Origin of the sequence: Halomonas sp. LBP4 (assembly GCF_003202205.1) — a bacterium.
Classification (GTDB): domain Bacteria; phylum Pseudomonadota; class Gammaproteobacteria; order Pseudomonadales; family Halomonadaceae; genus Halomonas; species Halomonas flagellata.
In genome coordinates this window covers 505074-559111 of sequence record NZ_PDOG01000003.1, presented here as the reverse complement: position 1 = coordinate 559111, position 54038 = coordinate 505074, and the positions used below count along the sequence as shown (strand labels likewise).

Annotated in this window: 56 protein-coding genes and 2 tRNA genes (2 of these 58 cut by a window edge); 19 read left to right on the top strand and 39 right to left on the bottom strand. The window is 68.2% G+C overall.

Translation table 11 applies throughout. From position 1 onward, the window contains the following. Positions 1-497, top strand: partial view of a MetQ/NlpA family ABC transporter substrate-binding protein gene (locus CR157_RS12965; RefSeq protein WP_110283927.1) — the 3' portion only. It extends 316 nt beyond the left edge of the window; the window shows 497 of its 813 coding nt (coding positions 317-813); the start codon falls outside the window, past its left edge; it ends in the stop codon at positions 495-497. Positions 498-822: 325 nt separating this feature from the next. Beyond that, the gene (locus CR157_RS12960; protein WP_110283926.1) at positions 823-1281 is read left to right on the top strand and encodes a GAF domain-containing protein; all 459 of its coding nucleotides are present in this window, start codon (positions 823-825) and stop codon (positions 1279-1281) included. Between the two features lie 41 nt (positions 1282-1322). Here CR157_RS12960 and CR157_RS12955 read toward each other — a convergent pair. The 3 genes from CR157_RS12955 to glpK form a co-directional block, all read right to left on the bottom strand. Further along, positions 1323-1399: transfer RNA gene (locus CR157_RS12955), tRNA-Val, on the bottom strand. Between the two features lie 35 nt (positions 1400-1434). Beyond that, positions 1435-1511, bottom strand: a tRNA-Val gene (locus CR157_RS12950). A gap of 89 nt (positions 1512-1600) precedes the next feature. Then, positions 1601-3088 (bottom strand): glycerol kinase GlpK, encoded by a 1488-nt coding sequence (gene glpK, locus CR157_RS12945; RefSeq protein ID WP_110283925.1) that lies wholly within the window; start codon positions 3086-3088, stop codon positions 1601-1603. 152 nt (positions 3089-3240) lie between these two features. On the opposite strand from glpK, the gene CR157_RS12940 reads away from it, so the two are divergent. Then, positions 3241-3999 carry a DeoR/GlpR family transcriptional regulator gene (locus CR157_RS12940; RefSeq protein ID WP_110283924.1) on the top strand — a complete coding sequence of 253 codons (759 nt, stop codon included), beginning with the start codon at positions 3241-3243 and terminating at the stop codon, positions 3997-3999. Between the two features lie 142 nt (positions 4000-4141). Beyond that, positions 4142-5644, top strand: coding sequence for a glycerol-3-phosphate dehydrogenase (gene glpD, locus CR157_RS12935; protein WP_110283923.1), 1503 nt, complete (start codon positions 4142-4144; stop codon positions 5642-5644). Positions 5645-5666: 22 nt separating this feature from the next. On the opposite strand, the gene CR157_RS12930 is transcribed toward glpD, so the two are convergent. Further along, positions 5667-6350 (bottom strand): helix-turn-helix domain-containing protein, encoded by a 684-nt coding sequence (locus CR157_RS12930; protein WP_181422057.1) that lies wholly within the window; start codon positions 6348-6350, stop codon positions 5667-5669. 315 nt (positions 6351-6665) lie between these two features. On the opposite strand from CR157_RS12930, the gene CR157_RS12925 reads away from it, so the two are divergent. Continuing rightward, positions 6666-7136, top strand: coding sequence for a hypothetical protein (locus CR157_RS12925; protein ID WP_110283921.1), 471 nt, complete (start codon positions 6666-6668; stop codon positions 7134-7136). 66 nt (positions 7137-7202) lie between these two features. Here CR157_RS12925 and CR157_RS12920 read toward each other — a convergent pair whose 3' ends face one another. Both CR157_RS12920 and CR157_RS12915 read right to left on the bottom strand, forming a co-directional pair. After that, positions 7203-7958, bottom strand: a complete 756-nt coding sequence (locus tag CR157_RS12920; RefSeq protein ID WP_181422056.1) for a helix-turn-helix domain-containing protein — start codon at positions 7956-7958, stop codon at positions 7203-7205. Positions 7959-8110: 152 nt separating this feature from the next. Further along, complete coding sequence (locus CR157_RS12915) at positions 8111-9490, bottom strand: class II fumarate hydratase (protein WP_110283919.1); 1380 nt, start codon at positions 9488-9490, stop codon at positions 8111-8113. Between the two features lie 148 nt (positions 9491-9638). On the opposite strand from CR157_RS12915, the gene CR157_RS12910 reads away from it, so the two are divergent. From CR157_RS12910 to ehuB, 4 genes are all read left to right on the top strand, one after another. Further along, on the top strand, positions 9639-10670 hold the full coding sequence (locus tag CR157_RS12910; protein WP_110283918.1) for an alpha/beta hydrolase: 1032 nt from the start codon (positions 9639-9641) through the stop codon (positions 10668-10670). Positions 10671-10806: 136 nt separating this feature from the next. Beyond that, a complete protein-coding gene (locus tag CR157_RS12905) occupies positions 10807-11175 on the top strand; it encodes a phasin family protein (protein WP_110283917.1) in 369 nt (122 codons plus the stop codon). 140 nt (positions 11176-11315) lie between these two features. After that, positions 11316-11852 carry a carboxypeptidase-like regulatory domain-containing protein gene (locus CR157_RS12900; RefSeq protein WP_110283916.1) on the top strand — a complete coding sequence of 179 codons (537 nt, stop codon included), beginning with the start codon at positions 11316-11318 and terminating at the stop codon, positions 11850-11852. 103 nt (positions 11853-11955) lie between these two features. Further along, positions 11956-12831, top strand: coding sequence for an ectoine/hydroxyectoine ABC transporter substrate-binding protein EhuB (gene ehuB / locus CR157_RS12895; RefSeq protein WP_181422055.1), 876 nt, complete (start codon positions 11956-11958; stop codon positions 12829-12831). 52 nt (positions 12832-12883) lie between these two features. On the opposite strand, the gene hda is transcribed toward ehuB, so the two are convergent. Both hda and CR157_RS12885 read right to left on the bottom strand, forming a co-directional pair. Further along, complete coding sequence (gene hda, locus CR157_RS12890; protein ID WP_110283915.1) at positions 12884-13585, bottom strand: DnaA regulatory inactivator Hda; 702 nt, start codon at positions 13583-13585, stop codon at positions 12884-12886. Next, positions 13582-14658 carry an AI-2E family transporter gene (locus CR157_RS12885; protein ID WP_110283914.1) on the bottom strand — a complete coding sequence of 359 codons (1077 nt, stop codon included), beginning with the start codon at positions 14656-14658 and terminating at the stop codon, positions 13582-13584. Before CR157_RS12885 ends, hda begins: the two co-directional genes overlap by 4 nt. Positions 14659-14821: 163 nt before the next feature. Here CR157_RS12885 and purM point away from each other — a divergent pair, with 163 nt between their 5' ends. Next, positions 14822-15886: a phosphoribosylformylglycinamidine cyclo-ligase gene (purM, locus tag CR157_RS12880; protein WP_110283913.1), complete on the top strand. Its 1065-nt coding sequence runs from the start codon at positions 14822-14824 to the stop codon at positions 15884-15886. Continuing rightward, positions 15883-16623, top strand: coding sequence for a phosphoribosylglycinamide formyltransferase (gene purN / locus CR157_RS12875; protein ID WP_110283912.1), 741 nt, complete (start codon positions 15883-15885; stop codon positions 16621-16623). The genes purM and purN overlap by 4 nt, the downstream gene beginning before the upstream one ends. A gap of 120 nt (positions 16624-16743) precedes the next feature. Here the strand turns inward: purN and dcd are convergent, their stop codons facing one another. The 6 genes from dcd to CR157_RS12845 all read right to left on the bottom strand — a co-directional run bounded on the left by dcd (position 16744) and on the right by CR157_RS12845 (position 21834). Further along, positions 16744-17310: a dCTP deaminase gene (gene dcd / locus CR157_RS12870; RefSeq protein ID WP_110283911.1), complete on the bottom strand. Its 567-nt coding sequence runs from the start codon at positions 17308-17310 to the stop codon at positions 16744-16746. Between the two features lie 265 nt (positions 17311-17575). Beyond that, positions 17576-18397, bottom strand: a complete 822-nt coding sequence (gene apbC, locus CR157_RS12865; protein ID WP_258364171.1) for an iron-sulfur cluster carrier protein ApbC — start codon at positions 18395-18397, stop codon at positions 17576-17578. Positions 18398-18530: 133 nt separating this feature from the next. Continuing rightward, a complete protein-coding gene (locus CR157_RS12860) occupies positions 18531-19529 on the bottom strand; it encodes a kinesin (protein ID WP_110283909.1) in 999 nt (332 codons plus the stop codon). Between the two features lie 207 nt (positions 19530-19736). Continuing rightward, entirely contained in the window at positions 19737-20498 is a 762-nt protein-coding gene (locus tag CR157_RS12855) for an RNA pseudouridine synthase (protein WP_219999944.1), read from the bottom strand. A gap of 54 nt (positions 20499-20552) precedes the next feature. Next, on the bottom strand, positions 20553-21158 hold the full coding sequence (locus CR157_RS12850; RefSeq protein ID WP_110283908.1) for a hypothetical protein: 606 nt from the start codon (positions 21156-21158) through the stop codon (positions 20553-20555). A 1-nt stretch (position 21159) separates the two neighbouring features. After that, a complete protein-coding gene (locus CR157_RS12845; protein WP_110283907.1) occupies positions 21160-21834 on the bottom strand; it encodes a spermidine synthase in 675 nt (224 codons plus the stop codon). Between the two features lie 201 nt (positions 21835-22035). Here CR157_RS12845 and CR157_RS12840 point away from each other — a divergent pair, with 201 nt between their 5' ends. Then, positions 22036-22971 (top strand): YihY/virulence factor BrkB family protein, encoded by a 936-nt coding sequence (locus CR157_RS12840; RefSeq protein WP_110283906.1) that lies wholly within the window; start codon positions 22036-22038, stop codon positions 22969-22971. 172 nt (positions 22972-23143) lie between these two features. Here CR157_RS12840 and CR157_RS12835 read toward each other — a convergent pair whose 3' ends face one another. The 18 genes from CR157_RS12835 to CR157_RS12750 all read right to left on the bottom strand — a co-directional run bounded on the left by CR157_RS12835 (position 23144) and on the right by CR157_RS12750 (position 40249). Beyond that, complete coding sequence (locus CR157_RS12835; protein ID WP_110283905.1) at positions 23144-23371, bottom strand: lipopolysaccharide assembly protein LapA domain-containing protein; 228 nt, start codon at positions 23369-23371, stop codon at positions 23144-23146. Positions 23372-23440: 69 nt separating this feature from the next. Further along, positions 23441-24865, bottom strand: coding sequence for a phospholipase D family protein (locus tag CR157_RS12830; RefSeq protein WP_110283904.1), 1425 nt, complete (start codon positions 24863-24865; stop codon positions 23441-23443). Positions 24866-25045: 180 nt separating this feature from the next. Beyond that, entirely contained in the window at positions 25046-25279 is a 234-nt protein-coding gene (locus CR157_RS12825) for a hypothetical protein (RefSeq protein WP_110283903.1), read from the bottom strand. 44 nt (positions 25280-25323) lie between these two features. Further along, positions 25324-25962, bottom strand: coding sequence for an urease accessory protein UreG (ureG, locus tag CR157_RS12820; protein WP_110283902.1), 639 nt, complete (start codon positions 25960-25962; stop codon positions 25324-25326). 475 nt (positions 25963-26437) lie between these two features. Then, the gene (locus CR157_RS12815; protein ID WP_110284036.1) at positions 26438-27142 is read right to left on the bottom strand and encodes an urease accessory protein UreF; all 705 of its coding nucleotides are present in this window, start codon (positions 27140-27142) and stop codon (positions 26438-26440) included. Continuing rightward, a complete protein-coding gene (ureE, locus tag CR157_RS12810; RefSeq protein WP_110283901.1) occupies positions 27132-27653 on the bottom strand; it encodes an urease accessory protein UreE in 522 nt (173 codons plus the stop codon). Before ureE ends, CR157_RS12815 begins: the two co-directional genes overlap by 11 nt. Before the next feature lie 65 nt (positions 27654-27718). Then, positions 27719-29422, bottom strand: a complete 1704-nt coding sequence (gene ureC / locus CR157_RS12805) for an urease subunit alpha (protein ID WP_110283900.1) — start codon at positions 29420-29422, stop codon at positions 27719-27721. Then, complete coding sequence (locus CR157_RS12800; RefSeq protein WP_110283899.1) at positions 29419-29751, bottom strand: urease subunit beta; 333 nt, start codon at positions 29749-29751, stop codon at positions 29419-29421. The genes ureC and CR157_RS12800 overlap by 4 nt, the downstream gene beginning before the upstream one ends. Before the next feature lie 49 nt (positions 29752-29800). Beyond that, positions 29801-30103, bottom strand: coding sequence for an urease subunit gamma (locus CR157_RS12795; RefSeq protein ID WP_110283898.1), 303 nt, complete (start codon positions 30101-30103; stop codon positions 29801-29803). Between the two features lie 217 nt (positions 30104-30320). Beyond that, a complete protein-coding gene (locus CR157_RS12790) occupies positions 30321-31208 on the bottom strand; it encodes an urease accessory protein UreD (RefSeq protein WP_110283897.1) in 888 nt (295 codons plus the stop codon). After that, positions 31205-31903, bottom strand: coding sequence for an urea ABC transporter ATP-binding subunit UrtE (gene urtE, locus CR157_RS12785; protein WP_110283896.1), 699 nt, complete (start codon positions 31901-31903; stop codon positions 31205-31207). The genes CR157_RS12790 and urtE overlap by 4 nt, the downstream gene beginning before the upstream one ends. Further along, the gene (gene urtD / locus CR157_RS12780; protein WP_110283895.1) at positions 31903-32748 is read right to left on the bottom strand and encodes an urea ABC transporter ATP-binding protein UrtD; all 846 of its coding nucleotides are present in this window, start codon (positions 32746-32748) and stop codon (positions 31903-31905) included. The genes urtE and urtD overlap by 1 nt, the downstream gene beginning before the upstream one ends. Next, complete coding sequence (urtC, locus tag CR157_RS12775; RefSeq protein ID WP_110283894.1) at positions 32745-33893, bottom strand: urea ABC transporter permease subunit UrtC; 1149 nt, start codon at positions 33891-33893, stop codon at positions 32745-32747. The genes urtD and urtC overlap by 4 nt, the downstream gene beginning before the upstream one ends. 6 nt (positions 33894-33899) lie before the next feature. Then, the gene (gene urtB, locus CR157_RS12770) at positions 33900-35501 is read right to left on the bottom strand and encodes an urea ABC transporter permease subunit UrtB (RefSeq protein ID WP_110283893.1); all 1602 of its coding nucleotides are present in this window, start codon (positions 35499-35501) and stop codon (positions 33900-33902) included. Positions 35502-35677: 176 nt separating this feature from the next. Next, positions 35678-36973 carry an urea ABC transporter substrate-binding protein gene (gene urtA / locus CR157_RS12765; protein WP_373681019.1) on the bottom strand — a complete coding sequence of 432 codons (1296 nt, stop codon included), beginning with the start codon at positions 36971-36973 and terminating at the stop codon, positions 35678-35680. 311 nt (positions 36974-37284) lie between these two features. Further along, the gene (locus tag CR157_RS12760) at positions 37285-38811 is read right to left on the bottom strand and encodes a tripartite tricarboxylate transporter permease (RefSeq protein WP_110283891.1); all 1527 of its coding nucleotides are present in this window, start codon (positions 38809-38811) and stop codon (positions 37285-37287) included. Further along, complete coding sequence (locus CR157_RS12755) at positions 38811-39263, bottom strand: tripartite tricarboxylate transporter TctB family protein (protein ID WP_110283890.1); 453 nt, start codon at positions 39261-39263, stop codon at positions 38811-38813. The genes CR157_RS12760 and CR157_RS12755 overlap by 1 nt, the downstream gene beginning before the upstream one ends. After that, entirely contained in the window at positions 39263-40249 is a 987-nt protein-coding gene (locus CR157_RS12750; RefSeq protein WP_110283889.1) for a Bug family tripartite tricarboxylate transporter substrate binding protein, read from the bottom strand. The genes CR157_RS12755 and CR157_RS12750 overlap by 1 nt, the downstream gene beginning before the upstream one ends. Positions 40250-40456: 207 nt before the next feature. Here CR157_RS12750 and CR157_RS12745 point away from each other — a divergent pair, with 207 nt between their 5' ends. From CR157_RS12745 to CR157_RS12730, 4 genes are read left to right on the top strand one after another with little or no spacing between them, the layout of a single operon-like run. Next, on the top strand, positions 40457-41071 hold the full coding sequence (locus CR157_RS12745; protein WP_110283888.1) for a helix-turn-helix domain-containing protein: 615 nt from the start codon (positions 40457-40459) through the stop codon (positions 41069-41071). After that, a complete protein-coding gene (locus tag CR157_RS12740; RefSeq protein ID WP_110283887.1) occupies positions 41068-41730 on the top strand; it encodes a response regulator in 663 nt (220 codons plus the stop codon). The genes CR157_RS12745 and CR157_RS12740 overlap by 4 nt, the downstream gene beginning before the upstream one ends. Further along, on the top strand, positions 41727-43100 hold the full coding sequence (locus tag CR157_RS12735; RefSeq protein WP_110283886.1) for a sensor histidine kinase: 1374 nt from the start codon (positions 41727-41729) through the stop codon (positions 43098-43100). The genes CR157_RS12740 and CR157_RS12735 overlap by 4 nt, the downstream gene beginning before the upstream one ends. Beyond that, on the top strand, positions 43097-44188 hold the full coding sequence (locus tag CR157_RS12730; RefSeq protein WP_110283885.1) for an ABC transporter substrate-binding protein: 1092 nt from the start codon (positions 43097-43099) through the stop codon (positions 44186-44188). Before CR157_RS12735 ends, CR157_RS12730 begins: the two co-directional genes overlap by 4 nt. Before the next feature lie 36 nt (positions 44189-44224). On the opposite strand, the gene CR157_RS12725 is transcribed toward CR157_RS12730, so the two are convergent. From CR157_RS12725 to CR157_RS12705, 5 genes are all read right to left on the bottom strand, one after another. Then, a complete protein-coding gene (locus tag CR157_RS12725; RefSeq protein WP_306766780.1) occupies positions 44225-44713 on the bottom strand; it encodes a septal ring lytic transglycosylase RlpA family protein in 489 nt (162 codons plus the stop codon). 60 nt (positions 44714-44773) lie between these two features. Continuing rightward, complete coding sequence (gene cobA, locus CR157_RS12720; RefSeq protein ID WP_110283884.1) at positions 44774-45619, bottom strand: uroporphyrinogen-III C-methyltransferase; 846 nt, start codon at positions 45617-45619, stop codon at positions 44774-44776. Positions 45620-45750: 131 nt separating this feature from the next. Next, positions 45751-47211, bottom strand: a complete 1461-nt coding sequence (locus CR157_RS12715) for a sodium-dependent transporter (protein ID WP_110283883.1) — start codon at positions 47209-47211, stop codon at positions 45751-45753. 167 nt (positions 47212-47378) lie between these two features. Continuing rightward, positions 47379-48479, bottom strand: coding sequence for a 4-hydroxyphenylpyruvate dioxygenase (gene hppD, locus CR157_RS12710; protein ID WP_110283882.1), 1101 nt, complete (start codon positions 48477-48479; stop codon positions 47379-47381). Between the two features lie 243 nt (positions 48480-48722). Beyond that, complete coding sequence (locus CR157_RS12705) at positions 48723-49331, bottom strand: LysE family transporter (protein ID WP_181422054.1); 609 nt, start codon at positions 49329-49331, stop codon at positions 48723-48725. A 94-nt stretch (positions 49332-49425) separates the two neighbouring features. Between CR157_RS12705 and CR157_RS12700 the strand changes: the two genes are divergently transcribed. Then, entirely contained in the window at positions 49426-50319 is an 894-nt protein-coding gene (locus tag CR157_RS12700) for a LysR family transcriptional regulator ArgP (RefSeq protein ID WP_110283880.1), read from the top strand. Positions 50320-50437: 118 nt separating this feature from the next. Here the strand turns inward: CR157_RS12700 and CR157_RS12695 are convergent, their stop codons facing one another. After that, on the bottom strand, positions 50438-50758 hold the full coding sequence (locus tag CR157_RS12695) for an MTH1187 family thiamine-binding protein (protein ID WP_110283879.1): 321 nt from the start codon (positions 50756-50758) through the stop codon (positions 50438-50440). A gap of 173 nt (positions 50759-50931) precedes the next feature. Between CR157_RS12695 and cfa the strand changes: the two genes are divergently transcribed. Then, on the top strand, positions 50932-52086 hold the full coding sequence (cfa, locus tag CR157_RS12690; protein WP_110283878.1) for a cyclopropane fatty acyl phospholipid synthase: 1155 nt from the start codon (positions 50932-50934) through the stop codon (positions 52084-52086). A gap of 433 nt (positions 52087-52519) precedes the next feature. Beyond that, entirely contained in the window at positions 52520-53383 is an 864-nt protein-coding gene (locus CR157_RS12680) for a GGDEF domain-containing protein (protein WP_258364154.1), read from the top strand. Positions 53384-53390: 7 nt separating this feature from the next. Here CR157_RS12680 and CR157_RS12675 read toward each other — a convergent pair whose 3' ends face one another. Then, on the bottom strand, positions 53391-54038 hold the 3' portion of the coding sequence (locus CR157_RS12675) for a dienelactone hydrolase family protein (RefSeq protein ID WP_110283876.1). 18 nt of this gene lie beyond the right edge of the window; only the last 648 of its 666 coding nucleotides appear in the window; the start codon falls outside the window, past its right edge; the stop codon is at positions 53391-53393.

The window sequence follows — 54038 nt, the reverse complement described above, 5'->3', positions numbered from 1 at the left end:
TCGCCGGCTACACCTTCGTCTACCCGATCGGCGCCTACTCCGAGAAGTACGACAGCATCGAGGAGCTGCCGGACGGGGCCACCATCGCCCTGCCCAACGACCCCTCCAACGAAGGGCGCGCCCTGATCCTGATGCACAACCTGGAGCTCATCGAACTCGCCGACCCGGCGAACCTGGAGGCCACGCCTCTGGACATCGTCGAGAATCCGCACGACTTCGACTTCCGCGAGATCGAGGCCGCCCAGCTGCCGCGCGTGCTGCCCGACGTGGACATGGCCTTCATCAACAACACCTTCGCCCAGCCGGCCGGCCTGAGCCTGGACGACGCCCTGATCAAGGAGGGCGCGGAGTCCCCCTATGTCAACCTGATCGTGGTACGCGGCGGTGACGAGGAGCGCGAGGCCATCCGGCAGCTGGTCGAGGCCTACCAGACCGAGGAGGTCGAGGCCAAGGCGAACGAACTGTTTGGACCGCAGGCGGTTCCCGGCTGGAAGTAAGGGCAGCTCGATCGCCTGCCCCCACGTTTTTCTCGACGTTGATAGCTTGTTCGCCGAAGAAGGCGCCGAGGCTGCCCCTTTGGGGTCAGACCCCAGCCAAGTCGCGAAGCCCGTCATAGTGCGTCTTGCGAGCGGATTCGACGCCGCCGGGGTCTGACCCCATAGGGACCGGCAGCGCTGGCAACCTGCCACCCACCCATGCCCAACGCATTGATAATGCTGAAACATTTCTGGGCAGGCCGCAGGATCAGCCCCGAGCGACGCCACGATTCGAGGTACCTACAGGGTCGGCCACTGCGCCGACCCTGTCGTTGAAGGAGCCACCATGACGCCCGACTATCCCCTGCTTGCCCGCCAGCTCGGGGCCCTGCTCGACACCCGCGACTGGCTGGTCAACAGCGCCCAGACCTGCGCCTTCCTGATGCAGGAACTCCCCGACCTCAACTGGGCCGGTTTCTACCTGCAGCGCGAGCCCGGACTGCTCGGCCTGGGCCCCTTCCAGGGCAAGCCCGCCTGCCATCCGATCCCCTTCGACAAGGGGGTCTGCGGCGCCGCGGCGCGCACCCGGCAGACCCAGCGCGTGGCGGATGTGCATGCCGTGGACGACCATATCGCCTGCGATGCCGACTCGCAGGCCGAGCTGGTGGTGCCCATCCTGGCCGGTGATCGCCTGTGGGGCGTGCTCGACCTGGACAGCCCGCTGCGCGACCGCTTCACGGCCGCCGACCAGGCCGGCATCGAGGCCCTGGTGGACGTCTTCGTCGAACAAACGGATCTGGAATGAGAGACGCCCCCGCAGCGGGGCTGCGGGGGCGTCTCGGGAGCTGGTAGGACCAGGCGGATTTGAACCGCCGACCTCCACGATGTCAACGTGGCGCTCTAACCAACTGAGCTATGGTCCTGTCACGCTGTTGCCAGGATCGCAGCCGCCAGGGAATGGTAGGACCAGGCGGATTTGAACCGCCGACCTCCACGATGTCAACGTGGCGCTCTAACCAACTGAGCTATGGTCCTGCATCGGCGCATCCTGTCGGCCGCACGACGCGCTCGGCGCCGCGGCAACGGATGCGTATATTACCGAAACCACTGGCGTTTGCAAGCCCTCAGCGACCGCTTTTCACCCTTTCCACCGCCTCCTGCCAGCCCTGGTAGAGGCGTTCGCGTTCGCCCTCCTCCATCTGCGGGACGAAACTGCGCTCGCACTGCCAGAGCCCGGCGATCTCGTCCAGGTCACGGTACCAGCCGAGGCGCAGCCCGGCGAGATAGGCCGCCCCCAGGGCGGTGGTCTCGAGCACCGAGGGGCGGTCGACCTGGACGCCGAGCATGTCGGCGAGGAACTGCATCACCCAGTTGTTGCTGACCATGCCGCCATCCACCCGCAGGATGCTCGGCGTGGCCGCCATGTCATCGCTCATGCAGACCTGCAGGTCGCGGGTCTGGTAGCAGACCGCCTGCAGGCCGGCGGCGACGATCTCGGCGATGCCGGTGTCCCGGGTCAGGCCGAGGATCGCCCCCCGCGCCTTCGGGTCCCAGTGGGGCGCCCCCAGCCCGGTGAAGGCCGGGACCAGATAGACACTATGGCCACTGCGGGTCTGTCGTGCCAGGGCCTCGGTCTCGGCGGCATCGGCGAACAGCTGCAGGCCGTCGCGCAGCCACTGCACCGTGGCACCGGCCACGAAGATGCTGCCCTCCATGGCGTAGGTCGGCTTGCCATGGAGGCGATAGCCGATGGTGGTCAGCAGGCGGTTGCGGGAGGTCTCGGCGGCTTCGCCGGTGTTGACGATCATGAAGCAGCCGGTGCCGTAGGTGCTCTTGCCCATGCCCGGCTCGAAGCAGGCCTGGCCGAACAGCGCCGCCTGCTGGTCGCCGGCCACCCCGGCGATGGGCAGCTCGCCGCCCAGCCATTTCGCCTCGACGGTGCCGAAGTCGTCGCTGGAGTCCTTCACCTCGGGCAGCAGGCTCTCGGGGATGCCGAAGAGCTCGAGCAGCGCCGGGTCCCAGCGCTGCTCGTGGATGTTGAACAGCGCCGTGCGCGAGGCATTGGTGGCATCGGTGGCATGCATCCGCCCGCCGGTGAGTCGCCAGATCAGGAAACTGTCGACCGTGCCGAAGGCCAGCTCGCCGCGCTCGGCCCGCGCCCGGGCCCCGTCGACGTTCTCCAGCAGCCAGGCCAGCTTGGTGGCCGAGAAGTAGGGGTCGATCAGCAGCCCCGTGCTCGCCTGCACCGCCGCGGTATGCCCCGCCTCGCGCAGCCGCTGGCAGGTATCCGCCGTGCGCCTGTCCTGCCAGACGATGGCATTGTGCAGCGGCTCGCCGGTCGCCCTGTCCCACAGCAGCGTGGTCTCGCGCTGGTTGGTGATGCCGATGCCGGCGATCTCCTCGACCCGGACACCGGCGCGCTCGATCACCTCGCGACAGGTGGCGAGCACCGTTTCCCAGATCGCCTCGGGGTCATGTTCGACCCAGCCGTCGGCGGGAAAGTGCTGGGCGAACTCGCGTTGGGCCATGGCCCGGTTGCGCCCTTCGCGATCGAAGAGGATGGCGCGCGAGCTGGTGGTGCCCTGGTCGATGGCAAGCAGGTAGTCGGCCATGATGGTTCCTGTGGTTGGATGTTCGTTTATGATCACCAAGAGTACTGTAGTGTGTTCGTATTGCTTTACGACTTTTGTCTAACGATACCCTCCTGCGGCCTGCTCCCTCCCCCCGGGATGGCCTACAATGGGGCGATTGACAAGGAGCCGACATGAACCAGCAGCAACGACAGGACGCCATCGTCGACCTGGTCCGCCGCCAGGGCTATGCCAGCATCGAGCAGCTCACCGATCATTTCACGGTCACCCCCCAGACCATCCGGCGCGACCTCAATGCCCTGGCAGGCGAGGGCCTGATCCGCCGGGTCCATGGCGGCGCCGGGCTCGAGTCGAGCACGGTCAACACCGCCTACAACACCCGCAAGACCCTGAACCTGGACGCCAAGCAACGCATCGCCGCCCTGCTGGCCCGCCATGTTCCCGACCACTCCTCGCTGTTCATCAACATCGGCACCAGCAACGAAGTGGTGGCCGAGGCCCTGCTCGAGCACCAGGGCCTGGAGGTGATCACCAACAACCTCAAGGTGGCGGCCATCCTCCAGCACCAGGAGGACTTCAACGTGATCATCGCCGGCGGCCAGGTGCGCGCCCGGGACGGCGGCATCATCGGCGAAGCCACCATCGACTTCATCAACCAGTTCAAGGTCGACTTCGGCATCATCGGCATCAGCGGCATCGACGAGGACGGCTCGCTGCTCGAGTTCGACTATCAGGAGGTGCGTGTCGCCCAGGCGATCATTCGCAACTCCCGCCAGGTGTTCCTCGCCGCCGACCACTCCAAGTTCCACCGTAACCCCGTCGTACGCCAGGGAAATCTCGGCCAGATCGACGCCCTGTTCACCGACCGCCGCCCGCCGGAGGCCATCCTGCGCCTGCTCGAGGCGCACGACGTGGCCCTGCATATCGCCTGATACGGCTCGTCCCGCCATCGACACCCACCAGGACGGGAGAAGTTCGCCTCGCCTCTTGATGTTCGCTTTCGATTAAACTATTTTCGTTTTCTAACATCAATCATGACGACAACGGCCCGGGATGGTCGGGCAGGAGACATTCATGAGTGGCAGGGCGAACGACATGCTCGATCTCTTCGTCATCGGGGGCGGCATCAACGGTGCCGGCATTGCCGTCGATGCCGCCGGGCGAGGCCTGCGGGTGGCGCTGTGCGAGCAGGCCGACCTGGCCAGCGCCACCTCCTCGGCCAGCAGCAAGCTGATCCATGGCGGCCTGCGCTATCTGGAGCATCGCGAGTTCCGCCTGGTTCGCGAGGCCCTGCGCGAGCGCGAGGTGCTGCTGGCCAAGGCGCCCCACATCATCTGGCCACTGCGCTTCATCCTGCCTCACCGCCCGCACCTGCGGCCGGCCTGGATGCTGCGCACGGGCCTCTTCCTCTACGATCACCTGGGTCGGCGGCAGCGTTTGGCCGGCTCACGGAGCGTGCGGTTCGCCGAGGACGACGGGCTCAGCCCCGACATCTCTCGCGGTTTCGAGTACTCCGACTGCTGGGTGGATGACGCGCGCCTGGTGGTACTCAATGCCATCCAGGCGCGGGCGCATGGCGCCGAGATCCTGGTACGCACCCGCTGCGTCGGAACCCGGCAGGAGGCGGGCCACTGGGTCATTCGCCTGGAGGACGTGGAGAGCGGCGCCCGCTTCGAGCGCCGGGCGCGGGCACTGGTCAATGCCGCGGGCCCCTGGGTGGAGAGCGTGGTGCGGCACCAGGCGGGACGACGCTCGCGCTATGCCATCCGCATGATCCGTGGCAGTCACCTGATCGTTCCCCGTCTCAACCGCGACAATCGCGCCTACATCCTGCAGCACACCGATCGGCGCATCGTCTTCGTGCTGCCCTACGAGGAGTCGTTCAGCCTGATCGGCACCACCGACCGTCGCTACGAGGGAGACCCCTCCCGGGTCGAGGCCACCGAGGAGGAGATCGACTACCTGCTGTCCGTGGTCAACGACCACTTCAGCACCCCGCTGACCCGCAGCGACGTCATCCGCACCTTCGCCGGCGTGCGACCGCTGTGCGATGACGAGTCGGCGGACCCGTCGGCCATGACCCGCGACTACACCCTCGACCTGGACAACGACGGCGCCCCCCTGCTGTCGGTGTTCGGCGGCAAGATCACCACCTACCGCAAGCTCGCCGAAGCGGCCCTGCGCACCCTGCGGCCCAGTCTCCCCGGCATGGCGCCGCCCTGGACCGCCACGGCGCCCCTGCCCGGTGGCGACATCGGCGACCAGGACGCCTTCACCGCTCGCCTGCTGGCCGACTACCCCTTCCTCGGCGCGACCAGGGCGCGGCGCTTCGCCCGCAGCTACGGCAGCCTCTGCTTGCGCTTCCTCGAAGGCGTCCGCGCCGAGAGCGAGCTGGGTGAGACGTTCGGCGCCGGACTGACGAGCGCCGAGGTGGACTACCTGATCGATCACGAATGGGCACGCAGCGCCGAGGACATCCTATGGCGCCGCACCAAGCTCGGCCTGCGCCTGACCCCGAAGCAGGTGGAACGACTGGCGCGCCACATCGCCATGTACCGTCAAGGACTGGCCGCGTGATTGTCCCGCCGGGAGTCCGCTGCTACCTCCCACCCCGCCGGCCGCTCGACTCGGCCAGGCGGATGAGTCCGTCGAGGTCGAGAATATGGAAGTCACGCCCGCTGGCCTTGAGCAGTTCCTGCTTGTGGAAGTGCGCCAGGGTACGGCTGACGGTCTCCACCGTCAGTCCCAGGTAGCTGGCGATGTCGCTGCGCGACAGCGCCAGGCGAAACTGGGTGGGCGAGTAGCCGCGGCGCCGGAAGCGCATCGACATGGCGACGAAGAAATACGCCAGTCGCCCTACGGCGGTCCTGTGCAGCAACGACCTGAGCATCAGCCGCTCGTCGTGCACCTCCTGGCTCAGGTTGCGGCACAACTGCTGCCGCAGTTCGGGCACCTGGGCGCCGAGTTCGCTGACCCGCTCCTGCGATAGCACACTCACCGTCAGGGTCTCCAGCGCCAGGGCGGTGCCCGGGTAGACGTTCTGGCCAATGGCATCCAGCCCCACCAGGTCTCCCGGCATCGCATAGGCCATGACCAGGGGGTCGCCTCCGTGGATCGTCGAGACCTGCTTGAGGCTCCCCGAGCGCACCAGGAACAGACCGGCGAACGGTGTTCCCTGCTCGAAGAGCACTTCGTCCTTTCTCAGCAGCGTGAACGTCTCGGCATCGTGGAGTTCGGGGATCTCTTCCAGGGGCAGGCCCAGGGGCAGGTGCAAGCAGCTCATGTCGGTGAATACGTCAGCTCCAGAATGGTCGTTGGCTCGGGCCGGCGGCACGAGGCAGCTCCTCCCCCGCTCGCCGAGCCCCGACACCATGCCTGAAATAATGCAGCCACTCTGCACCATTCGACCCGAAACTTGACAACTGTCACGCCCCACCGGGCGTTCCACCGGCGATGGAGACGCGTTCCAGGCATTCGTCCCGTAAGTTGATAGCTGTCATGGCCGATTCCAGCGTCCGCTCTCTACGCTGACACTCGGCCGATGCTCTCCCGCCTCACTTCATGGCCACACGAGACTTCCACAGAGGTACGACGACCCATGATCGACTTTACCGCCCTCACCCTGCTGCCCCAGGAACAGCTCGCGCTGGCCAGCGCTCACGAGACGCAGGAGAGGCGTCGCTATCGGGGCCTCGCACGTCGGCTCCTGGCCACCGCACCCGATGCCGGCCACCTGATGGCCGAACTGGGCAGGGAGAACGAACAGCGACTCGAGACCCTGCAGGACGTGGCCGGGGCTCTGGGGCTCGAGGCCTGCATCGTCGCCGACGACGCCGAGGAGGCGCCGCCAGGCAAGCGGCAGCGCCTCTTCGTCGTCGATGGCCCCCTGGAGAGGCAGGCGCTCGTACAGGCCCTGGAGGATGCCGAGGACTCGCGTCTGTTCTTCGACTGGCTGCTGGAGACCAATGCCACGCCGGAGCTGCACCGGCCCCTGCGCGACTTCGCCGCCCAGAAGCGTGCCGAATGTCGCATCCTCGGCGAGAGGCTGGCGCAATCGACACCGGCGTGACGGCCCACCCGGGCGAGCCGGCATCGGGTCAAGGCAATGCCACCGGCACGTCCGGCGAGGCCTCGGTCAGGCCTCGCGCCTGCGCCGCCCGCTGGCCTCGGCCAGGCGCTCCAGCCGCGGCATGTCGAGGATATGGACCTCTGGGCCACGAGTGACGAGCAGCCCCTGGTCACGATAGCGCACCAGGGTACGACCGACGGTTTCCACCGTCAGCCCCAGGTAGTTGGCGATATCCCCGCGTGGCATCGCCAAGCGGAAGCGATAGGGCGAATAGCCACGGCGCCTGAAACGCTCGGACATGGCGACGAGGAAGTACGCCAGCCGCACCTCGGCGGTGCGGCGCAGCAGCAGGCGCATCCCCAGCCGTTCGCTGCCCACTTCCAGGCTCAGGTTACGCAGAAACCGCCGGCGCAACTCGGGCACGCGGGTACCCAGCTCCAGGAACTCCGCGAACGGCAATTCGCATACCGTGGCGGTCTCCAGTGACACGACACTGCCCGGGTAGCGGCCTTCGCCGATGGCATCGAGGCCGATCAACTCGCCCGAAAGGAAGAACGCCGTGACCAGATATTCGTCGCTGCCGGTCGTGGTAGCCTGCTTGAGACTGCCGGAGCGCACCATGAAGAGACTGGTGAAGGGCGAGCCCTGCAGGATCAGGGGGTCGCCCTTGTTCAGCGTCGCCAGCGGACGAATGATATCGCCGAGCTCGGCGATCTCGTCGACCGGCAGTCGTCCGGTGAAACAGAGGGGACTCGACCGGCATGACGAGCAGTCGACGGTGTGCTGGCCGGAAAAGCGCAATACCTTGCTGCGACTCGTCATGACTCCCCCTTCCCAACCTCGCTCGGAGATACTTCTGAGCATGAGACCCGGGGAAAGCGCCGGCCGTTCGATACGCAGCATGCTCTCTCGAATAGCGCCCACCGCTCGTACCGAGGTCGCGGCGGCAGCCGGTTCGGCCAGGCAAGGGCCCCCTACCCGGGAATCCCGCCCCGGGTCAGGGCCGCGGGGTCGAGCAGCCGCTCGAGCTCCTCGCGGGCGAGGTCGGTCTCCTCCTCGGCCACCTCGAGGATCGGGCGACCCGCCTGGTAGGCCTTCTTGGCGATGGCCGCCGCGGCGTCGTAGCCGATCACCGGGTTGAGCGCCGTCACCAGGATGGGATTGCGCGACAGCGGCTGCCGCAGGTTCTCCTCGCGCACCTTGAAGGTGGCGATGGCGCGATCGGCCAGCAGCCAGGCGGTATTGGCCATCAGGTCGATGGCGGTGATCAGGTTGTTGGCCACCAGCGGCAGCATGACGTTGAGCTGGAAATTGCCGCTCTGGCCGGCCACCGTCACCGCGGTATCGAGGCCGATCACCTGGGCCGCGACCTGGGCGGCGGACTCGGGAATCACCGGATTGACCTTGCCCGGCATGATCGAACTGCCCGGCTGCAGGGCCTCGAGCTCGATCTCGCCGAGCCCCGCCAGGGGGCCGGAGTTCATCCAGCGCAGGTCGTTGGCGATCTTCATCACCACGCAGGCGAGCCCGCGGAGCTGGCCCGACAGCTCCACGGCGGCATCCTGGGAGGCCAGGCCGGCGAAGAAGCTGTCATTGGGGGCGAACGCCAACCCGGTCTGCTCGCTCAGGTCCCGGGCCATGCGGTCCGCGAACCCGGGGGGGGCGTTGATGCCGGAGCCCACCGCCGTACCGCCCTGGGCCAGCCGGCAGAGGCGAACCATGGCGCTGTCGAAGCGCTCGATGGCCTGCCCTACCTGACTCGACCAGCCCCCCAGCTCCTGGCTCATGCGCAGCGGCATGGCATCCATCAGGTGCGTCCGCCCGGTCTTGACCACGTGGTCGAGCTCGGCGGCGCGGACCTCGATGGTCTGACGCAAATGCACCAGCGCCGGCCGCAGCCGCGACTGCACCTCCAGCGCCGCCGAGAGGTGGATGGCGGTGGGGATGACGTCGTTGCTCGACTGGCCCATGTTGACGTGGTCGTTGGGCCCCACCGCCAGGCCGTCGCGACTGGCCAGGTGGGCGATCACCTCGTTGACGTTCATGTTGCTCGAGGTGCCGGAGCCCGTCTGGAAGACATCCACCGGGAACTGGTCGTCGTGCTCGCCGGCGATCACCGCCTCGGCGGCGGCGGCGATCGCCGCGGCCCGTTCGGCGTCGAGCAGCCCGAGCTCCCGGTTGACCCTGGCCGCGGCCAGCTTGATCCGCGCGATGGCATGGATGAAGGCCGCCGGCATGGGCTGGCCGGAGACCGGGAAGTTGTTCACTGCGCGCTGGGTCTGGGCACCGTAGAGGGCCTCTGCGGGCACCTCGAGCTCGCCCATGCTGTCACGCTCGATGCGATGGTCGCTCATGGCCTTCTCCTCGTCGAAGGACGCTGCAGGGAAACGTCTTCTCACCATGGTGCCGCCGGGCGCCGCTTGCAAGACGGCCCTCGCCAATCCCTCCGGGCTCCGCTATGGTCGTCGAGGTGATGAATCCCAGGCCAGGACGGAACCGGGCATGACAGGCAGCCACTCTCGCTGGACAAGGGCCGTGCGGCGACGGCCGCTACTCCTGGTCGTCTGGCTGGCCGGCTGTGCCGCCACCGCGCCCGCACCGCCCGATCCCCCGCCCGGCGCCACCGCCGAACTGCGCGACGGCCGGGTGGTCGCCGAGGACGGTTACCAGCTGCCGATGCGCCGCTGGCTACCGCCGGGTGACCCCGAGGCGGTGGTACTGGCATTGCATGGATTCAACGACCATGCCGGCAGCCTCGAACCCCTGGCCCTGTCGCTGCGCGGCCGGGGCATCGCCGTGCATGCCATCGACCAGCGCGGCTTCGGCACCACCAGCGGACGCGGCCTTTGGCATGGCGAGCAGCGCCTGGTCGACGACGCGCGCCTGGTGCTCCGCCTGCTGCGCCAGCGCTACCCCGCGCCCCCCCTCTACCTGATCGGCAAGAGCATGGGTGGGGCCGTGGCCATGCTCGCCCTCACCGGCGACTCGCCTGCCGAGGCGGACGGTGCCGTATTGATCGCGCCGGCGGTGTGGGGCCTCGAGACCATGCCCTGGTACCAGCGGCTCGGCCTGCGGCTTGCCGTGCGCCTCTTCCCGGGCCTGAGTCTCACCTCCCGTGTCACGCGCCGCCTGGGCATCCGCCCCACCGACGATCCGGAGGTGATACGCGCCATGCTCGACGATCCCCTGATCCAGCGGCGTGCCCGCATCGACACCCTCCATGGCCTGATCCGGCTGATGGATGCCGCCAGCCGGGCCGGTGCACGCCTGCCACCACCGACCCTGCTGCTCTACGGCGAGCAGGACGAGGTCATTCCCCCGGAACCGATCTGCCGGCTGCTCGAGCGCCTGCCCGACCGGCCGGCCCACCGGCTGGTGCTCTACCCCGAGGGCTTCCACATGTTGACCCGCTACAGCGGCGATGCGATGACCCACGCGGACATCGCCGCCTGGCTCCTGGACCCGCGGGCGGCGCTGCCTTCCGGCCACGAGCTCGATCACGACGGCGCCCGCGAGCGGCTCTGTCAGGACTGATCCACCGGTCGCCGCGGCGCGCAAAAGGATGTTGCAGTGCACAAAACACTCTGCTATTGTGCGCTGCAACAGGAAGGGAAACGCGACACCGCCGTGTGGCTTCCCGATACTTCATAGAGCCCCGGAGGGTTTCACGATGCAAAACTTCGATACCAAGCAGTTCACCGAGCAGTTCGAGTCCATGTTCTTCGGTCCGGCCCGCGCCTACGCGTCGCTCTCGGTCGACTACACCGAGAAGCTGGTCAACGCCCAGCTCGACGCCGGCAAGGCCTACACCGACACCGGCCTGGCGCAGCTGCGCAGCCTGATGAACGTCAAGGATGCCGAAGGCCTGCGCACCTACATGGAAGGCCAGCAGAAGGTCGCCAAGGACCTGACCGAGCGCCTCAAGGGCGACGCCGAGAAGGTCGCCTCCCTGCAGCAGGACTTCGTGCAGAAGAGCCAGAAGCTGACCGAAGAGAGCGTCAAGCAGGTTCAAGAGACCGCCACCAAGGTCGCCAAGTAAGACGACAGAGCCGAGCCGGCCCCGCGCCGGCCAGCGCTCCCGAAGGGCCGCCGATCATCGATCGGCGGCCTTTTTGCGTTAAGCTCTCCCTGCTCTGGGCCACCTGCCGGGCCCGGAATGACCATACCGGGAGAGAGATCATGAAACGCTGGATTCTTGTCATGCTGCTCGCCGTGTTGCTGACCGGGTGCGAAATCATGCCCCCCGCGCCGGCGCCGACCGAGCGCATCGAGGTGATCGACATCGGCACCGAGCGCGAGCCCGGGGTGGCGCGTCCGGCCCCGGGCCGGGTGGCCCGGCAGGTGGCGTTTCCCGAAGCGGAGTACGCCGCCCTGCAGAGGACCGGCAGCGGCGTCATCAGCGGTCGCCTGAGCCTCAACGGCACCCCCGGCGCCGGCGAGATCGTCTCGGTGGCGCCGGTGACCACCTACTCCGCCGAAGCTGCCGAGCAGGCCCTGGCCGGACGCGCCGTGGAACCCGCCGACCCCCGGGCCCGGGAGTACACCCATACCACCCGCACCGACGGCAACGGTCACTTTCGCCTCGACGGACTTCCCGCCGGGGAGTTCTACCTCTCCGGCAGCGTGGTCGACCCTGCCAGCGGCGAACGCCGGATCATCATCCGCCAGGTGTCGCTGGGTGGCGGCCAGCGCCTGGAGATCAACCTCGGCCGCTGAGGCCCCGCCTGGCGTGAGCCGTCCCCGTCTCCTATGTTGATGCCTAAGGCTCTCAGGCCCGCGGCGAAACTCGGGGCCATCACCCACGGAGGGACGTTCGCCCATGCGCAACGACAGCAGAACCGGCTGGCCGATGCGACTGGCCATCACGGCGCTACTGCTCGGCCTGGCCGGTGCCGATACCAGTGCCGCCACCCTGGAGGAGATTCGCGAACGCGGCAGCATTCGCATCGCCGTGGCCAATGAGGAGCCCTACGGCTATATCGACGAGCACGGAGAGCCCCGCGGGGCGGGCCCCGAGGTCGCCCTGCACCTGTTGGACGAGCTGGGCATCGAGTCGATCGAATGGATCGAGACCACCTTCGGCGACCTGATTCCCGGCCTCGAGGAAGGTCGCTTCGACATGGCCGCCGCCGAGATGGCCATCCGTCCATCACGCTGCGAGCGCGTGCTGTTCTCCGCCCCCAACACCTCCTACGGCGAGGGCCTGCTGGTGCGAGCGGCCAATCCGCTGGAGATCGCCGGCTATGCCGATTTCGCCGAGCGCGACGACATCCGCGTGGCGGTGCTGGAGGGGGCGACCCAGGTCGGTATCATGCAAGCGCTCGGGGTGCCGGACGACCAGGTGATCCAGATCGGCGAGAACGAGGCGGCGATCGATACCCTGCTCGGCGGCGAGGTCGACGCCTATGCCGGCACGGGACTCACCGTGAGCCAGTTGGATGCCCAGGACTCCAAGGTCGAGGTGGTGCAGAACTTCGAGGACCCGGTCATCGACGGCGAGATCGTGCGCAGCTGGGGGGCCTTCACCTTCCCGCCGGACGCGGAGACGCTGCGCGACGCCTTCGACGAGGTGCTGCTCGACTACCGCAATACCCAGGAATGGGAGGATACCCTGGCGGGCTACGGCTTCACCCAGGACGATATTCTCAACGCCTTCCGCTTCGACACCGAGTGGCTGTGCAGCCGGGAGGAGTGAGCAAAGGCATCGTCTGAGGCCTCGACGAGCGCAGGCAGGTATCAGACAATGCCTACCAGCCCAGCGCCTGCTTGACGAAGGGAATGGTCAGCTTGCGCTGGGCCGACAGCGAGGCGCTGTCGAGGGTTTCCAGTGCCTCGAACAGCTCGCCCAGCCGCCGGGGCCCGCGGTGCAGGATGTAGCGGGCGACCTCGTCGGGCAACTGCATGCCGCGGCCCCGGGCGCGCAGCGTCAGCGCCGCCAGCCGCTGCTCGTCATCCAGCCCCTGGACCTGGAAGGTCACGCCCCAGGTCAGCCGCGAGGCCAGGTCGGGGAGCCGCACCGGCAGCTGTCGGGGGGCGGCCTCGCCGGCGATCACCAGCCGCTTGCCGGCATCCCGCAGCCGGTTGAAGGCGTGGAACAGCGCCTCCTCCCAGCGCTTGCGACCGACCACCCGCTCCAGGTCGTCGATGGCCACCAGGTCCAGGCGCTCGACCTCCTCGAGCATCAGCGGCGGGAAATGCCCCAGCTCCTCCAGCGGCAGGTAGAGGGCTCGCCGGTCCCGGTCGGACGCCGCATGGCAGGCCGCCTGCAGCAGGTGGCTGCGCCCCACGCCGGGCTTGCCCCAGAGGTAGAGAAAGGGTTCACCCCCGTCGTCGAGCTGATGGACGAGATGGTCGACCAGGGAGGCGTTGGCGCCGGAAAGGAAATTGGCGAAGGTGGCATCGTCACGCAGCCCCACGCCCAACGGCAACTGCGCGGGTGCTCGGCTCATGTCGACTCCTCGTCGTCGGTGCGGTGCGTTCTGTCGTCGTACAAGGTACTGTTCTTGTAGCGCTCGTTGAGTTCCCGCAAGAGTACCATGATCACTGCCGCCGCCGGCAGCGCCAGCAGGACCCCGGTGAAACCGAACAGGTTGCCCCCCGCCAGCACGGCGAAGATCACCGCTACCGGATGCAGCCCGATCCGGTCGCCCAGCAGCTTGGGTTGCAGCACGGTGCTCTCGATGACCTGGCCGACAGAGAACACCACGACCACGCCCAGTAACGCCAGCCAGCCGCCGAACTGGAAGAAGGCCACGATCAGCGCCACGCTGATGCCGACGATGAACCCCAGGAACGGCACGATACTCGCCAGCCCCGCGACCAGGCCGATCAACACGCCGAAACGCACGCCCATCAGCGACAGCCCGACGGCGTAGATGGCCCCGAGGCAGAGCATCACCAGCAACTGGCCCCGCAGGAAGGCGGCGAGCACCTCGTCGCAACGCCGCGCCAGACGCACCGCATCGGCCTCCCACTCCCGCGGCAGCAGGTCACGAATGCTGACCATCAGCCGGTTCCAGTCGAGCAGCAGGTAGAAGGTCACGACCGGGATCAGCGCCACATAGGTGACCCAGGTGACGAAGGCCATGCCGGAACGCCCGATCTGTCCCAGGAACGGCGCCAGGTAGCCACCGGCATCCTGCCAGTGCTCGGCGAGGGTATCCTGGACATTGCCGATCTCGCCGGTCATGTCGAGGCCGGTCCAGGCCAGGAGCTGAGGGGCCAGCACCGACTCGATCCAGCCGAAGATGCCGGGAATCATCTGGCCGAACTGGCGGAACTGCTGGGCAAGCAGCGGAATCAGCACCAGCAGCCCCACCGCGAGAACCAGGACCAGCACCAGGAAGACGCCACACACCGCCAGCGGGCGCGACAGCCCCCATCGCTCCAGGCGATTGGCCAGGGGGTCGCCCAGGTAGGCGAGGATCATGCCGGCGAAGAACGGCATCAGCATCGCCTCGAGGCGAAACAGCAGCCATATCAGCACCACCGCCCCGATCAGGAGCCACCATTCTCTGCGCATCGTTTCCTCCCTGCGTCGGATGCCTGATCCCGGCGATGCAGGCAAGCCGACGGCTGCCAGTCCGGCATCATGATGCTACAATTCACGCCCCGATCTTGCCCACTGCCCGGCGGCCAGCGGCCGCCGGCGACGCCCCGACAGCCATTCTTACACAGGACAGGTCATGACCGATTCCACTTCCCGCCCTTCGCTCAGCTACAAGGACGCCGGCGTCGACATCGACGCCGGCAATGCCCTGGTCGATCGCATCAAGGGCGTGGCCAAGCGCACCACCCGCCCCGAGGTGATGGGCGGGCTGGGCGGCTTCGGTGCGCTCTGCCAGCTGCCTGCCGGCTACCGTGAGCCGGTACTGGTCTCCGGCACCGACGGGGTGGGCACCAAGTTGCGCCTGGCCATGGAGCTGGGCCGCCACGACACCATCGGCATCGACCTGGTGGCGATGTGCGTCAACGACCTGGTGGTGGCGGGCGCGGAGCCGTTGTTCTTCCTCGACTACTATGCCACGGGCAGGCTCGATGTGGACATCGCCGCCGACGTGGTCACCGGCATCGGCGAGGGTTGCGCCCAGGCCGGATGCGCCCTGGTGGGCGGCGAGACCGCCGAGATGCCCGGCATGTACGAGGGCAGCGACTACGACCTGGCCGGCTTCTGCGTCGGCGTGGTGGAAAAGTCCGAGATCCTCGACGGCAGCAAGGTCGCCGCGGGCGATGTCCTGCTCGGCCTCGCCTCCTCGGGCCCGCACTCCAACGGCTACTCGCTGATCCGCAAGATCCTCGAGGTCAGCGGTGCCGACCTGGATACCGCCATCGACGGCCAGCCGCTAGGCGCCGCCCTGCTGGCGCCCACCCGTATCTACGTCAAGCCGCTGCTGTCGCTGATCCGGGAGAGCGGCGTCGCCGTGCATGCGCTCTCCCACATCACCGGCGGCGGGCTGCTGGAGAACATCCCCCGGGTGCTGCCGGACGGCCTCGCCGCGCGCCTCGACGTCTCGAGCTGGAGCCGCCCGGCGGTGTTCGACTGGCTGCGGCAGCAGGGCAACGTCGACGCGCACGAGATGCATCGCGTGCTCAACTGCGGCATCGGCATGGTGGTCGTGGTCCCCGCCGACCAGGCCGACCAGGCCCGTGCCCACCTGCAGGCCCAGGGCGAGACCGTGTACCGCATCGGCGAGATCACCCCGCGCCAGGGCGACGAGGAGCCGGTGCAACTGGAGAACATCGAGGCATGAGTGAACCCGGTTACCAGAGCGATACCTTGAAGGAGTTCACCCCGGAACCCACCGACGCCCGCCGGGTGGTGGTGCTGATCTCCGGCAACGGCAGCAACCTCCAGGCGCTGATCGACGCCCAGGCCCACGACGAGCTGGGCGGCGAAATCGTCGCGGTGATCTCCAACGAGCCCGACGCCTACGGCCTCCAGCGCGCCCGGGACGCCGGCATCGACGCCGTGGTGCTGCCGCACCGCGAGTACGAGAGCCGGGATGCCTATGACGGCGCCCTGATCAAGGTGATCGAGCGCCACGAGCCCGACCTGATCGTCCTGGCGGGCTTCATGCGCATCCTATCGCCGCGCTTCGTGCAGCGCTTCCTGGGTCGCATGCTCAATATCCACCCCTCGCTGCTGCCCGCCTACCAGGGGCTGAACACCCATGCCAAGGCGCTGGCCGACGGCGTGACCGAGCACGGCTGCAGCGTGCACTTCGTCACCGAGGAGCTCGACGGCGGCCCGGTGGCGCTGCAGGCCGCCGTGGCCGTCGCCGACGACGAGACGGAAGCGAGCCTCAAGCAGAAGGTCCACGCCCGCGAGCACCTGATCTATCCCATCGCCGTGAAGTGGTTCCTGGAGGGGCGCCTGCAGCTCGGCGCCGAGGGCGTGACCTTCGATGGCCAGCCGCTGTCGCCCCAGGGCCTGCGCATGTCCCACGCCGACGCCGCCGAGGAACTCGACGAGGATCAAGCGCCGTAAGCCGTAAGCCGTAAGCCGTAAGCCGTAAGCCAGATAGTCAAAAGCGAACCCCACGCGCCTTGCGACTGTGGGGTTCGCTTGTTCTTACCGCTTCAAGCTTATGGCTTACAGCTCCCGGGGTCAGGTGCGGGGGAGCGTGACCCCCCGCTGCCCCATGTACTTGCCGCCGCGGTCCTTGTAGGAGATCGCGCACTCCTCGTCGGACTCCAGGAACAGCATCTGCGCCACCCCCTCGTTGGCGTAGATCCTGGCCGGCAGGTTGGTGGTATTGGAGAACTCCAGGGTCACGTGGCCTTCCCACTCCGGCTCGAGCGGCGTGACGTTGACGATGATCCCGCAGCGGGCATAGGTCGACTTGCCCAGGCAGATGGTGAGCACGCTGCGCGGGATGCGGAAGTACTCGACGGTGCGCGCCAGGGCGAAGGAGTTGGGCGGGATGACGCAGACGTCGCCCTTGATGTCGACGAAGCTCTTCTCGTCGAAGGCCTTGGGGTCCACCACCGCCGAATGGATGTTGGTGAAGACCTTGAAGTCGTCGGCACAGCGCACGTCGTAGCCGTAGCTGGAGGTCCCGTAGGAGATCACCCGACGTTCGTTCACATAGCGCACCTGGTCGGCCTCGAAGGGCTCGATCATGCCTTCCCGCTCGGCCATGCGGCGGATCCACTTGTCGGATTTGATGCTCATCGGAACGTCCTGGTGGGGTAACGAAAGGAGAAATCGGGGCCGCCATGATAGCGGCCCCGGCGGCGAGCGTCACTGCCTGCTCAACAGGGCAGTTGCAGCTGGATGCATAGAGGGGCGCCGGGGGCAGGTCGAAGAGGAGGTCTTTTGCCAGGGAAGGCAAAAGTAGCGCCCAGGGAGGGGTTCACAGCGCCTCCTCGCAGGCCTGCCCCCGGATCAGCCCCGACTCTGGGACGCTTGGAAATGAACGGCGATAGCCTTGGCCTGCTCAATCGTCGCTGAAGGAGATGGTCGGCCCCTCGGGTGACTGCCCCTGGAGCTGCTCGGCCACCTGGCGCGCCATGTCGCGGAAGCTGGCCGTCACCTCGCCGTCCGGCTCGGCCACCACCGTGGGTCGCCCCCCGTCCACCTGCTCGCGGATCGACAGGGTGAGTGGCAGCTGTCCCAGCACCCGGGTCTCGTACTCGGCGGCGATGCGCTCGCCCCCGCCCTCGCCGAAAATCGGCTCGCCGTGACCACACTTCGAGCAGATATGCAGGCTCATGTTCTCCACCACGCCCAGCACCGGCACGTTCACCTTGCGGAACATCTCGATGCCCTTGCGGGCGTCGAGCAGGGCGATGTCCTGGGGCGTGGTGACGATCACCGCGCCGCTCACCGGTACCTTCTGGGCCAGGGTCAGCTGGATATCCCCGGTGCCCGGCGGCATGTCGATGAAGAGGTAGTCCAGGTCGTCCCAGGCGGTCTGGGTCAGCAGCTGCTGGAAGGCGCCGGCCACCATCGGGCCGCGCCACACCATGGGCTCGCGGGTGTCGACCATGAAGGCCATGGACATGGCCTGGAGCCCATGGGCCTGAAGCGGCCGGAAACGATTCTCGCCGGCGGACTGGGGACGCACGCCCTCGCCCACGCCCAGCATCTGGGCCTGGCTGGGCCCGTGGATGTCGGCATCGAGGATGCCCACGCGGTAGCCCTCGGCAGCCATGGCCAGCGCCAGGTTGACGGTGACGGTGGACTTGCCTACGCCGCCCTTGCCGGATGCCACGGCGACGATATGCTTGACCCCTTCGATCACGACTCGCTCCTCAATGCTGTTGGGCTGGGCCGCCGATGGCGGCTAGACGCCCAGTATACCCGCCAGGGTCCCGGGCCACGCAATGGGGTCCGAAAACACGAACGGCGAGCCAGGCTCGCCGTCCGCACTCCTCGGCTCGACGCTGGTGTCACTCCTGCTCCTGCTCGGCCTCCAGGGCCTGGCCGGCCTGCAGGTTGGCCTCCAGTTCGGCCAGCTCGGTGCGCCAGGCGCTGAGCTGCGATTCCAGCCGCTCGAGCTGCGCCTCGCGTCGCTCGATCTCCGCCTCGATGGCCTCGACCTCCTCGCGGCCGATCTCGATGGCCACCAGCAGATCATCGCGCTCGCTGCGAGTCTGCTGCAGGGCCTCCTCGGCCTCGCCCTGCTCCTGGCGGACGGCCTCGAGCTGCCCCTCGAGGGTCTCGCGCTGCTGCTCGAGCCGGCCGAGCTCGTCGGCCAGGGCATCGCGCTGCGATTCACGCTCGGCGATCTCGTCACCCAGTGACTCGAGACGCGCCTCGGCCTCCTGGATCTCGCCCTGCAGCGCCTCGAGGTCGGCGGCGGCCTGCTCGCGGGCCTGCTCGGCTTCCTGACGCCCCTGCTCGGCCTCCTGCCGGGCCGCCTCCGCCTCCTGGCGCGCCTGCTCGGCTTCCCGGCGGGCGGCTTCCGCTTCCTGGCGGGCCTGGTCGGCCTCCTGCCGGGCCCGGTCGGTCTCGTCGTACTCCTGCTGCAGTGCCGCCAGCGCCTCCTGGCCTTCGTTCAAGCGGGCCTCGGCCCCCTCGACATCGGCCGTCACCGTTTCACGCGAGGCCTGCATCTCCTCGAGCTCGGCCTTGGCCGCGGCGACCTCGAGCTGCGCCCGCTCGAGTTCGGCCTCGGCGCCCTCCTGCTCGTCGCGGAGCTCCGCCAGGCGCGCCTCGAGGCTTTCGATGTCCGCCTCGGCCTCCTCGCGTTCGGCGAGCCGGCCACTCAGTGTCTCGTTCTCGCTCTCCAGGGCGGAGAGCCGGGATTCCAGGGCTTCACGCTCCTCCTTGTGGGAGCTGGCGCTGGACTGGGCGAACAGTGCCCAGATGACGGCCACGACCGCCACCGCGGCCAGCCCCCTGGCACGATTGTCCTTGAAAAATGAAGTCTGCGAGGTTTCCGGCATGCGACGTCTCCTCTCGGATTCAGGCTGCGAATCGGTACCGACCGGCTGGGCCGCGCGGCAATGGGTGCAACACGCTCAGCATACATAGCGATCGCAGGAGGGGGAAGCGAGTGGCCCGCCCCTCCAGGGCTATCGCAGATGGCGGTAACGCTCGAGGCTGTTCCGGCGTCTCTCGCTTTGGGTAACGGCGATTGCCCTGCCCGCCCCTCAGAAGCGTTCGCCGGGCTTCAGGTAGCGCCACTCGCCCATCGGCACCCGCCCCAGGGAGACCCCGCCGATGCGCAGCCGCTTGACCGACAGTACGGTCAGCCCCACCCCGGTGCACATCGCCTCGAGCTGGCCCGGGACCATGCCCTTCAGGGCGAAGCGCAACCGGGTCTCGCTCTGCCAGCTCACCCGGGCCGGTGCCAGTCGTCGCCCCGGGACCGCCGAGCCACGCCGCAGCGCCTCCATCTGCTCCTCGTGCAGGGTGCCACGCACCTCGACCAGCCACTCCTGCTCCAGCCGGGCGACCTGCTCGTCGAGCCGCCTGGCCACCCCGCGGTCCTGGGTGAAGACCTGCAGCCCACCCTCCCCCGGCATCAGCGGCAGCATCGCGGCCAGGCCGCGGAAATGCGCCTTGAGGGGACGCCGACCGCTGGGGTCCTCCCCCCAGTGCGTGGCCGGGGTGATCCGCGACCTGGCCAGGGCGGCGCCATCGGCCGCGTCGTGGTCGGGCGGGCAGTGGCACAGCAGGGTGGCCGGGGGAATCGCCTCCGCCCTGGCCCCGGGAGCCAGTTCGACACGCTGGTCGCCGACCTTGAACTGCGGCTCCTCGACGACCCGGCCGTCGACCAGCACCCAGGCACCGGCGATGTACTGCTCCGCCTCGCGACGCGAGCAGGAAAGCAGCCGCGCCAGGCGCTTGGAGAGGCGCTCCTCGGCGCCGGGGGCGTTACCGGCGGCGGATGGGGTATCGGACATGGTCATGGCGGGTCTCGGGCGGGCTGCAGGGAGGTGGATTGTACCCGCTTTCGGGTACCGTCAGGGAGCCACGGGCGGCGCCTCGATGCGCCAGTCGGAGAACCAGGGTACCCCCTTGACCTCGACGCCCAGCCGCCGCAGCCACTGGGCGACGACGAGATTGGACTGGTGGCTCAGCCAGTAGGCGCGTGGATAGGGCACGAACTCGAGGTCGAACTCGGCGCTGTAGGTCGGTGTCACGCCCTCCGCCTGGAAGTGGGCATCGAGCCGGCGCCGGAGTGCCGCTACCCGCGCCGCCTCCGCCTGGAGGGGATAGACGCCCACCAGGCCCTCCGGCGCCAGCCGATGGAGGTCGTGGGGCGAGTCGATCTCCTCGTGGACACCGCGCCCCAGCCCGCCGGTCGTCGGCCACAGCATCGCGGAGACCGCGGCCGGCAGGTGCCGCCTGCCCTCGACGTACCAGCCCCACTCCCCGTAGCTGTAGCGCACCATCCCGCCCCCCTGCCGCGGCAGCACCAGGCTGGCATGGCGGCCATGGTCGAGCAGGTAGATATCGACCGGATCGACGGGGGCCGAGGGCGGCACGATACGCCCCGCGCAGCCGCTCAGCAGCAGCGCGGCGAGCAGCAGCGGCAGGGCCCGGAAACCGGCGGCGCCCGGTCGCATCTCAGCAGGCCAGCCAGATCCGGTGCTTCGCCCCCTTGCCGGGGCGATGGGCACGTACCGTGACCTCCTCGACCAGCAGGCCGACTCGCCGCAGGCGCTCGGTGAAGGCCGGGTCCTGGCCCGCCGACCAGATCGCCAGCACGCCGTCCGGGCGCAGCGCCTCCTGGGCGGCGGCCAGCCCCCCGGGCGAGTAGAGCCAGTCGTTCTCCTCGCGCGTCAGCCCCTCGGGGCCGTTGTCGACGTCGAGCATGATGGCATCGAAGCCGCCGGGCTCCCGACGCAGCAGTGCACCCACGTCGCCCAGGCTGACGCGGGTGCGGGGGTCGTCGAGCGGATGACCGGCGGCGGCGCCGAGCGGGCCACGGTTCCACTCCACCACCCCGGGCACCAGCTCGGCGACCACCGCCTCGGCGTCGTCGCCCAGGGTCGCCAGCGCCGCGGCCAGGGTGAACCCCATGCCCAGCCCGCCGATCAGCACCCGCACGCCTGAGCGGTCGGCGATGCGCGCACAGGCCAGCTCGGCCAGGGCATCCTCGGAACCATGCAGGCGGGTGTTCATCAGATCGCCGCTCTTGCCGGCGATGCGGATGGAGAACTCGTCATTGCGCTGCAGCAGCCGCAGCTCGCCGCCCCGACCGGGGATGCTCGCCGTACCGATCACTTCGAATTTGGCCATGATGCCTCGTCGACGGAAGAAAGATGATGTCCGGCTGACCGGTCGAGCCACGCACCGGCGAAGGTCCGGACGACTGCCGGTGGCGTTCATTATGCTGTCCCGGCCGACGACATGCCATGCACGGGTCGGCGCGGGCATGATTGACGGCGATCGTCGCTACCGGCGTATGATGCCCTGACAGCCTCATGGACGACATGGCACATGACGGACTCCCCGCCCCCTCTCCGCTCGCATCACCTCGCCTTCACCCTGTTGCCGCGGGTGGTCGGTTTCCTGTGGCGGGTGCTCTGTGCCTTCCTGCGCAACCGCGGCATCCTGCTCGCCGGCGGCGTGGGCTACAACATCCTGCTCTCCGTCGTGCCGCTGTTCGCCCTGCTGGTGGTGCTGCTGGCCCGGGTGGTGGACGAGCAGCACCTGCTCGAGGTGCTGGCGATCCAGGCGCGCCACCTGGCCCCCGCCCATGCCGAGGTGCTGATCGAGGCGGTGCGCGCCCTGCTCGACTCCCGCGACGTCATCGGCATTCTCGGCTTCCCGGTGCTGCTGCTGTTCAGCTCCTTCGCCTTTCGCATGCTGGAAGACGCCCTGGCGATCATCTTCCATGCCCCCGACACCCACCATGCCGGCCGCAGCGTCTGGGTCTCGGTGCTGATGCCCTATGCCTTCATGCTGGTACTGGGTGCGGGCCTGCTGGCCCTGACCCTGCTGGTGACCCTGGCGAGTTCCCTGAATGCCCTCTGGCTGGCGCTGTTCGGCCGCGAGCTCCCGATGGCGGGGCTCTCGGAGCCGATGCTCAACCTGACCAGCTTCCTCGGGGTCTTCCTGCTGTTCAGCGCCATCTACAAGGTGCTGCCGGTGGTGAAGATCGCGCTGAGGCGGGCGGTGGTAGGGGGCTTCGTCGCCGCCCTGCTGTGGGAGGGGGTGCGCCTGCTGCTGGTGCTCTACTTCGCCAACCTGTCGCTCGTCAACGCGGTCTACGGCTCGCTGGCCACCCTGATCGTGGTGCTGCTGAGCCTGGAGGTCGGCGCCATCATCCTGCTGCTGGGGGCCCAGGTGATCGCCGAGCTGGAGCGCAACGCCCGCCTCGGCCTGCCCTGGCATATCGACCCCAGGCGCCAGGCGGTAACCCACGTGGACTGACCCTAGCAGCCTGTCGGATTTGACCGATCGTCGCGAGAAATACGGATTTCGAGTCAAGTTTATCGATCTGATGAGGCGAATAGCCAGCTATTTAACGAATCAGATCGAATGAAATTGGCCGAAAGCCCGGGTTTCGCAGTAGATCAGTGTTAAGTCCGACAGGCTGCTAGACTCAGTGCCGCGGCCGCTGCCCACGGTCGGCGCGCAGTCGGCGCATCAGCCCCATCAGGCTCCGGCCGCTCACCATGCCGAGCAGGTAGATCACCACCAGCACCAGCGCCAGGGGCAGCGTGAGGCTCCAGGTCAGAAAGCGCACCTCCACCACGGCGATGTTCTGCACGAAGAGGATGAGCACCAGCACCGTGATCGCGATCTTCACCGCCAGCAGCAGCTTGTCCATGCCGTCTCTCCCTGTCGAATCGGCCCCTTCCAAGCTGGCCGGGGCGCCCGGCCCTGTCAAGTCGCGGACTCAGAAGGTCGAGAGGCCGGTGGCCTCCATCACCCGATAGCGCAGACGCTGCCAGGTAGTCGCCTCGTCGTGGGCCGCGAAGGGCTCGCTGGTGACCCGCTGCGGCGTCGAGTGCCAGCGCCGTTCGAAGAAGTCGCCGGCCTCGCGCAGCGCCGGCGTCTCGACCGGCCCGACCAGGCGCACGCTGGTCTCCAGGTTGAGGTCGTCGAGGTTGCGCCGGGTGAAGTTGGCCGAACCGAGGATCATCTCGGCCTCGCCCTCCCCCGCCGGCCGTCGCAGCAGCAGCTTGCTGTGGCACTGCTCGCCGCGGGTGGCACACCAGCGCACCGCGATGCCGGCTTCATGGAGCTCCCGCGCCACCGGCCGGTTGGGAATGCCGCCCTTCTCGAGGCCGAAGGCATCGCGGTTGGGGTCGAGCAGCACCCGGATGTCGGCACCGCGCGAGTGGGCCGCCAGCAGGGCCTCGATCACGCCGCGGTGGGCGAGGTAGAAGACCGCGATATCGAGCCGGTCGCCGGATTCGGCCCGCGCCAGGGCGGCCAGCAGGGCATCGCGAATCGTCCCCTCGGTGAGGACCTGGAGGTGCGCCGTACCGGCCGCGGCGGTGGCCACGGGTGGCCGGGGGGCGGGCAGCGCCACGCCCGACCAGCGGGCCACCGGGCGCTCGGCATCGAGCAGGTCGAGCGCGGCCGCGCCCTCGAAGCGCAGTGCCACATTGCCGTGCAGGCTGCTGGCATCGTGGGGATTGGCCGAGGTGACCAGCCCCGCCCAGCCGTCCCCCTGGTCGACCACCAGGCTCTTGCGGTGGTTGGCGTTGAAGTTGAGCAGCGCCAGGTAGCTGCGCAGCGGTACCCGCCCGGGTCCCAGGGCATTGGGCAGCCAGCCCCCCTCGCTGCCGTTGCCCAGCCAGCGCGGCCCCAGGTGCCAGAGGCCGGACCAGAGCGGGTTGGAGGCACGCAACCGGTTCAGGTCGGTCAGCACCACCGTCACCCCGGCCTCGCGCAGGGCGTGTAGGTGGTCGAGGTCGAGCCCCCCGTAGAGGGTATTGAGCGGGTCGGTGATCAGCACCGCCATGAGCCCGGGGTGACGCCGCCGCTGCTCGATCAGCGCCTCGGTCAATTCCGCCGAGAGCGGGCGGAAACCGTCGCTCTCCGCCGCGCCGGCGAAATCGTTGAACAGGAACATGTCGAGCACTACCAGCCGCCTGGCCTGGCCGATGAGCGCAAGCACCTCGTCGAATATCTCGCCTTGGACCCGACGCTCACCCGCGGCGTCGACCCAGGTCTCGTCGGCGAGAAAGCGCACTCCCGTGGCGGGGCGCTGCGGCCAGGCGTGTCCGATCCCTTCCGGCAGCGGCTTGAAGCGCTGCCAGGCACCCATGGCGACCCAGGCCACCAGCAGCGCCACGACCAGCCATGGCCACATGCCTCCTCTCCTCCACCGCGCGCCACGGCGGCCACCGAACGATCGCATCCTGGACTCCTTTCCCGGCATCCCCGGCGACGACGCCTCCGCGGCGCCGACAGCTGCAGCATATCCTGCCGGATGCGATGACGCAGCACGCCCGGCCGGGGCCGGGCGCTGCCGCTGTACCGCTGGAGACGATCACGGTTGCCGGCGCAGCCTCAGGCGGCGCACGATGAAGCGGGTCAAGGCGACCAGGGCCGCGACGCCCAGCAGTGACATGGCGATCACCGCCAGCAGTGCCGGACTCCCGGTATGACTGTGCACCGCCGGGGCCTCGTGCCCGGAATGCGCCACGGCCAGGCCGGCGCCGAGCAGCAGGGCGGCAACGGCAACCAGTGCCGCGCGGGAAACGATGAAAAGATGACGTGTCATGAGGGCAATCTCCTGGGTAATCCTTGAATCGGTGGTTGACGGGATCAGGCGCTGGTGGTGGCGAGCCGGGGGCGACGCTCCGGGAGCATGCCGCGGTCGAGGATGAAGCGGATGATCTCCTCGAGGCCGACGCCGTCGTAGAGGTTGGTGAAGACGAAGGGCCGCTCGCCGCGCATCTTCCGCGAGTCGCGCTCCATCACCTCCAGCGAGGCGTGGACCTGCTCGGCGATATCGATCTTGTTGATGATCAGCAGGTCGGACTTGGTGATGCCGGGGCCGCCCTTGCGCGGGATCTTGTCGCCGGCGGAGACATCGATCACGTAGAGGGTGAGATCCGAGAGCTCGGGGCTGAAGGTGGCCGAGAGGTTGTCGCCGCCGGACTCCACCAGCACCAGCTCGAGATCCGGGTGGCGCGCCTGTAAGTCATCGATGGCGGCGAGGTTCATGGAGGCATCCTCGCGGATGGCCGTGTGCGGGCAGCCGCCGGTCTCGACACCGAGGATGCGGTCCGCCGGCAGCGCCTCGTGCTTGAGCAGGAAGTCGGCGTCCTCGCGGGTGTAGATGTCGTTGGTGACCACGGCGATATCGTAGTGGTCGCGCAGCGCCAGGCAGAGCTGCTTGAGCAGCGCCGTCTTGCCGGAGCCCACCGGGCCGCCGACGCCTACGCGCAGGCAATGTGTCATGTCGTTGCTCCTGTGCTATCAATCACTTTCATTCTCTCAGGGTCATCCCAGTCGCGATCTACCAGACGCCGAGACCCGCCCCTATGGGGTCAGACCCCAGCCGAGTTACCGGGCTTGTCATGGTGCACCTGGCGAGCGGATTCGACACCGCCGGGGTCTGACCCCCTAGGGCCTCCCAGCGCTGGCAGCCCACCGCCAGAACATCTTCAACATACTGATTTTTCAGTAAGACTCCTGGGAATTCCTCAGAGTCTGACACTCAAGGCTCCTATGGGGTCAGACCCCAGCCAAGTCGCGAAGCCCGTCATGGTGCGTCTTGCGAGCGGATTCGACGCCGCCGGGGTCTGACCCCATAGGGACCGGCAGCGCTGGCAGCCTGCCACCCATCCATTCTCAACGCATTGATAATGCTTAAATATTTCTGGGGATGCCTCAGGGTCTGCCCCCCCAAGGCTCCACTTCTTCCCTCTTCCCTCTAGCTCCGAAACAGCCGCGAATACTGGGTCTCGTGCAGGGCACTGGCCAGCGCCAGGCCGGGCAATGCCGGGCCCAGGTCGTCATCCTCCAGCGTCAGCGCCGCGTCCACCGCCGTCACCAGCGCCGGGCGCAACCGCTCCACCAGGCGCTGGGCGGCGGTATGGCCGAGCGGCAGCGCCTTGCAGGCCACGGCGAGCTGGTTCTCGAGCCAGGCCCAGGCGAAACCGAGCAGCGCCTGGCGCACCGGCACGCGGCGCACCTGCGCCGTCCAGGCGAAGACCGTCACATAGCCGGCCCCCGGCGGCAGCGGCGGCTCGCTCGGCAGCAACTCGAGGCTGCCGAGAAGACGTGCCAGCGATGCCCCGAGCCGTGCGTCCTCGGCGGCAAGCTCCGCCGTCTCGCGGTTGGCGGCGAGCCAGGCGTCCCACTCGGCGATTCGCTCGGCGTCTCCCGCGGCCCAGGCCCCCTGCAGTCGCGCCAGCAGCGGCAGTTCGCAGCGGGTCAGGCCGTCCTCGAGTACGCCGGCGAGCCACTCGCCGAGGCTCGCCTCGTCGCTGACCCAACCGAGTTCGAAGGCGCTCTCCAGGCCCTGGGAGAAGGCAAAGGCGCCGATGGGCAGGGCCGGGCTGACCAGTTGCAGCAGCCCCAGTAACGCCAGATCATCCTGCGTCTGCCCCGCTTCGCCAGGCCACTCAGTATGCATGGTCATGGTCGTGATCATGGGCGTGGCCATGCGGGTGCGAATGACCGTGCGAGTGCCCTCCCTGGGTATAGGCACCCGGCTCGGGGTCGAAGGGTGCCTCGTGATGCTCGAGCGTCGCCCCCAGCAGCTCGGCCAGCTCCTCCAGCACATGGTCCGGTGGGAAGCGCACCCAGCCCTGCCCTCGTGAAGGGGGCTCGTCCTCACCCAGCGCCAGTTGCACATGGCGGTTGCCCAGGTGGTAGGCGAGCCGGGCCAGCGGCAGCCCCGCGGCGATGCGCGCGGTGACCACCGGCTCGACGGCGGCGTGGATGCGCACCACCGCGCCGTCCTCGGCACGCAAGCCCTCGCCGTCGCGCAGCACCGGGCCGCGGTCGAGGAAGAGGCCCAGCTCACGGCCACTGTCGCTCGTCGCCTTGAGCCGCCCGCGGATGCGCAGCTCATAGGGCAGCGTCAGGGTGTCGGTAGCCTGGCTCGCCGCGATGGGGCCCAGGCGTTCGGTCAGTTTCAGCATCGTCTACCTCAGTCTCGGGCTTCGAGCCACGGGCCTCGAGCCGCTCGTAGCTCGTAGCTCGTAGCTCAGAACAAGTGATAGCGCTGCGCCAGCGGCAGCTCGGTGGCCGGCTCGCAGGTCAGCAGTTCGCCGTCGGCGTGCACCTCGTAGGTCTGCGGGTCGACGGTCAGGTGCGGGCAGGCGTCGTTGAGCTTCATGTCGGCCTTGCGCACGCCGCGCACGTCCTTGCACGCCGAGAGCTCGCTCGCCAGGCCCAGCCGCTCCTTGACGCCGGCGTCCAGCGCCGCCTGGCTGACGAAGGTCAGCCGGGTCTGGCTCGCGGCGCGGCCGAAGGCGCCGAACATGTAGCGGTAGTGCACCGGCTGCGGCGTGGGGATCGAGGCGTTGGGGTCGCCCATGGGGGCGGCGGCGATCATCCCACCCTTGAGGATCAGCGCCGGCTTGACGCCGAAGAAGGCCGGGTCCCACAGCACCAGGTCGGCCAGCTTGCCGACCTCCACCGAGCCCACCTCGTGGGCGATGCCATGGGTGATCGCGGGGTTGATGGTGTACTTGGCGATATAGCGCCTGGCACGGAAGTTGTCGGCACCGAGCGATTCGTCCTCGGGCAACAAGCCGCGCTGCACCTTCATCTTGTGGGCGGTCTGCCAGGTGCGGCACACCACCTCGCCGACCCGCCCCATGGCCTGGGAGTCGGAGGCGATCATCGAGATCACCCCCAGGTCGTGGAGGATGTCCTCGGCGGCGATGGTCTCGCGGCGGATACGCGAGTCGGCGAAGGCCACGTCCTCGGGGATGTTGGGGTCGAGGTGGTGGCACACCATCAGCATGTCGAGGTGCTCGTCGATGGTGTTGACCGTATAGGGCCGGGTCGGGTTGGTGGACGACGGCAGCACGTAGGGCTTGGAGCAGGCGGTGATGATGTCCGGCGCGTGCCCGCCCCCGGCGCCCTCGGTGTGGTAGGTATGGATCCCACGCTCCTTGAAGGCCGCCAGGGTATCCTCGACGAAGCCCGATTCGTTCAGGGTGTCGGTGTGGATGGCGATCTGCACGTCGTACTTCTCGGCCACGCTCAGGCAGTTGTCGATGGCCGCCGGCGTGGTCCCCCAGTCCTCGTGCAGCTTGAGCCCCATGGTGCCAGCCTCGAGCTGTGCTTCCAGCGCGTCCGGCAGGCTGGCATTGCCCTTGCCGAGCAGGCCGATGTTCATCGGCAGGTCGTCCACCGCCTGGAGCATCTTGCCAATGTGCCAGGGGCCGGGGGTGCAGGTGGTGGCATTGGTGCCGGTGGCCGGCCCGGTGCCGCCGCCGAGCATGGTGGTGATGCCGCTCATCAGCGCCTCTTCCACCAGTTGCGGACAGACGAAGTGGATGTGGGCGTCCAGGGCGCCGGCGGTGAGGATCTTGCCCTCGCCGGCGATGATCTCGGTACCCGGGCCGATGACGATCCCCACGTCGGGCTGGGTGTCGGGATTGCCGGCCTTGCCGATGGCGGCGATGCGCCCGGCCTGGATCCCCACGTCGGCCTTGACGATGCCCCACCAGTCGAGGATCAGCGCATTGGTGATCACGGTGTCCATCACGCTGTCATCGTGACGCTGGCTCTGGCCCATGCCGTCTCGGATCACCTTGCCGCCGCCGAACTTCACCTCGTCGCCGTAGTGGGCGGCGTCGCGCTCCACCTCGACCCACAGCTCGGTGTCGCCCAGGCGCACCCGGTCGCCCACCGTGGGACCGTACATGTCGGCATAGGCCTGACGGCTGATCTTCATGGCGTGTCTCCTTTCGCTGTCCCGTCGAGCGCTCCCATCACCTCGCCGCGAAAGCCGTAGATGTGGCGGCGGCCGACGAAGGGAATCAGCGTGACCTCGCGCGACTGGCCCGGCTCGAAGCGGATCGCCGTGCCGGCGGCCACGTCGAGGCGGCAGCCGCGGGCCTTGTCGCGATCGAAGCGCAGGGCGGGGTTGGTTTCGGCGAAATGGTAGTGGGAACCGACCTGGATCGGCCGGTCGCCGGTGTTGGCCACCTCGACGGTGATCCGCTGACGCCCCGCGCAGAGCTCGATCTCGCCGTCCTGTAACTGATACTCACCGGGAATCATTTGTGGCTCCTTGTCAGTCGCCGTGAGGAACACCTCTCTCCTCACAGATTCACACTATGGGGTCGTGGATGGTCACGAGCTTGGTCCCGTCCGGGAAGGTGGCCTCCACCTGCACCTCGTCGACCATCTCGGCCACGCCCTCCATGACGTCGTCACGGGTCAGGATCTCGCGGCCGACGCTCATCAGCTCGGCGACGCTGCGGCCGTCGCGGGCGCCTTCCATGATCTCGAAGCTGATCAGCGCCACCGCCTCGGGGTAGTTGAGCTTGAGGCCGCGGGCACGCCGTCGCTCGGCCAGTTGCGCCGCCGAGAACAGCAGCAGCTTGTCCTTGTCTCTGGGGGTCAGTTCCATGGGTGTATCTCCTCAAGGTGTAAGAACGGCGCCTGGCGGCTTTTGGGATGCCTTCCCACGCTTTTCTCGGCGTCGGCTTTCCGTTCGCTGCCTATGTCGACGGCATGGCCCCTATGGGGTCAGACCCCAGCCATTACACCAAAGCCCGTTTTCTGCTGATTGCTTGCGGAAACGCCTCCGCCGGGGTCTGACCCCAAAAGCCTTCGCAAAAGCCTTCTCAGGTTAGCCAGATCCGCGGCACACAGGCCACGCGGCCGGTCAGCCGCGGCCTCAACGCCTTCCAGGCCGCCTCGCACAGCGCCCAGGCCTCGTTGCGATCGTTGCCCAGGTAGCGCAGCAGCAAGACGCCGTGACGCACCGTCACCGCCCAGCGTGAACTCGCGGGCAGTGCGGCGCGCAACGCCTCCACGGCGCCGGCCTCGTCCTCGAGGCCCACCGCCCAGAGGGTCGCCTGGACGCTGGCGCCGCCCTGCCCCCAGCGCCCGGCAAAGCGCGGGTGACGCGGGTCCAGCGGCTGGCGCTCCAGCCACAGCGGCCGGCCGTCTCGCACCAGGCGAAAGCGCTGGTCGATGCGCCCGGAAACATAGGGCAACTCGCTCGCCGGGCGGCCCAGGGCCAGGACCTCCCAGCCCAGGCAGCGTGCCTGGCCCTCGAGCGCGATGGTGGTGCACTGCTCGCCCCTCGAGCCGTCGAAGGCGATGGTCTCCTGGGGCAGCCATTCGAGAATGCCGCCATCGGCCACCTCGAGACGGGTCTGCTGGGCCCAGGCCACGCCGTGGCTGTCGGCACGGTAGAGCTTGTTGGCGGCCGGCGTGGTGAGCAGCGTCCGGGCGCCGCTGCCCACCCTGGCGGTGATCGCCAGGGTATCGCCGCTGACCAGGCCACCCGGCGGGTGAAGCAGGTAGACATGGCAGGCGCCTTCCCGGCCCTCGGGGTAAAAGGGACGCTGGACCCGCAACGGCCCGCGATGGCGGGCCTGGGTCATGCGGGTCGCCCCGCTGCGCTTGTCGAAGGCGAGTTCAAGCGACGCCGCCCAGCGACGGCCGGCATCGAAGCGATGGCCGGAAGGTGAAGCGTCGGGGGCAAGGGTCACGAAGGCTGTCATACCGTGAGGTGCTCCTTGATCAAGGCATCGGAGAGCTCGCCGATCTCGCCCCCGGCCACCGGTCGGCCGCGGTCCATGATCACGAAGCGGTCGGCATACTTGCGGGCGAAGGGCAGTTTCTGCTCCACCAGCAGCACCGTCAGGCCGTCCTCACGGATCAGCCTGCGAATCACCTCGCCGATCTGGGTGACGATATTGGGCTGGATGCCCTCCCCCGGCTCGTCGAGGATCAGCAACCGGGGCTCGATCACCAGCGCCCGGCCGATGGCCAGTTGCTGCTGCTGGCCGCCGGAGAGGTCGCCGCCGCGACGATGCTTCATCTCCTCGAGCACCGGAAACAGCTCAAAGATGCGCGCCGGAATGGTGCGCCCGCCGTCGCGCCGCGCGGCGAGCCCGGTGCGCAGGTTCTCCTCGACGGTGAGCAGCGGGAAGATCTGCCGGCCCTGGGGCACGTAGCCGATGCCCAGCCGCGAGCGCTCCTCCACCCGCTTTCGGGTCAGCTCCACCTCATCAGCATAGCGGACGCTGCCGGCGGCCGCGGCCACCTCGCCCATGATCGCCTTCATCAGGGTGGTCTTGCCCACCCCGTTGCGGCCCATCACGCAGGTGCACTGCCCCGCCGGCACCTCGAGGTCCAGGTCCCAGAGGGTATGGCTCTCGCCATAGTACTGGTTGAGCTTGTCGATACGGAGCATCAGGCCACCTCCTCTTCGGCCTCGGCGCCGAGATAGACCTCGATCACCTTCGGGTCGCTGGAGACCCGGTCCATGCTGCCCTCGGCCAGCACGCTCCCCTGGTGGAGCACCGTCACGGTGCGGGCGATGGAGCGCACGAAGCCCATGTCGTGTTCGACGACGACCACCGACTGCTTGCCCTTGCCGGCCAGGCCGGTGAGCAACTCGGCGGTGCGCTCCATCTCCTGCTCGGTCATGCCGGCCACCGGCTCGTCCACCAGCAGCAGGCGCGGCCGCTGCATCAGCAGCATGCCGATCTCCAGCCACTGCTTCTGGCCGTGGGAGAGGATGCCCGCCGAGGCGTGGCGCAGCTCGACGAGGCCGATGGTGTCGAGCACCTCCTCGATGCGGTCGCGACCCTCGCCGGTCAGGCGCGCGGTCAGCGTGGGCAGGATGCGCTTGTCGGCGGCCATGGCCAGCTCCAGGTTCTCGAACACCGTCAGCGCCTCGAAGACCGTGGGCTTCTGGAACTTGCGGCCGATGCCGAGGCTGGCGATCTCCGGCTCGTTCAGGGTCAGCAGGTCGTGGCGGCTGCCGAACCACACCGAGCCGCTGTCGGGCCGGGTCTTGCCGGTGATGATGTCCATCATGGTGGTCTTGCCGGCGCCGTTGGGGCCGATGATGCAGCGCAGCTCGCCGTCGTCGATGGTCAGGTTGAGATCATCGATGGCCTTGAAGCCGTCGAAGCTGACGCTGACGTCCTCCAGGTAGAGGATGGGGCCGTGGCGCACGTCCACCGGGGACTGCGCCGGGACCAGGAAATCGAAGACGCGTTCCCTGTCGGCCAGGGACTTGATAAAGCTCATGCGGAGACCCCCCTGCCGGTAGTCGTGGTGGCGCCCTCACCTTCGCGCCGATGCGTCAGGCGCTGGTTCTGGAAACGATAGGTCAGCAGGCCGGCGATGCCCTTGGGCAGGAAGACGGTGACCAGCACGAACATGCCGCCCAGGGCGAACAGCCAGGCATCGGGCATCACCCCGGTGAACACCGTCTTGGCGTAATTGACCAGCAGCGCGCCGATCACCGCCCCGTAGAGGGTCGCGCGACCGCCCAGGGCCACCCACAGCACCACCTCGATGGAGAAGATCGGCGAGAACTCGCTGGGGTTGATGATACCCACCTGGGGCACGTAGAGGGCGCCGGCGAGGCCGGCGAGCATCGCCGAGACCACGAAGACGAACAGCTGGAAGCGCTCGACCCGGTAGCCCAGGAAGCGGGTGCGCGCCTCGGCATCGCGGCAGGCCACGCTGACCCGGCCCAGCTTGCTGGCGACGATGGCGCGGCACAGCACATAGCCCAGCGCCAGGGCGATGCCGGTGGCGAGGAACAGGCCCAGCCGGGTGGCGTCGCTTCTCAGGTCGAAGCCCAGCAGCTCGCGGAAGTCGGTGAGGCCGTTGTTGCCGCCGAAGCCCATCTCGTTGCGGAAGAAGGCCAGCATCAGGGCGAAGGTCATGGCCTGGGTGATGATCGACAGATAGACACCGGTGACCCGCGAGCGGAACGCCAGGAAGCCGAATACCAGGGCCAGCAGGCCCGGCGCCAGCAGCACCATCAGGAAGGCGATCCCGGGCATGTCGAAGCCCAGCCAGTACCAGGGCAGGCTGTCCCAGTCCAGGAACACCATGAAGTCCGGCAGCACCGGGTCGCCATAGGTGCCACGGTCGCCGATCTGGCGCATCAGGTACATGCCCATGGCATAGCCGCCCAGGGCGAAGAAGGCGCCGTGCCCCAGGCTGAGGATACCCAGGTAGCCCCACACCAGGTCCACCGCCACCGCCAGCAACGCATAGCTCAGGTACTTGCCGAGCAGGGTCACCGTATAGGTGGAGACGTGCAGCGGATGGCCCGCCGGTACGGCCAGGTTGAGCACCGTCACCAGCGCCAGGGCGGCCAGCAGGATGCCCAGGAACAGCCGGGTCGAGCGTTCGTTGAAAGGTCTGGTCAACCACATGACGTTTTACCCCTCCGCCGCCCGGCCCTTCTGCGGAAAGAGTCCGCGGGGGCGCTTCTGGATGAACAGGATGATGAAGACGAGCACGACGATCTTGGCCAGCACCGCACCGGCCCAGGGTTCGAGCACCTGGTTGATGACGCCCAGCGACAGGCCCGCCACCAGGGTGCCCCAGAGATTTCCCACGCCGCCGAACACCACCACCATGAAGGAGTCGATGATGTAGTTCTGGCCCAGGTTGGGGCCGACATTGGTGAGCTGTGAGAGCGCCACGCCGGCCAGTCCCGCCACCCCGGAGCCCAGGGCGAAGGTGAGGATGTCGACCCGGGTGGCGCGGATGCCCATGGAGCGCGCCATGGCACGGTTCTGGGTCACCGCCCGCACCTCCAGCCCCAGGCGGGTACGGCGCATCACCAGCATCAGGCCGGCGAACACCACCAGGGCGAAGCCCAGTACGTAGAGACGGTTGAGGGTCAACGAGAGCCCTTCGTTGAGCATGATCGAACCGCTCATCCACTCCGGCGAGACCACGGTGCGGTTCTGCGGCGAGATTACGGTACGTACCAGCTGTTGCAGGATCAGGCTGACGCCGAAGGTGGCCAGCAGGGTCTCCAGGGGGCGTCCCTTGAGGAACTGGATGACCCCGCGCTCGATGGCCACCCCGGCCAGCGCCGCCACCAGGAAGCCGGCCGGAATCGCCAGCAGCAGCGCCAGGCCGGGCTGGCCGGGCAGCAGCTGCTGCATGGCCCAGGTGGTGTAGGCCCCGAGCATGATCAGCTCGCCGTGGGCCATGTTGATCACGCCCATGACGCCGAAGGTGATGGCCAGGCCGATGGCCGCCAGCACCAGCACCGAGCCCAGCGAGAGGCCGAAGTAGAGGGTCTCCAGGCCGCGGTTGAGCTTCATCTTCTGCTCGATACCGGCCAGGGCCGAGGTCGCGGCGGCGGCGAGTTCGGGATCCTCGCTGCGGCTGGCGACATTCAGCGCCGAGCGCACCCGGGAATTCAGGCTGCCGGCCAGGGCGTCCACCGCCGCGGCATCGCCCTCTTCCAGGCGGTGGATGGCCAGCGCCTGCTCGAGCAGGCGACGCACCTCGGCGTCCTCCTCGCCGTCGATGACCGCACGGAGCGGCTCGGCCAGGGTGGCATCGACGTCGCCGAGGAGCTCGCGAGCCGCCTCGCGTCGGTCACGAACCTCGTCGGCGTGCAGGTCGAGCACCGCCAGCGCCCCCTGCAACTGGCCGCGCAGGGCGTTGTTGATACCGATGCGGTCCAGCTCGCGTCGCGACATCTCGCCGGCGTCCTCGAAGCTCAGCGCATCGACCACCGGCCAGCTGCGGCCGCGGTTCTCGACGACCACGACGAACTGGCCGGTGTCCTTGTGACGCTGTAGCTTGCCGCCGAGCAGCGCCTCGAGCCAACGGCGGCTGCGCTCGTCGCCGCTGGCGATGATGGCCTCGATCGCCTCGCCCTTGTCGGCGTAGGAGGCGGTATCGAGGGGGGCCAGCAGGGCCTGGCCGGGATCGTCCTGCGCCTGGGCGGCCAGCGGCAGGCCGAGCAGCAGGCAGAGGCACAGCAGGCCCGACAGGCAGCGTGGGAGCATCCTCATGGGCGTGTCCTGTATTTCGACGTCTTGCGGATGGCTGGGCTTACCCGGCGACAGGCCTTCGTGAGGGCGCTGTGACCCCTTCCCTGGGCGCTACATCTGCCGTCCCTGGCAGATGACCCTCACTACGCCCTGTCCCCGGCGCCCAGCATTGCGGGGAGGCGGTTAAGATCGTGTCGTTATTCGGGCGCCTCTTCCTCCGCCTGGCTGCCGCCGCAGCTGCCGCGCACCACGTTGTAGTTGCCGCACTCCATGGGCTTGCGCCAGTCGCTGATCAGGTCCCTGGAGCCTTCCAGGTAGTCGGACCAGGCGTCGCCGGCCACGGTGGAGGGCGTCTCCCAGACGATGGAGAACTGGCCGTTGTCCTGGATCTCGCCGATCAGCACCGGCTTGGTGATGTGATGGTTGGGCATCATGGCCGCGTAGCCGCCGGAGAGGTTGGGCACCGCCACGCCGATGATGGCGTCCTTGACCGCGTCGACCTCGGTGGTGCCGGCCTTGCGCACCGCCTCGGTCCACATGTTGAAGCCGATGTAGTGGGCCTCCATGGGATCGTTGGTGACCGCCATCTCGTCGCCGGTGTGCTCGATCCAGGCGTCGATGAAGTCGTAGTTGGCGTCGGTATCGACGCTCATGAAGTAGTTCCAGGCCGCCAGGTGGCCCACCAGGGGCGCGGTGTCGATGCCGGTGAGCTCCTGCTCGCCCACCGAGAAGGCCACCACCGGGATGTCGGCGGCATCGATGCCCTGGTTGCCGAGCTCCCGGTAGAAGGGCACGTTGGCATCGCCATTGATGGTGGAGACCACCGCGGTCTTCTTGCCCTGGCTGCCGAAGGCCTTGATCTCGGAGACGATGTTCTGCCAGTCCGAGTGCCCGAAGGGGGTGTAGTTGACCATGATGTCGTCGTCACCGACCCCGTGCGACTTCAGGTAGGCCTCGAGGATCTTGTTGGTGGTACGCGGATAGACGTAGTCGGTGCCGGCCAGCACCCAACGCTCCACCCCGACGTTGTTCATCAGGTAATCGACGGCGGGAATCGCCTGCTGGTTGGGGGCGGCACCGGTATAGAAGACGTTCTCGGAGGACTCCTCGCCCTCGTACTGCACCGGGTAGAAGAGCAGGCCGTTGAGTTCCTCGACCACCGGCAGCACCGACTTGCGCGACACCGAGGTCCAGTTGCCGAAGATGACGTCGACCTCCTCCTGGGCGAGCAGCTCGCGGGCCTTCTCGGCGAACAGCGGCCAGTCGGAGGCGGGGTCGACCACCACCGCCTCCAGCTCGCGACCCAGCAGGCCCCCCTCGGCGTTCTGCTGCTCGATCAGCATCTCCACGGTGTCCTTGAGCACCGTCTCGCTGATCGCCATGGTGCCGGAGAGGGAGTGCAGGATGCCCACCTTGATGGGCTCCTCCTGGGCCAGGGCGGGGGTGGCGACGGCCAGGCTCAGCAGCGAGGCGGCCAGCCAGTGGGGACGCATGGCGGGACGACGTGGGGTCATGGTGAACTCCTTGCGTATGGGACTTGTTATGGGACGCCCAGTCCATCGCAAGGCTCGTGCCAGCCCGACCAGAATCGGAGTTATCCCTTCACAATCATCATGTTGCACCGGTCATCCAGATATCGTCATCGCCCCAGGATGCATCGTCATGGTGCAGGAGCGGCCTGCTTACGCTCCACCGGGGCACGGGGCCATGGTGCAATGCACCGAGTTGGTGCCCACAAAAAGAACACGGGGGCGCCGATCGCATCGGCGCCCCCGCGAGTCAGCAGGGTGAATGAGCGGTGGGATCAGTCGCCTTCCGGGCCTCCGGCTGTCGCCGCGACCTGCATGCGGCGGCGCAGGATCGGGCCAACGATGTAGGGCAGGACCAGCCCCGCGATGGCGAAGGCCCACAGGCCGATGGCCAGGCCGCTGTCCCAGAGGATGGTCCAGTCGCCGTCGGAGATGTCCATGGCATGGCGCAGGTTCTTCTCCATCTCCGGCCCCAGCAACAGGCCGAGGATGATCGGCACCAGCGGGATCTCCAGCTTGCGCAGGACATAGCCTCCCACCCCGAAGGCCACCATGAAGTAGAGGTCGAAGACGGTGTTGCTGATCGAGTAGATGCCCACGAAGGCGACCATGGTGACGATCGGCAGCAGGTACATCGGCGGCACCGACAGCAGCTTGACGAAGATGCCCACCAGCGGAATGTTGAGCACCAGCAGCAGGAAGTTGCCGATCAGCAGCGCGGCAATCACGCCCCAGACGATGTCGGCGTTCTGGGTGAACATCAGCGGCCCGGGGGTGATGTTCAGCGAGATCAGCAGCGCCAGCAGCACCGCGGTGGTACCGCTGCCCGGCACGCCCAGCGTCAGCATGGGCACCAGGGCGCCGCTGGAGGCGCCGTTGTTGCCGGCCTCGGGACCGGCCACGCCGCGCGGGTCGCCCTTGCCGAAGTAGCCCTTCTTGCCCACGATCTTCTTTTCCAGGGTATAGCCGATAAAGCTGCCCAGCGAGGCGCCTGCCCCAGGGAGTACCCCCGCAATGAAGCCCAGCACGCCACCCCGGAAGCTGGAGGGCAGGATGAAGCGGATGTCCTTCCATTTCAGCGTGAGCTTGTTGACGGCCATCTTCTCCTTGCCGCCCCCGGCCTTCTCCTCGATGAAGAACAGCAGCTCGGAGATGGCGAACAGGCCGACGATGGCGATGATGAAGTCCACCCCCTCGTAGAGTTCGAGCACGCCGAAGGTGTAGCGCTGCACCCCGGTATTGTCGATGCCCACGGTGGCGATCATCAGGCCGATGGCGGCGGCCACCACCGTCTTCATGGGGTTCTTGCCGGTGATGCCGCCCAGGGTGGCGAAGGCCAGCAGGAACAGTGCGAAGTACTCGGCCGGCCCGAAGGTCAGGGCGAAGTCGGCCAGCAGCGGCGCCAGCAGGATCAGCCCCACCGTGGCGATCAGGCTGCCGATGAAGGAGGCCACGGCGGAGATCGCCAGCGCCTCGGAGGCCTTGCCCTGCTGGGCCATGGGATAGCCGTCGAGGCAGGTCATCATCGCCGGTTCGTCGCCGGGGATGTTCAACAGGATCGACGAGATGCGCCCGCCGTACATGGCCCCGGCATAGACCGCGGTGAGCATGATCAGCGCGGTCTCCGGGGCGAGCCCCAGGCTGAAGGCCAGCGGAATCAGGATGGCCACGCCGTTGGCCGGGCCGAGCCCCGGCAGGGCGCCGATCAGGGTGCCGAGGAAGGCGCCGAGCAGGGCGAACAGCAGGTTGTGCGGGGCCAGGGCGACACCAAACCCATCCATCAAGAAGCCGAGGGTCTCCATCAGCTCACCTCCAGGAACGAGAGCAGGCCCAGCGGCAGCGCCAGGTCGAGGGCGAAGTTGAACAGCAGGAACACCACCACCCCGGAGATCGCCCCGGTCACATAGGCCCTCACCGGGGCGGAGCCCATGCGCCAGCAGAGGGTCCCCACCGCCAGGGTCGTGCTGATGATGAAGCCCAGCGGCTGCAGCAGCGCGGCGTAGAGGATCAACACCACCACGGCGACGATCAGCTCGATGCCGGTGCGGCTCCAGGGCCAGGCGTTATCCGGATCCGGCCGCACGACCATGTACAGGCTGGAGAGTGCCAGCACGACAGCCAGCAGGCGTGGAAAGGTATCGGGACCGACGGCTTCGGTCCCGCCGAAGGGTTCGGGAAACTGGGTGGTGCCCCAGCCGTACGCGACGGCCAGGACGATCATCAGGACCCCGAAGATGCGGTCGTTGTAGGTCATTACTGAATCAACCCGATGTCCTTGGAGAGGGTTTCGATCTCGGCGATCTGGTCCTTGACGAAGGACTCGAATTCGCCGGCGCTCATATGGAAGGGCATCAGGCCGTTCTGGGTCATGACGCCCTGCCACTCCTCGCTTTCATAGATGGTGTCCATGGCGTCGACCCAGTACTGCTTGGCCTCGTCGGAGATGTCCGCCGGCATGTAGAAGCCGCGCCAGTTGGGGCCGAGGGCATCGATACCCTGCTCCATGGCGGTCGGGATGTCGGAGAACTCGCCGGGCAGGCGCTCCTCGGAAAGCACGGCGAGCACCTTGAGGTCACCGGATTCCATGAAGCCCTGCGCCTCGGTGATGTCGCCGGTGAAGGCATCGACGTGACCGCCGATCACCTGGGTCAGTGCCTCACCACCGTTGTTGTACGACAGGTAGGGAATCCGCGGCAGGTTCTCGACATCGGCGGCCTGGGCGGCGATCAGCACCTTGAGGTGATCCCAGCCCCCCTTGGCACTCCCCCCGGCGAACTTGACGCTGCGCGGGTCTTCCTTGAGGGCATCCATCAGGTCATTGAGATCTTCGTACTCGGAATCCGCCGATACCCCGATGACCCCGTAATCGGCCCCCAGCGCCCCGATCCAGTTGACCATGTCGGCGTTCATGTTCGGGAACTGCCCCTGGGCCAGTCGCGTGGTGGTCGCGGTGGACGCCGCCACCAGCAACTGCTCGTCGCCGGCACGCTTGCTGACGGTATGCCCAAAGGCCACGCCGCCACCGGCACCCGCCATGTTGATGGTCTGGACGCTGCGCGGAACGATATCCAGGTCCTCCATCACCTTGCCGACACTGCGGCAGGTGAAGTCCCAGCCGCCGCCCGGATCGGCAGGCGCCAGGCATTCGACCTTGCCCTGGGGCTCGAAGGCCGTGGCGCTTCCCGCGCTCAGGGTCACGGCGGCGATGGCGAACAGCTTGAGTGGCGTTCTGGTGGACATTGTTGTATTCCCCTCGTTGGTCGATCCGGGACGGATCCTTGGTTGACTTGTCGGAGGTGATCGCCTACCTTACAGTTCTGTAAGGCAGAACTACGTTCCTCAGGGTGGAAAGTTAGGCATCCCGGGGGGGGCGCGTCAATGCCAAAGTCCCTTATTGCGACCAAAGTTGAACACCCCTTCGCCACGTCAAGGAGGCATCGTCACCACATGGCACAGGACCGCGTCGAGGCCGTGGAACGAGCGCTGACGGTGCTCGAGGCCTTCGACTCTCCCCGGGACCACTTCACGCTGGCCGACCTGGCGCAGGTCACCGGCTTCTACAAGAGCACCCTGTTGCGACTGCTGGCCTCGCTCGAGCGTTACGACTACGTGCAGCGCGGCCAGGATGGGTGCTATCGGCTCGGCCACACCCCGGTACGCCTGTCACGGCGCCACCTGCCCAGCCGCCAGCTGGCCGCCTGGATACAACCGGTACTGGACACCCTGGCCGAGCGCAGCGGCGAGACCGCCGCCCTGCTCGAGGTCGGCATGGGCCACGCCGAATGCCGCCTGGTCACGCTGCCCGAGGCGAGCCTGCGTCACGACCTGCGGCCCGGCATGCGCTGGGCGGTGGCCAACGACGATGAGCCCGCGCTGGAACTCCCTGGCGGCTTCATGCTATGCCGGCTGCTGGACGCCTGGTCCGACGGCTTGCCGCTCTGGCTGAGCCTCTCCGGCCCTGCCGGGCGCCTGCCGCGGGACGATGCCCGACACCATCTCGATGCCGCCCTGGCCGAACTCGCGCGACGGCCGGCCGATGACGCCGAACGAGGCACGCAATGAAACTCCTGCTGATCGAGGACGACACCCTGCTCGCGGAGACGCTCGGCGATGCCCTGCGCCAAGAGGGCTACCGGGTCACCACCATCGCCGACGGCATCGCCGCACGGCAGTGCCTCGCCACCCCCCACCACGGCCATGACCTGATCCTCCTGGATCTCAACCTGCCGGGTTGCAGCGGCCTGGAGATCCTCGCCACCCTGCGCCATCAGGACGGCGAGACCCCGGTGCTGATCCTCACCGCCCGCGGCGCCATCGAAGACCGCGTGCGCGGGCTCGACCTGGGGGCCGACGACTACCTGGCCAAGCCCTTCGCCCTGGACGAGCTCGAGGCTCGAGTGCGCGCCCTGCTGCGCCGCCAGGCCCGCGGGCACAGCCTGCAAGTGGGTGAACTGGTCTTCGACGCCCTGACCCAGCGCTTCACGCTGGACGGCGCGCCCCTGAGCCTGCCGCCCCGCGAGCAACGTCTGCTGAGCTGCCTGATGCGCCATGCCGGTGAACCGGTGGACAAGGCACGACTCGCCGAGGAAGCCTTCGCCGGTGACGCCATGGGCGACAATGCCATCGAGGTCTACATCCATCGCCTGCGCCGCCGGCTCGCCGGCAGCCAGGTGGAGGTGCGCACCGTACGCGGGCTGGGTTATCTTCTGGAGGCGCCATGAGCGACCAGGGCAGCCTCTACCGCCGCCTGCTGGCCTGGCTGTTGCTGCCCCTGCTGGTGCTGGGCACCCTGATGCTGGTGCTGGCCTACCTGGACGCCCGGCGGACCGCCGATCGTGCCTTCGATCGCCTGCTCGAGGCCGCTACGCTGGCCATCGCCGAGCAGGTCCAGTGGCAGAACGAACGGCTCTGGCTCGACCTTCCGCCGGCGGCCCTGGAGATGCTCGCCACCAGCGCCGAGGAGCGGGTGTTCTACGCCTTGTTCGACGGCGATGGCCACTTCATCACCGGCAACGCCCGACTGCCCGGCGACCCGCGCGGCGACAGCGAGGCTGTCGACACCCTGCACTATCGCAATGTCGATTGGCGTGACCTGGCCCTGCGCCAGGGTATTCGCCGCACCCGCCTGGAAGACTGGAGCCTGCGCGAACGCTTCGAGGTGCGGGTGGCCCATACCCGCGAGGGACGCCAGGCACTGACGCTCGCCCTGTTTCGCGGCAACCTGGCCTACATCGCCGCCATGGCGGGGCTGGCGGTGATCGTCGTGCTGCTGGCGGTGCGCTCCGCCCTGGCACCGCTGACCCGGCTGCGCCGCGCCATTCGGGCGCGCGATCCACGCACCCTGGCGCCGCTGGAACTGCCCTTGCCACGCGAACTCGCCGAACTGCGCGAAACGCTCAACGAGCTGCTGGCGCGCATGCGCCGGGTGCGGGCCAACCAGGAACGCTTCATCGGCGATGCCTCCCACCAGTTGCGCACGCCCCTGGCCGGCCTCTCCGCCCGCGCCGAGCTGGCCCTGCGCCAGGACGATCCCCGGGCCTGGCACGACGCCTTGCGGGCCATGCAGTCCACCAGCGCCAGCACCGCTCGCCTGGCGGTGCAGCTGCTGTCGCTGACCCGCCTCAACAACCCCGAGGCGACCCCCGAGCTGCAACGCCTGGACCTCAACGAGATCGCCCGCACGGCGACGCGCAGCGCCCTGAGCGTGTGCCATCGCGACGGCATCGATATCGGCGTCGAGACCACCGCCGGGCCGGTCATGATCGACGGCATCGACTGGCAGCTCGAGGAAGCGCTGAGCAACCTGATCGACAATGCCCGACGCTACGGCGCCAGATGCATCACGGTGCGGGTCCTGGATGCCCCCGCCACCCTGGAGGTGGAAGACGACGGCCCGGGCATTCCTGCGGAGCAACGCTTGATGGTGTTGCGCCCCTTCTACCGTGGCCGTGACGGTGTCGAAGGCTCGGGGCTGGGCCTGGCCATCGTGGACGGCATCGCCCGCACTCACCGGGCACGCCTGGTCCTGAACGATGCCCGGGACGGCAAGGGCCTGCGCGTGACGCTGCGCTTCCTGGGGGACCACCAATGACCAAGTCACTGTGCCTGCTGCTGTGCCTGGCATGGCTCAGCCTGCCGGGGCTGGCCGACGAGAGGCTGCACTTCCCCGCCGCGCCAAGCGATGGCGAGCCGCCGCTCTCGCTGATCGTCCATGGCGCACTGGACCTGCCATACGTCAAGCCGGTGCTGGAAGACTTCCACCGGCGCCATCCGCACTTCGAGCTGCACTACCGCAACTTCACCACCCTCGAGCTGCATCGTCGCTTCCTCGATGACGACGAGGAAAAGGCCGACCTGGTGATCTCCTCGGCCATGCCCTGGCAGTACCGGCTGGCCAACGACGGCCATGCCCAGCCGCTGAGGACAGCAAGCGCCGAGGCCTGGCCGGACTGGGCACGCTGGCGCCGGGAGCTGTTCGGCCTCACCTTCGAGCCGATCGTCATCGTCTACCGCCGCGAGCTGGCCGAACGTTTCGGGGCCATCACCAGCCACGCCGACCTGCTGAATCTGCTGGAAACCCGGCACCAGGCGCTACGCGGGCGCGTGGTGACCTACGACCCGGCACGCAGCGGTGCCGGCTACACCTACGCCATCGAAGAGGTGCGTCTGTCGCCGCGCTACTGGGACCTGGTCGCCGCCCTGGGCGGCGTCGATGCGGAACTGGTCGGCACCACGGGGGAGATGCTCGAGGGCCTGGCGGAGGGACGCTATCTGATCGGCTACAACCTGCTGGGCAGCTACGCCAGTGATTTCATCGCCACTCATCCGCAACTGGAGATGGTGATCCCGCGCGACTACGCCCTGGTCACCCAGCGCCTGGCCTTCATTCCCCGCGAGGCGCCGCATCCCGAAGCGGCACGACGCTTTCTCGACTATCTGCTCAGCGAGACGGGGCAAGGGGTGATCGGCGAACAGACATCGCTGGGCGCGGTGCATCCGGCGCTGGAAGGCCCCGGCACGGCACGCGAGTTGCGCACCCGCCTAGGCGACGCCCTGCGCCCGATCCGCCTGGGGCCGGGCCTGCTGGCCACGCTCGACGACCTCAAGCGCGAGGCGCTGCTGGCCCGCTGGACGCGGGAATATCAACGCTGGTCGGGCCGGCCCCGGCCTCACCCCTGACCGCCCCGCGGCCGCGGGTGGACAGCGTCGGTGGCGTCACCGTGCCGGGCTGAGCCGTACCGCTGCCGTGCCGCTACGCACCATGCCGAGTTCCTCGGCGGCACGGCGCGACAGATCGATGACCCGCCCCCCGACGAAGGGTCCGCGGTCGTTGATGCGCACCACGGTCTCGCGACCATTGCCCAGGTGGGTCACCCGCACCCGGGTGCCGAACGGCAGCGTGCGGTGCGCGGCGGTCAACGCCTCCCGGTCGTAGTGCTCGCCGCTGGCGGTGCGCCGGCCATGGTAGCGGTCGGCGTAGTAGGAGGCCTGCCCCTGCTCGCCGGTCCAGCCGGCCGGCGCCTCGACGCCGGCCTGGTGGCCACCGCGACCGGCACAGCCGGCCAACAGCACGACCGCCAGCAGCAGCATCGTCAGGCGGAAGGCGGGGGGCGGTCGGCATGCGCTCCCGGGATCACGGGCATCGGCAGCAACGGCCTCGGCGGTGACGATATCGGCAATGACGATGCGGTGACGGGATGACATGGCGAAGGCTCGGCAAAACGGGCGGATATTGTCGCATGCCCGGCCCGTCATGCAAGGCGGTTACCGTTTGCCGGTATCCCAGCCGCGGCTCTCTGCCAGCTGGCCATCGAACCAGGCCAGGCGGTCGTGGAGCGCCACCACGCCGCCGACGATGATCAGCGTCGGCGGTCGCAGGATGTCGCCCAGGGAGTCCGGCATCCACCCCAGGGTGCCGCGATGCACTCGCTGGCGAGCCGTGGTGCCCTGCTCGATCAGCGCCAGGGGGGTCTCGGGCGACAGGCCATGGGCGACCAGCTGGCGACGGATCTCCGCCAGGCCGTGCAGCCCCATGTAGAAGACCAGGGTCTGGCCGGGGCTGGCCAGGGCCGGCCAATCCAGGTTCGTGCTGCCGTTCTTGAGATGGCCGGTAACGAAGCGCACCGACTGGGCATGGTCGCGGTGGGTCAGCGGGATGCCGGCATAGGCGGCGCAGCCCGAGGCCGCGGTGATGCCGGGCACCACCTCTACCTCGACGCCCTCGGCCACCAGGGCCTCGAGTTCCTCGCCGCCTCGCCCGAAGATGAAGGGATCACCGCCCTTCAGGCGCACCACCCGCTTGCCCGAGCGCGCCCAGTCGAGGAGCGCCTGGTTGATCCCCTCCTGGGGCAGGCTGTGGTCCGAGCGCGCCTTGCCGACATAGAGACGCCGCGCGGCGGGGTTGGCCAGGGCCAGGACCTCCTCGCTGACCAGCCGGTCGTGGAGGATCACCTCGGCCGCCTGCAGCCGCTTGAGCGCCTTGAGGGTCAGCAGCTCCGGGTCACCGGGCCCCGCCCCCACCAGGCTGACCCGGCCCCGGGAGGGAGACCCGGGAGCTGGCGCGCCGGCGGGATCGTGCTGGTCGTCTCGCGGATCATGATCGACGCTCATATACCCTTCACTCCTGATTCAATCGGCCACATATGCCATAAAGTAATGAATTGGAGGCCACGGTGCCACCCGCAAACGTCTCGCCCCCGCACGGGCGGGGGCGAGACGGGAGCGTCATGGCGCGCGGGAGATCAGCCGCCCAGGGCCCGACGCAGGCGGGGGCTCGTCAGCTCGCCGACCAGGGTCACCGCCACCAGCACGGCCAGCAGCCAGGGCCAGTGGGCGCCGAACTCGATGCGGGCGATGCCCAGCGCGTCGACGAAGATCACCAGGATGCCCAGCGGGCTGACGTAGCGCACCATGAACAACCAGAGGGCATGCCAGCGCGGCGACAGCCCCAGCTCGTCGCGGAAGGCCTCGCTCTTCAGCACGAAGCCGGCGAGCAGCACCATGCCCAGCCCGCCGAGCGGCATCATCCAGCGCGAGGTGAGGTAGTCCAGCCAGCCGAAGAAGTGCTTGCCGGCCAGGGTCCAGTCGGCCCCCAGGTTGAACGACAGCATCGCCAGGGTGCTCACCAGCCACAGCACGATACCGGTGCCCCAGGCCGCCGCACGGCGCGAGACGCCCTTGTTGTCGCACAGCCAGGAGACGGTGGCCTCGACCATGGAAATCGACGAGGTCAGTGCGGCCATGGAGAGCATCACGAAGAACAGGATGCCGAACAGGGTACCCAGCGGCATGGCCTGGAAGGCCAGCGGCAGGCTCATGAAGATCAGCCCCGGTCCGCTGCCCGGGCTCATGCCGTTGGCGAAGATCACCGGGAAGATCGCCAGGCCCGCCATCAGCGCCACCAGGGTGTCGGCCACGGCCACGCTCAGGGTGGTACGGGCGATGGAGGCACGCCCCGGCAGGTAGCTGCCATAGGTGAGGATGGCCCCGGAGGCCAGCGACAGGGTGAAGAAGGCATGCCCCAGGGCGGCCAGCATGCCTTCGCTGGAGAGGCTGCCGGCGTCGAAGGAGAACAGGAAGCGCACCGCCTCACCGAAGCCACCGGAGAAGACCCCATAGCCGATCAGCACGGCCAGCATGACCACCATGCCGGGCATCATCCAGCTGACACTCTTCTCGATGCCGGCCTGGACGCCCTTGCCCACGATCGCCATGGTGGCCACGGTGACCAGGGTGCTCCAGAAGCCCAGGTTGAGGGGGCTCTCGTTGTTGGCGCCGAAGAGCGCCGCCATCTCGTCGACGCTGGAACCGGCGAGGCCGCCGCTGAGCATCTTCCACAGGTAGGCGAAGGACCAGCCGGCCACCACCACGTAGAAGGAGAGGATCATGAAGCCGCAGAGCATGGCCATCCAGCCGAGCAGCGACCAGGCGGAGGCTCCGCCGGAGTCGGCGGCCACGCGGCGTATGGCGTCGATGGGGCTGCCGCGGCCGCGCCGCCCGAAGGCGATCTCGGTCATCATCACCGGTACACCGACCGCCAGGATACAGCCCAGGTAGACCAGCACGAAGGCACCACCGCCGAACTCGCCGGTGATGTAGGGAAACTTCCAGATGTTACCCAGGCCGACGGCGGAGCCGGTAGCCGCCAGCATGAAGCCCCAGCGGCCGAGCCACTGGGCACGAGGTTGTTGGGATCTTGTCATGTCTCACCAGGGGAAGCAGAGGGTATTGTTGTCACCCGACTCGATGAATGATCGGCATGGACCACTCATTGTGACGGATTTTATTGTGAGATGGCAGATGAACAGGGGTTGATCCTGCCCACCTGCCAGGAATGCTCCCCGCCCGGGAGGGGGCGGGGGCCACGGGATCAATCGTCCTTGAGCACGCCGCGTCGGATCTGGTCCTCCTCGATGGATTCGAACAGCGCCTTGAAGTTGCCCTCGCCGAAGCCGTCGTTGCCCTTGCGCTGGATGATCTCGAAGAAGATCGGGCCGATCACCGTCTCGGTGAAGATCTGCAGCAGCACCCCCTGGTCGGGGCCGCCATCGATCAGCAGGCTCAGCTCGCGCAGCTCCTCGACGTTCTCCTCGTGGTTCGGCACTCGCTGGTCGACCTTCTCGTAGTAGGTGTCCGGGGTGGTCAGGAAGGTGACGCCATTGGCCCGAAGCGCCCGCACGGTGGCGTAGATGTCGTCGGTGGCCATGGCCAGGTGCTGGATCCCCTCGCCGTTGTACTGGCGCAGGAATTCGGCGATCTGGGAGTTGTCGTCGGCGGACTCGTTGATCGGGATGTGCATCTTGCCGCAGGGCGCGGTCATGGCCCGGGAGTGCAGCCCGGTCTTCTTGCCCTTGATGTCGAAGTAGCGAATCTCGCGGAAGTTGGCGATCCGGGTGTAGAAGTCGGCCCAGGCGTCCATCTGGCCACGGTCGACGTTGTGGGTCAGGTGATCGAGCACCTTGAGGCCCACGCTGTGGTCGTTGGCACCGCGGCCGGGAATCGGCTCGAAGTCGATGTCGTAGATGGTGCGCCCCTCGTCGTCGACCTTGGGATCGACGAAGTAGAGCAGCGAGCCGCCGATACCCTTCACGGCGGGGATGCCCACCTCGCCGGGGCCCACCGGGTTCTCCACCGGCTCGGCGCCGTGTGCCACGGCGTAGTCGAAGGCCTGACGGGCATCGGCCACCTTCCAGGCCATGGCACAGGCACTCGGACCGTGCACGCGACCGAACTCGGCGGCGTGGCTGCCCGGCTCGGCGTTGAGCACGAAGTTGACGCCTTCCTGCTGGAATAGCGTGACCTGCTTGGAACGATGCTTGCGAGTCTCGGTGAAGCCCATCCGAGTGAACAGCGCGCGCAGCGCCTCGATGCCCTCGGCGGTCGGCGCGGTGTACTCGACGAACTCGAAGCCGTTGGTGCCGATGGGGTTCGTCTTGCTGATGGTGCTCCGGGTCTGGGCGGGTGCGTTCATGATCTCCTCCGGGAATGTTGTATTGCAGGGCCTGTCGCCTCGATGTGCCCCCAGCCTAGTGCCCTCCTCCCCGGCCCGGAACGCTCCATGGCCCGCTTCCTGCCCCCGTTCCAGCCTCTCGCCGGGGTGCGACCGTCAAATTTTCGTTACATGTCGCTCGCCCCGGCTGTTCCCGCCCGACGGGTGGCGAGAATCCCTGACACGGCGTAACGAAAGATTTACAGCCGTTGTACTCCCGTGCCCTCAGCCGATCATGCCCCCACTGGCCAGCCGCCCGGCGACCCCGGCCATGACCAGCGCGGTCACGCCATCGACGACCTGCCAGGCCCGCCGGCTTACCAGGCGGGGCGCCAGCCAGCCGGCGGCCGCCACCAGACCGAAGAACCAGCCCAGCGAAGCCAGGCTCGCGCCGAACAGGAAGCCTCCCGGGCTCGGCTGCATGGCCCCGAGGGAGCCCAGCACGACGAGGGTCTCGAGATAGACCTGGGGATTGAGAAGGGTCACCGCCAGGGTCGCCAGCAGCGCCCGCCCGGGCGACCCCGGCGCACCTCCATCGGCGACCAGGCCCCTTGGGCGACGAACCCGGCACAGTGCCAGCCAGGCCTGCCAGGCCAGGAACAGGGCGCCACCCCAGCGGGCCAGCAGCATCAGCCCCGCCTGTTCGGCCAGCAGCGCCCCCGCCCCGAGGATCCCCAGGGCGATCAGCAGGCCATCGCAGCCGGCGCACACCCCGGCCACCAGCCAGCCGTGTTCCCGGCGCAACCCCTGCCCCAGGACGAAGGCATTCTGGGCCCCGATGGCGATGATCAGGCCACCACTCACCAACCAGCCGTAGACGATGGACGTCAGCACTCTCCCTCTCCCTCCGCTTGTCATGGAGGGCCATTCTGGGCTTGACTCTTTTATCAGGGAAATTAATTCAATGACTATGGGATAAACATTATCGATGCTCGACTACAAGCTGCTCGCCGCCCTGGCCGCCGTGGTGGACCAGCAGGGGTTCGAACGCGGCGCCCGGCACCTGGGCCTGACGCAGTCCGCCGTGTCACAACGCATCAAGCTGCTGGAGGCACGGCTGGGCCAACCGGTGCTGGTGCGTGCGCCCCGCCTGGCCCCCACCGCGCTCGGGCGGCGCCTGCTCGAGCATGCCCGACAGGTCCAGTGGCTCGAGCACGACCTGCTCGAACAGGTCCCGGCCCTGGGCGAGAGCAAGCAGCGGCTGCGCCTCGCCATCAACGCCGACAGCCTGGCCACCTGGTGGGCGCCGGCCGTCAGTGAGTTCTGCGCCAGGCCGCCCATACTGATGGAATTGCTGGTGGAGGATCAGGACGTGGCCCTGAAACGGATGCGTGATGGCGAGGTGGCCGGCTGTATCTGCGCCACGCCCCAGCCAGTGCAGGGGGCCCGCGTGCATCCGCTGGGCAGCATGCGCTACCGGGCCCTGGCGAGCCCCGCCTACCTGGCCCGCCACTTCCCCCGTGGGCCGAGCCCCGAGGCGTTCAGGACCGCCCCCGTCATCGTCTATGGTCCCGACGACCGCCTGCAGCACTGCTACCTGGCCCTGCACGGCTTCCGGGAGGCCTTCCCCCACCACCTCTGCCCCTCTTCCGAAGGCTTCGTACGCTTGGCCCTGGCGGGCATGGGCTACGGACTGATTCCCGAACAGCAGGTCACCCGGGAGCTGGAGGAGGGACGACTCGTCGACCTGGATCCCGGCCGCCACGTCGAGGTTCCCCTCTACTGGCACCACTGGCGCCACGGCGGCCGGACCCTGGACGCCCTGACCTCTCACCTGCTGGCCACGGCCCGCCAGTGGCTGGCTCCCCTCGACGACAGATGACCGCGACTATCGCGACGATGGCAGCACGTTCGGAGAAAAAGGCGCCGAGACCGCCCCTATGGGGGTAGCCCCCGCAGGCTCCGCCAACGTCGGCGACCAACTCCCGACCGCCTGGGCGTCAGGAATCGTTCGCCGGGTCATCGCGCAGCAGGGTCTCCACGCTCTCGACCTTGTCGTCCATGTGCTGCTCGCGGTCGGTGCGGGTGCCGAGCTTGAGGGTGGTGGTGATGCGCGGCGCGCCCATCTCGTGCACCACCTCGTGACAGCGCTTGACCACCGCCATGACCTCGTCCCAGGGCCCCTCGATGTTGGTGCCATAGGCGTGCATGCGGTACTCGAGGCCCGAGGCCCGGATCACCCGCTGACAGGCGGCGATCTGTGGTGATACCGAGACACCCACCCCCAGTGGCACCACGCAGAGATCGATGATGACGTGCATCCTGGCGATTCCTCCTCGTCACGGAAACGATCCAGCGTTGGATCGTACGGATTTCCCGGCATTTTCAGGCTGGTCTATGCTCAAGGCTAATCGGACAGACCCGATGATGCACGACACGAGCATTGCCGCCAGCCCTGCGATGACCCTCGATCCTGCTGGACCAGGAGGACTCCATGACCAGTGATCCCCGCATCGGCCCCCTAGCCCTGCCCGACACCCGTGCCCGGCATGTCGTCGAGAAATTGCTCGACGGCTCCGGCGTGACCCTCAACGGCGAGGCACCCCACGACATCCGCATCTTCCATCCCGACTTCTTTTCCCGCGTGCTGCACCAGGGCACGCTGGGCCTGGGAGAGGCGTACATGGACGGCTGGTGGGAGTGCGACAGGATCGACGAGATGGTCTGCCGGCTGCTGCGTCATGGCCTCGGCGAGCGCGCCCATACGCTCTCCGAGCGGCTGATGTACCGGCTGCAGGCCGGCTTCTTCAACCTGCAGAGCAAGGCCCGCGCCTATATCGTCGCCGAGGCCCACTACGACATGGGCAACGACCTGTTCGAGCGCATGCTGGACCCCACCATGTGCTACTCCTGCGGCTACTGGAAGGACGCGGCCAACCTGCACCAGGCGCAACTCGCCAAGCTGGAACTGGCCTGCCGCAAGCTCGAACTCGCCCCGGGCATGCGGGTGCTCGATATCGGCTGCGGCTGGGGCAGCTTCGCCGAGCACGCCGCACGCCACCACGGGGTCGAGGTCACCGGCATCACCATCTCCCGGGAGCAGGCGCAACTGGCACGCGAGCGCTGCGCCGGGCTGCCGGTGGAGATCCGGCTGCAGGACTACCGCGAGTTGGAGGGCCACTACGACCGCATCGTCTCCATCGGCATGTTCGAGCACGTCGGCCACCGCAACTACGCCACCTACTTCCGCACCGTGGCACGGTTGCTGGCCGAGGACGGCCTCTTCCTGCTCCACACCATCGGCTCCAACCGCTCCAAGGTGAGCGCCGATCCCTGGTTCAACAAGTACATCTTCCCCAACGGGGTGCTCCCCTCGGCCATGCATATCGCCAAGGCCAGTGAACCGGTGCACCTGATGATGGAGGACTGGCAGAACTTTGGCCCCGACTACGACCACACCCTGATGGCGTGGCTGGCGAATTTCGACACCCACTGGCACGAGATCGCCCAGCACTACAACGAGCGCACCCGGCGCATGTTCCGCTACTATCTCTCGGTCTGCGCCGGCGCCTTTCGGGCGCGCCATATGCAGCTCTGGCAAGTGGTCTTCTCCCGCGGCCGCCCGGGACGCTACGACGCGCCGCGCTGAGTCCGGGGAACATGCGCCATCGGCGCATGTTCCGGCTTACCCTAGGGCCTCTCGGTCTGTGCCGGCGCCTTCCGCTCGCGCGACCTGCAGCTGTGGCAGGTGGTCTACTCCCGGGGGCGTCCCGGGCGGTACGACGCGCCGCGCTAGCGACCCGCAGCCGTGCCCCCTGGCCTACTGCCGAAGCCGCCCGAGGGGTATGATGCCCAGCGGTGAGAGACATCGATCCCGGGCATGCCCCTCCCAGCTTGTAGGCGATCTCCTACAACCGAGGCAGGATGCGACGCTCCGGCGACTCGGCGTATCATAGAACGCTTGATTAGAGGCGCTCAGCGCCCGCGAGAAGAACACCACCTGTACGCAGCAGGAACACAAGGACACCCGCATGCCCTTCGAAGACGTCATGCCGGGTGGGGGAAAGAGGCACAGTGGAGCCATGGCCGAGCTGACCGAGCAGTTGCCCGGGGTCATCTTCCAGTTACAGCGTGCGCCGGACGGCAGCATGCACTTCCCCTACCTGGCCGGCAGCGGTACCCGCCTGACCGGCATCGACCGTCGGCTGCTGGCCGAGGACGCCAGGCCGGCGCTGGCACGACTCGACGATGCCGACTATCCGAGGCTGATGGCCGCCATCGAGCGCTCGGCACGCTGGATGACCCCCATCACCACCAAGTTCCGCCTGCGGCTGATGGGTGGCCGGCACAGCTGGATCGCCGTGCGGGCCCAGCCACGACGGGTCGACGATGGCGTGCTCTGGCACGGCATGATGCTCGACATCTCCGAGCAGGTCGCCGAGGAGGCGCGCCTGCGCCGCCTCTCCGACACCGACGACCTTACCGGACTGGCCAACCGCCGCAAGCTGATCGATCGGCTCGACGAGGAGATCTCCCTGAGCAACCGTCACGCCACGCCCCTGTCGCTGATGATGCTCGACCTGGATCACTTCAAGTCGATCAACGACACCTGGGGCCACCTCCAGGGCGATCAGGTACTGCGCGACCTGGCCGGGCTGTGTCGCAGGTCGCTGCGCGAGGAGGACCTGGTGGCCCGCCTGGGCGGCGAGGAGTTCGCCCTGCTGCTGCCGCTGACCCCCATCGGCCCCTGCCAGACCCTGGCCCGGCGTCTCTGCGAGCGCATCGCGGCGCACGACTTCGGCCCCGGCCCGGGGCGCGTCACCGTCAGCATCGGGCTTGCCGAGCACCGCATCGGCGAGGCGCGCGACACCCTGATCGCCCGCGCCGACCAGGGCCTCTATGCCGCCAAGCACGGGGGCAGGAACCGGGTCATGACCAGCGACTGAAGCGCCGTCATCCCGGTCGGCCCGCCCCGAGATGATCCAGGAACCAGCGGGCGGCCCGCGCCTCGACCATCTCCAGGGTTCCGGGCTCCTCGAAGAGGTGGGTGGCCCCGGGCACGATCAGCAACTCGCAGGGCGCCGTCATGCGCGCCATGGCGGCTTCGTTCAGCGCGATCACCTGGGTGTCTCGCCCGCCGACCAGCAGCAGGGTCGGTGCCCGTACCCGCGGCAGGTGGTCGCCGGCGAGGTCGGGACGCCCTCCGCGGGAGACCACCGCGCTCACCCGCGCGGGCCGCTCGGCGGCGGCGATCAGCGCCGCGGCGGCCCCGGTACTGGCACCGAAGAGGCCGATCGCCAGCCCCCGGGCCTGTGACGCCTCGGCCACCCAGTCCACCGCCCCGCTCATGCGGGAGCCGATCAGCTCGATATCGAAGCGCAAGGCGCGGGTGCGCTCGTCGATCAGGCTCTCTTCCGGCGTCAGCAGGTCGAACAGCAGGGTGGCGAGCCCCTGCTCGGCCAGGTGACGCGCCACCTGGCGATTGCGCACGCTGAAGCGGCTGCTGCCGCTGCCGTGGGCGAAGACCACGATGCCCGCCGGGGCCTCGGGAAGCAGGAGATCCCCTTCCAGCGATACTCCCGCCGTCTCGATCTCCAGTGG

Bases quoted from the DNA above. Each gene is read 5' to 3' on its own strand.
- CR157_RS12960 (WP_110283926.1), top strand. From the start codon at position 823: ATGACGCCCGACTATCCCCTGCTTGCCCGCCAGCTCGGGGCCCTGCTC.
- glpK (WP_110283925.1), bottom strand. From the start codon at position 3,088: ATGGCCGACTACCTGCTTGCCATCGACCAGGGCACCACCAGCTCGCGC.
- CR157_RS12940 (WP_110283924.1), top strand. From the start codon at position 3,241: ATGAACCAGCAGCAACGACAGGACGCCATCGTCGACCTGGTCCGCCGC.
- glpD (WP_110283923.1), top strand. From the start codon at position 4,142: ATGAGTGGCAGGGCGAACGACATGCTCGATCTCTTCGTCATCGGGGGC.
- CR157_RS12930 (WP_181422057.1), bottom strand. From the start codon at position 6,350: ATGAGCTGCTTGCACCTGCCCCTGGGCCTGCCCCTGGAAGAGATCCCC.
- CR157_RS12925 (WP_110283921.1), top strand. From the start codon at position 6,666: ATGATCGACTTTACCGCCCTCACCCTGCTGCCCCAGGAACAGCTCGCG.
- CR157_RS12920 (WP_181422056.1), bottom strand. From the start codon at position 7,958: ATGACGAGTCGCAGCAAGGTATTGCGCTTTTCCGGCCAGCACACCGTC.
- CR157_RS12915 (WP_110283919.1), bottom strand. From the start codon at position 9,490: ATGAGCGACCATCGCATCGAGCGTGACAGCATGGGCGAGCTCGAGGTG.
- CR157_RS12910 (WP_110283918.1), top strand. From the start codon at position 9,639: ATGACAGGCAGCCACTCTCGCTGGACAAGGGCCGTGCGGCGACGGCCG.
- CR157_RS12905 (WP_110283917.1), top strand. From the start codon at position 10,807: ATGCAAAACTTCGATACCAAGCAGTTCACCGAGCAGTTCGAGTCCATG.
- CR157_RS12900 (WP_110283916.1), top strand. From the start codon at position 11,316: ATGAAACGCTGGATTCTTGTCATGCTGCTCGCCGTGTTGCTGACCGGG.
- ehuB (WP_181422055.1), top strand. From the start codon at position 11,956: ATGCGCAACGACAGCAGAACCGGCTGGCCGATGCGACTGGCCATCACG.
- hda (WP_110283915.1), bottom strand. From the start codon at position 13,585: ATGAGCCGAGCACCCGCGCAGTTGCCGTTGGGCGTGGGGCTGCGTGAC.
- CR157_RS12885 (WP_110283914.1), bottom strand. From the start codon at position 14,658: ATGCGCAGAGAATGGTGGCTCCTGATCGGGGCGGTGGTGCTGATATGG.
- purM (WP_110283913.1), top strand. From the start codon at position 14,822: ATGACCGATTCCACTTCCCGCCCTTCGCTCAGCTACAAGGACGCCGGC.
- purN (WP_110283912.1), top strand. From the start codon at position 15,883: ATGAGTGAACCCGGTTACCAGAGCGATACCTTGAAGGAGTTCACCCCG.
- dcd (WP_110283911.1), bottom strand. From the start codon at position 17,310: ATGAGCATCAAATCCGACAAGTGGATCCGCCGCATGGCCGAGCGGGAA.
- CR157_RS12860 (WP_110283909.1), bottom strand. From the start codon at position 19,529: ATGCCGGAAACCTCGCAGACTTCATTTTTCAAGGACAATCGTGCCAGG.
- CR157_RS12855 (WP_219999944.1), bottom strand. From the start codon at position 20,498: ATGACCATGTCCGATACCCCATCCGCCGCCGGTAACGCCCCCGGCGCC.
- CR157_RS12850 (WP_110283908.1), bottom strand. From the start codon at position 21,158: ATGCGACCGGGCGCCGCCGGTTTCCGGGCCCTGCCGCTGCTGCTCGCC.
- CR157_RS12845 (WP_110283907.1), bottom strand. From the start codon at position 21,834: ATGGCCAAATTCGAAGTGATCGGTACGGCGAGCATCCCCGGTCGGGGC.
- CR157_RS12840 (WP_110283906.1), top strand. From the start codon at position 22,036: ATGACGGACTCCCCGCCCCCTCTCCGCTCGCATCACCTCGCCTTCACC.
- CR157_RS12835 (WP_110283905.1), bottom strand. From the start codon at position 23,371: ATGGACAAGCTGCTGCTGGCGGTGAAGATCGCGATCACGGTGCTGGTG.
- CR157_RS12830 (WP_110283904.1), bottom strand. From the start codon at position 24,865: ATGTGGCCATGGCTGGTCGTGGCGCTGCTGGTGGCCTGGGTCGCCATG.
- CR157_RS12825 (WP_110283903.1), bottom strand. From the start codon at position 25,279: ATGACACGTCATCTTTTCATCGTTTCCCGCGCGGCACTGGTTGCCGTT.
- ureG (WP_110283902.1), bottom strand. From the start codon at position 25,962: ATGACACATTGCCTGCGCGTAGGCGTCGGCGGCCCGGTGGGCTCCGGC.
- CR157_RS12815 (WP_110284036.1), bottom strand. From the start codon at position 27,142: ATGCATACTGAGTGGCCTGGCGAAGCGGGGCAGACGCAGGATGATCTG.
- ureE (WP_110283901.1), bottom strand. From the start codon at position 27,653: ATGCTGAAACTGACCGAACGCCTGGGCCCCATCGCGGCGAGCCAGGCT.
- ureC (WP_110283900.1), bottom strand. From the start codon at position 29,422: ATGAAGATCAGCCGTCAGGCCTATGCCGACATGTACGGTCCCACGGTG.
- CR157_RS12800 (WP_110283899.1), bottom strand. From the start codon at position 29,751: ATGATTCCCGGTGAGTATCAGTTACAGGACGGCGAGATCGAGCTCTGC.
- CR157_RS12795 (WP_110283898.1), bottom strand. From the start codon at position 30,103: ATGGAACTGACCCCCAGAGACAAGGACAAGCTGCTGCTGTTCTCGGCG.
- CR157_RS12790 (WP_110283897.1), bottom strand. From the start codon at position 31,208: ATGACAGCCTTCGTGACCCTTGCCCCCGACGCTTCACCTTCCGGCCAT.
- urtE (WP_110283896.1), bottom strand. From the start codon at position 31,903: ATGCTCCGTATCGACAAGCTCAACCAGTACTATGGCGAGAGCCATACC.
- urtD (WP_110283895.1), bottom strand. From the start codon at position 32,748: ATGAGCTTTATCAAGTCCCTGGCCGACAGGGAACGCGTCTTCGATTTC.
- urtC (WP_110283894.1), bottom strand. From the start codon at position 33,893: ATGTGGTTGACCAGACCTTTCAACGAACGCTCGACCCGGCTGTTCCTG.
- urtB (WP_110283893.1), bottom strand. From the start codon at position 35,501: ATGAGGATGCTCCCACGCTGCCTGTCGGGCCTGCTGTGCCTCTGCCTG.
- urtA (WP_373681019.1), bottom strand. From the start codon at position 36,973: ATGCGTCCCCACTGGCTGGCCGCCTCGCTGCTGAGCCTGGCCGTCGCC.
- CR157_RS12760 (WP_110283891.1), bottom strand. From the start codon at position 38,811: ATGGAGACCCTCGGCTTCTTGATGGATGGGTTTGGTGTCGCCCTGGCC.
- CR157_RS12755 (WP_110283890.1), bottom strand. From the start codon at position 39,263: ATGACCTACAACGACCGCATCTTCGGGGTCCTGATGATCGTCCTGGCC.
- CR157_RS12750 (WP_110283889.1), bottom strand. From the start codon at position 40,249: ATGTCCACCAGAACGCCACTCAAGCTGTTCGCCATCGCCGCCGTGACC.
- CR157_RS12745 (WP_110283888.1), top strand. From the start codon at position 40,457: ATGGCACAGGACCGCGTCGAGGCCGTGGAACGAGCGCTGACGGTGCTC.
- CR157_RS12740 (WP_110283887.1), top strand. From the start codon at position 41,068: ATGAAACTCCTGCTGATCGAGGACGACACCCTGCTCGCGGAGACGCTC.
- CR157_RS12735 (WP_110283886.1), top strand. From the start codon at position 41,727: ATGAGCGACCAGGGCAGCCTCTACCGCCGCCTGCTGGCCTGGCTGTTG.
- CR157_RS12730 (WP_110283885.1), top strand. From the start codon at position 43,097: ATGACCAAGTCACTGTGCCTGCTGCTGTGCCTGGCATGGCTCAGCCTG.
- CR157_RS12725 (WP_306766780.1), bottom strand. From the start codon at position 44,713: ATGTCATCCCGTCACCGCATCGTCATTGCCGATATCGTCACCGCCGAG.
- cobA (WP_110283884.1), bottom strand. From the start codon at position 45,619: ATGAGCGTCGATCATGATCCGCGAGACGACCAGCACGATCCCGCCGGC.
- CR157_RS12715 (WP_110283883.1), bottom strand. From the start codon at position 47,211: ATGACAAGATCCCAACAACCTCGTGCCCAGTGGCTCGGCCGCTGGGGC.
- hppD (WP_110283882.1), bottom strand. From the start codon at position 48,479: ATGAACGCACCCGCCCAGACCCGGAGCACCATCAGCAAGACGAACCCC.
- CR157_RS12700 (WP_110283880.1), top strand. From the start codon at position 49,426: ATGCTCGACTACAAGCTGCTCGCCGCCCTGGCCGCCGTGGTGGACCAG.
- CR157_RS12695 (WP_110283879.1), bottom strand. From the start codon at position 50,758: ATGCACGTCATCATCGATCTCTGCGTGGTGCCACTGGGGGTGGGTGTC.
- cfa (WP_110283878.1), top strand. From the start codon at position 50,932: ATGACCAGTGATCCCCGCATCGGCCCCCTAGCCCTGCCCGACACCCGT.
- CR157_RS12680 (WP_258364154.1), top strand. From the start codon at position 52,520: ATGGCCGAGCTGACCGAGCAGTTGCCCGGGGTCATCTTCCAGTTACAG.